Source organism: Bosea vaviloviae, from assembly GCF_001741865.1.
Taxonomy (GTDB): domain Bacteria; phylum Pseudomonadota; class Alphaproteobacteria; order Rhizobiales; family Beijerinckiaceae; genus Allobosea; species Allobosea vaviloviae.
This window is the reverse complement of sequence record NZ_CP017147.1, coordinates 5,217,688-5,272,969: the sequence shown is the minus strand read 5'-3', so window position 1 is coordinate 5,272,969 and position 55,282 is coordinate 5,217,688. Positions and strand designations below refer to the sequence as shown.

Genomic DNA, 55,282 nt, shown 5'->3' with positions numbered 1-55,282 from the left:
CCCAAGAAATCCTAGAATCGCCCAGAGCCGACGCCCGCCTCGCCGGAACGGCGAGGCGGGCGTCGGCACGATCAGCAGGCACGATCAACAGGATTGTCGGCACGCGGGCGCCTGACGCTCTGTCCCCGGTTGCCGGGCCGCGATGGCCGGTTCTAGCGTTGCTAGGCCCGATCGACTGAGTCGGGCGTTGGCCCGGCCCGGCGAGACCTTGACCAGAACCCTTGAGAGATCGCTGCGAGGCGGCCGCGCCCTATGGGGCGCATTCGCGCTCTTGCCGGTGCTGGCGGCTCCGGCCTGGGCGCAGACGCTTTCGCTCGACCTGGGGCAAGGCGGGGGCGTCGCCGAGCGCGCGCTCCAGCTCATCGCCGTCATCACGGTGCTGTCGCTCGCGCCGTCGATCCTGGTCATGGTGACGTCGTTCACGCGTATCGCAGTCGTGCTGTCGTTGCTGCGCTCGGCGCTCGGCACACAGACCGCTCCGCCGAATGCCGTGATCATCGGGCTGGCGCTGTTCCTGACCGGCTTCGTGATGACGCCAACGCTGCGCGAGGCCTATCGCACTGCGATCGAACCGCTCGTTGCCGGGCAGATCCAGCCGCAGGAGGCCTATAATCGAGGGGTCGTGCCGTTCAAGGCGTTCATGCTCAAGAATGTACGCGAGAAGGATCTGGCGTTGTTCATGGAGATGTCGCGCGAGCCGGCTCCCGCGCGGCCCGAGGACGTCCAGATCCAGGTGCTGGTGCCGGCCTTCATGATCTCGGAACTGCGCCGGGCCTTCGAGATCGGCTTCCTGCTGTTCGTACCCTTCCTGATCATCGACCTGGTGGTGGCTTCGATCCTGATGTCGGTCGGTATGATGATGCTGCCGCCGGTGACGGTGGCGCTGCCGTTCAAGCTGATCTTCTTCGTGCTGGTCGACGGCTGGGGGCTCGTCGCAAGCTCGCTGGTCAAGAGCTATGGCGGGTCGGGATAGGGCTCAGCCCCGCCTGGGCGGCGGGGCCACGCTTTCGGCCGCGCCGGTCTGGCCCTCGGCCGGCGGCAGCTCGGGTCTGGGGCGCTGCCGCACGACGGTGGAGTAGCCGGGGTAGCGGGCGCGATAGGCCGTCATGAAGTCGATCAAGGTGTCGGAGCCCGCTGCCGCGCGCGCCATCTCGCGGATGTCGGAGGCCTTGGCGCGGCTGGCTCCGGTGACGAAGGCGAAGGTGCGCGCATCCGTGCTCTGCGCCATCTTGGCGGCGAACTTGCCTCGCAGCCGATCCAGCGAGAGCGCCTCGTTCGACATGACATAGGAAATCGCGCTGCGCATCACGTCGGCACGCTCGCTTTCGCTGAGGGGGGCGGTGCCGCGCCAGCTTTCGCCGAGCATGCGTTCATGCGCCTCGCCGGCCTCCCGCCAGCGCTTGCCGGTCCAGAAGATGTCGGAGCGCAAACGGTCGACCTCGGGCCCGCGCTCCGCTTCCAGCAATTCGAGCGCCTGGTCGGTGCGCGACAAATCGGATAATGCCTTGGCCTCGAGCAGCAGGCGGGCGCGCTTGACGTCGCCGGGCAGTTCGATCAGCCGCGTCGTGTTGAGCGCGCGCAACGCCTCGACCGGCTTTCCGTTCATCAGGCTGATCATGGCGAGCTTGGTGGCGACGGTGGAGCGCGCCGCGCCGGTCAGGCGTTTCTCGATCTGGTAGCGCAGGATTTCGCCCGCCTGATCCAGCAGGTCGAGCTCGACCAGCCTGTCGGCCAAGAGCCGGGTGATCTCGTCGCCGCGCCGGCCGACCGGCAGGAACTCCTTGAAGTCGTAGAACAGGGCCAGCGCCTCGATGCGCGGCAACTGCTCGGCGCCGCGACCGCTGAACAGCTCGGCGAAGCGCTGGGCGGTTTCGTCATGCATGCGTCGCGTCAGCGGGTTGTCGGGGTAGTTCTCATTTGCCCGACGCGCGACCATGAAGGCGTCGCGCCAGCGCTGGTGGTCGGCATAGAGCCGACCGAGTTCGGCCAGCGCCTCCATCTCCAGATCGCCGCCGCGCCAGATGATCGATACCGTCTCCAGGCGGGCGATGGCTTCGTCGGACGATATGTCCGGCCGCTTTTCGACCTGTACCAGCTTGACCGCGCGCAATTGCGCCTCGGCGGCGACAGGCCGGCTGCGTGCCTCGAACAAGGGCTTGTAGCCGTTCAGCGCAGCTTCCGGCCGGCCGCCGACATCGTCGAGGATGGCGCGCAGGAGCGCGAGTTTCTCGGGCTCCACCAGGCCTTGCGGCAGGTTCGCGAGTTTTTCGATCTCGCGCTCGGCGACGGTGAGGTCCTGCATCGCCAGCGCCGCGCGAGCCTTCGCGAAGCGCAGTTCGGCCTGGATCTCCGGTGGATAGCGATCGAGGATCGCCTCCGCGCGGCGAAAACCGATGAGCGCCTGGGCGTTGCGCCCAAGTCTCTGCTCCGGCAAAGCGCGCCAGAGGCCGGCTTCGACATCCTCCTTGATCGGGCCTGCATCGAAGGCGGTGATCGCCTGCTGATTGCGATGCATGCGCACCGCGATCAGTCCCTTCAGGAAGAGCGGCTCGCGCTGATTCCGCGTGGCCGGGTCGTCTGCCATCATGACCGACAGGGGACCATTGGCTTCCGCCATCAAACCGTTGGCCGCGTAGAAGCGCGCCAAGGCGAGGCGCGCCTCGGATTTGCGGCCGCGCGAGGCGTCGGCGACGTCGCGCAGCAGGGCGCGTGCGCCGTCCCGCACGGTGTCGACGTGCAGCTTGCTCCATTGTTCGGGGTCGAGCAGGGGTGGCTGGGCGGCCGCAGTCTGGCTCGTGTCGCTCGGCGCCTCGGCGGCTACGTCGAGCGTCACGGTCAAGCCACCGGCGCGGCCGATCTGGGCCTGGTCGGCCGCGGCGCGCACCACGAGATCGTCGGCGCTGGGCGCGACGGCAAGTCCATGGGCGGTCTGGAGCAAGTTGAATTCGACGAACTGATAGGGCTTGGCCGTGACGCGCGTCGGGCCGAACACTGTCGCGACTGCCAGCGGCGTCCCGGACGGGCCCGGCTCGAGCCAATGCACTCCCGTCATGCCAGACAGCGGTACGGCGAGGATGGTTTGGCCGCGCTCGTCGATCGCGCGGCGCGGCGCAATCGGGGTCGCCGTCTTCTTCTGCGGCTCGCCAAGGCTCAGCGACCAAGTCGGGCCGTCATCGATCAGCCGTGTCAATTGCTGACTCGCCAGTCGCAGACGCACCAGCGTGACCTTGCCCTCGCGGGTTACGGTCGCGTCTTCGACGAGTTGCGGCAGGATGGTCTTGAAATCGGTCGGGTTGATCGTGTCGCGCGTGTCGAAGACGAGAGTGACGATCCCCGCGTCGATGAAGGCGGCCGCGCCGGTCATGCGCGGAAAGCGGAAATCGATATGCCCGCCTTGTGCAGTGCCGGCAGCCTCGATCTTCACCGCCTGGGGTGTCGGGTCGATGACCGGCGGGGCGACAGCCGCAGGAGTGGTCGCGGGCTGGCTGTCGGGAGCGACGGCGGAGGCTGCTGCCGCAGCCGGTAAGGAGGCGGGCGTCGGCGCGGCCTTCACCGCCGCATCCGTTCCTTCCGGCAGGCTCGCCAATGTCGGTCCGGTGGTCTTGGCGGGGCGCAGGAGATCGACCGTCAGCCCGTCCTCGTCCTGGAAGTTCCTGACCTGCCAGTCCTTCGGAATCGAGAGTTCAAGCCGTGTCGCGGTCTCGTCGGTCTCGTGGGAGAGCAGCGCGACGCCGTCCGGTAGGGCGCGTTTGAGGGCTATGGGCTCGACCGCCAGCGGCTGGTCGAGGGTCAGGTTCAGAGTGCCGTCCTCGAGCGCAGTCGTGAGAGCGGTCCCCGGAGGGGCCTCGAAGATCAGGCGCTCCAGCGTCGGCAGCTTGGCGCCGCGCATGATCAAGGGCTTGTTCTGGGGCCGTGGCTGGCGGGCAGCTTCCTTGACGCGGGCTTCGGCCTGCTTCAAGCGCTCCGCCATCTCGGCGATCACTTCGGGCGGTGGCCCGGGCAGCAATCCGGTCCAGCTCTCGGGCAAAAGGTCGATGAAGGCCTTGTCGCCGGCCTCGATCAGATTGGCGCGGAACCTCTTGGGAAGCGCGAAGCGCATGCCGCGCCCGTCGGGGTCGAGCCGCGCCAGGGTGATGTATTCCGGCAGCTCCTTGGCGATCTTGTTGATGTCGATCTTCACCGGGGAGGCGAAGGCGACCACGAGCACGCCATTGTTGAGGCGGATGCGGGTCGGCGTCGGTTCGTCGAAGGTCAGGGCGAGGCGGCCGAAGCCCGGCGGCATGTCCTGGCCGCGCAAGGTGGCGTTGGCGGCGAGCGTGGGCTCGCACAGGCCCGCGCCGATGGCGAGCGCAGCCAACCCGATACCGAAGGCAAGGGAACGCGGGACACGCAAAACCGGAGAACTCACGCAACGCGACACGAACGGGCCGGAGCGGCCCGACCAGGCCGTCCGCCTGCTTTGGACGCTAGCCTGTCAAGGATAATGCCGGGTTAACGTGGCTTCAGCATAATATTCTTGTGGAACAATCGTTTAGAGCAGGATACGAAAAAGTGGGAACCGGTTTTTCGCATCCTGCTCTCACTCTTAGATGAGGGACGGATTCAGATTTCAGCTGGGACCACTTGGTGATCCCAGCTGAAATCATCCGGCTCTCGTCGGTTCGTCGGGATTACGGGCTTGGGAAAACAGGGGAGCCGTCGTGGGCCGGCCATGGCACGCTGCCAGCCACGCGACAATTTCCAGGGCGCACAGGATTTACGTTTGCCCGCCGGCTGCGCAGGCTGGCTTCGCGCTCGTAAGGCCAGGAATATGCCGTGCCGGCTAAAAAGCTGGTGCAATTATCGAGAAATTAACCATACTTCCATACAGGTCAGTAGGGGGTCGCGTTCTATCCGAAACAAGAGCTGGGTTGGAGGACGCGATGCTGATTTATGTCGGGATTTTCTATTTGTCGTGCTTCGCGGTCTTCCTGGAGCTCGTCGATCGCGCTCCGGTCATGGATTGACGTTCAGCAGACGCCAGGCAATCCAACCCAGAAATCCAACCCATGAAACCGTCACGCTGATAAAAAGTAGCGCTGTCGTGACGATCGTCAGCCTTTGGGCGAGTGTCTTTGCCGAGGCCTGATCTGTTGGCGGCGTTCGGCTTCAAGCGCCGGCTCGTCGTCGCCGATGCCGGCGACCAGGTCATCGCTCGCTGCGGTCTGCGAATTCATGGAGGTGGCCCTCTTTTGCCTGACCGCTCATGAAGGAAATCCACAATCACCGGTTGCGTCAAGTCCAACTTTCTTTTTAAGGGAGGGCGCGCCGGGTTGCGCGCGAAACTCCCCGTGGTTTTCAAGCGCGCGCGGGATCGACCCTCTCATCAATGAGTGAGAGCAGGATCAATGCGAAAAACCGGTTTCCACTTTTCGTATCCTGCTCTAGCGGTTTGTGTGCCGCGACCCTTATGGGCGTCCTGGCGGAATGGGCGCTCGCCCCCGATCGATGCGCCTTGGCATTGCCCCCGGTTTTTATCCAGCGCTGAGTTCGTTTCCGGCGGGTTTTGACGTGCCCCCAGATTTTGGGCCAGCGCGAGCTGGAACCGGGGAACCAATAGGCCGCGGGGGCCGTTGGGGTTCCGCAGCTATCGACGCCCACTGATACCGGGGGACCCGAGGGCCTGGAAAGACTGATGGCGGCCCCCCAAACCTGTTTGCGAAAGGCCGATAAGAGGGTGTGGCGAATTCGGACCGGCCACGCTCTCTTTCATGCATTTGTGTGCCGTTACAGCTTTGGCCGGATGGCTGGCTGGCTTTTTGGCCCGATCGGCGCCTCGTCGCCGAGGTAGTGGAACACCTCTCCTCTGTCATTGGTTTCCTCGGCAAAAGAGGAGGAGACGATGGCAAAGCAACCCGAAGCCCTGGCGACTTTCGCGGCGAGTGCGCGCAACAACAGCAAGAAGCCTGACGATGTCGGGTTGAAGGCCACGCCGGCGACAGACGGCCTGAAAACCGATCCCGCACAGAAGGTAAAGGCGGCGACCAAGGTGCTGCGCGAGGGCGTGCTTCACCGTGACGAAGGTGCTGACGAAGCCGTAGATAAACTGCCAGATCGGACGCGCGACCTGTGAGCACCTGATAGCTCGGCATCGAGGCGCAATCGATTACCTCGTGATCTACAGCGGGGCGACCAAATTCGAGAACCGACGCCCGCGACGGGCTCGGTCATCTCAGGACGCTTTTGGCCATCTTAAAGCGATAGGCTTCTTCTTGGAGGCTGTTGCTCCATAAAGCAGGCGTCGTGGTCGATGGCGGTGTCGTCAAACTCAGCGGAAACGCTAGAGATTTTTTGAAACCGGCCCGTATGCGCCAATGGGACCGTGGGCCAAGGGTTCGCACTTTGGCCGGAGCCGTAGTAACGACTCGACTTGATATCTGCTTTTCAACATCCATATACCATCCCTATGGATGGTATATGGATGAGAAATGAAAGCGCCTGACAGCGAAAAGCTGACGCTGAATCTCGGTTTCGTTGACCTTGGTCGCATCGATCTTCTGGTCAGGGATGGGTTCTACTCGAACCGGTCCGACTTCATTCGCACGGCGATCCGCAACCAGCTTTCGACGCATGCTGACGTCGCGGCGAAGGCAACGACGCGGCTGGCTCTCGAACTTGGGCTGCGAACTTTCACGCGACAGGACCTGGAGGCGGTGGTTGCCGCCGGCGAACAACTCGAAATCCGAGTTCTAGGCCTGGCGATCATCGAAAACGACGTCTCACCGGAGCTTGCCAGGAACGCCATCGCTTCGTTGACGGTCCTCGGCGCGCTGCATGCTGCTCCCCAGATCAAGGCCGCTTTGGCCGATCGCCTGACATGACAAAAAGGATATTCTTGATGAACCCGCGCTTTCACGCCGCCATCGCGGAAGCTACGACCCGTCTCAAGACGGCCGATGTGGCGGGCGCGACGGCAGCCATCCAGCGCGCACTCGCTGGCCAGGCCCCTCAAATGCGACAACGCCCTGAGGACGGCGAGGCGAACACGGTCGGTTTCAAAGTTCCTCTCCGCCGCCGATTGGGCGATGTCCTGAGAACGCTTCGCGACGACCAGAAGCATTTTAAGCAACCCGCAAGGGATAACGATCGCAGCACCGACGTCCCAGGAGACGGCGAGCGCTTTCGCCAACGCAGATTTCAAGCTGCTGCCGGATCGGTGACCTACAAAGTTTACGTACCTGCGAACCATGCCGAGCGCGAACTGGCGCTGGTCATGATGCTGCATGGCTGCACGCAGGACCCCGACGATTTCGCGCGAGGTACACGGATGAATGCGCTGGCCGATGAATTCGGCCTGATCGTCGCCTACCCTCACCAACCGCGATCGACCAATGCACAGGGCTGTTGGCATTGGTTCGATGCACGTCATCAAAAGCGCGGTTCGGGCGAGCCTGCGGTGCTTGCAGGCCTGGCTCAAGCGCTGACCGCCGAATTCAAGATCGATGGGAAGCGGGTCTTCGTCGCGGGTCTGTCGGCAGGTGGCGCAATGGCTGATGTGCTGTCATCGACCTACCCCGAGGTCTTCGCTGCGGCCGGCATCCATTCTGGGCTCCCGCATGGAGCGGCCTCTGACGTCGTGTCAGCATTCGCTGCGATGAAGGGTAATGCAAAAGCGACCGCCCGGCCGGAGGAAGCGAACACCAGAAAGATCATCTTCCACGGCGCGGCCGATGCAACGGTTCACCCGTCAAATGGCGAGATGGTGTTCGATAGGACGCGGTCTCGCCACGGGAAGCTGCCGGAGGTCACGACCGATGGCGTCGTAAACAGCAAGCGCGTTACCCGGACGTTGCTCGGATCGGCAACCGGTCCTGCGATCGCCGAGTATTGGCTCGTTCACGGCAGTGGCCACGCCTGGTCAGGTGGTGACAACAAGGGAAGCTTCGCAGACGCAACAGGCCCCGACGCGTCGCGTGAGATGATCCGGTTTTTCCTCGAAAGTTGAGGAGAGACCGGAGGAATGCAAAGGGCAGGCGGTGCGCTTCTCGGAGCTAATCCGAACCGACGTCGCATATTGGACCTTCGCTCCGCGCGAGGAGTTCCTACCTTGGGAGCTCGTGACCGAGGGAGCCGAGGCGGTTTCTGAGAAGCGGCGAGCAGCCTGGTCAGACGCTCTCTCGCTCATTCGACCGTCCATTGGCAGATCCGAAAGTCGCGCGAGCGCTTCCGCATGTCGAGGTGGAGGTGATCTTTATGGGCGCTGTCAGATCCCGGCCCGAGCACGGTCGTAAATCTTGCGCATGCGCTCTTGCTGATCGCACTGCGCATCGACAGCGTCGCCTCGTCGCGGCCAGCTAGCGCGATGGTGCGTCCGTCTTGCATTTTTAACGCAGCGACATCTAGCGCGTTGCCACTGGCATGCTCGCTGATCGGAGCGCCAGCGACACCGTTGCGTGGCCGACAGGCATGTCCGCCGACACCGGCTAGAGTGGCGAGCTTGGCGTTCTCTCGCGCGGCTATCCCCGAAAGGTCGTCGCGAGTCCAGATCAGGACTTCGAGCGCGAACGAGCAACGGACCGTAATCGCGCTGTCCAGTTCGACCTTGGATCCGTCCGGCATATCGATACGCTCGAACGTGACGGGGTCGTCAATACCGCAGTCGCCGGTGCTGCTGGCAGATGCCAGGGGGAGTGCGACGCCACCGCGCTCCTTGAACGTCTCGACGCAGGCCGATGGGCCCGGTGGCTTCTCCGGTATCTGTGCCTGTGAAGGAGGGGAGGCGGCCTTCGCCGTCGCATCAGGCACGAACTCGGCCGGACGCCGCGGCGGCAGGGGCATTCTCACCAAGGTTTGCGTCGGGCGGGCTGATCGTTTCACCCCAACGGCACGATCCCGCGTGGCCGGTGCGGACAAGGCCGGTGCAAAGCTTATGAGCAACGCGATCGAGATTGCGACGGCTTGTCGATGGCCGCTGGGGACACGCACGCCCTCAGTCCACGAAACGCACCGGCACGCCCGGCTTCACCAGGTCGGCGAGTTCCTCCGCATCCCAGTTCGTGAGTCTCACACAGCCATGCGACGTCGTCTTACTGACCTGCGAGGGTTCGGGGGTGCCGTGGATTCCGAAAGTCGGCTTGGACAGCGCAATCCAGATCGTGCCGACCGGGCCATTGGGGCCGGGTGGGAGCACGAGGGTCTTGGTGTTCTTGCCTTGCTGGAAGTTCTTTTCGGGGTCGTAGGTGTAGTTCGGATTCCTTGCCACTCTCTCGACCGTGTATTCGCCCGTCGGAGACGGGGTGTTCTCGCTGCCGATGGTCGCTGGATAACTCGCCAGAACCTTGTCATCGGCGCCGAAGACCACAACCATTCCGGTGCTCTTGACCGCGTCGATCCGCCGGGCGCTGCCCTTCTCGAGCGAGCGTTCGGCGGAGACCACGAAGAGACTCGCACCTGCCTCTGAGAAAGCCGCGTCGGGATTGAGTGCCCTCAGAAGCTTCTCGCTCATGTGGAAGCGCTCTCCCAGCATCTCCTCAGGGCTGGTGTAGGACAGGCGCTTCATCTTGGCCTGCTTGGCATAGTCGCGCGGTATGGCGTCGGCGAAGTCGTACGCTGTGTCCTTTTCTGAGAGCTTGTATTCGGACACGACATCGTTGGCGCTGTCACCACCAAGGCCGAGCCAAGTGAGCTCATCCATCTCATCGCCGGCGCCAAGGTTCGCCTGACGTCGGAACTGCGCGACGGCTTTGCGAAAGTTCTCACCGTGGCCACCGTCGATGACACCGGGCGATATGCTGCGACGACTGAGAAGCACCTGGGCCTTGACGATAAACGGATCCGGTCCGGCGCCCCACGGGCGCTGCCGGTCGGAGAACGTCACCTGGTTAATCTGATCGGCGGTGAGTGCGAGAGCTGAGTTTGCTCCCAGACCCAGTACCACCGCCAGCATCGCCATGCGCAGATTGGCGGTTTTCATAATTGCCCCCATGAGCCAACTAGCTCTATCCACCTGCAACGCGCCTGGGCTGAGAAAGTGCCGAGAGAGGTTCGCGAAAGCCTCGCTCGGGAGGCGTCGTTCAATCGCGGCCCGAGCGTCGCTCGACGATCCGGTTGTACGAAGAGCTGCGCGGGCGCGGCTATGATGGCGCGCACGCGGAGTTGTGTTCGGCGTCAGCCAGGGCGGTGGTTGCCGACGGCATCTAGGCCAGCAAACGGCGCGGGGGCTGACTCGGCTTCATTGGGCGGCATCGAACCGGTAAAGCGCCGACAACCCGAGCATGAGCAAGTTCGAGCTCTTACTTCGAGGGGGCAGGTCACCGTCCCGCCACCGTTGGCGCCGTAGATTTGACCGGTCGTAAGCTGGCATCTTCCGCCGCTGGTTGGACAAATATTGATGCCAATTCTGCAGGCTGGCCGGGCCGGCCAAGCGCGGTCATCCCGCCAAATTTTTCTAGTTTCTCCTGAGTAGCGCCGCCGCTGACCTGCAGTGAAGTCCAGATCCGGTTGGATCGTTCAATTGCTCCAGGTTTTTGTTTTAACGCGTTTTCTCCGCGCAAACGCTTCGCGTTTGTCGCGGGGGAACCGGTATCCACTTCGCTCGAAAACGCTCTACCGGCGCGGAGCGGGCGCGATGGCCGGCAGTTCGTTACCCGGGAGCGGCATGAGTTCGGCCGTGCTGCGCTCGGGCGCGCGCGAGCTGGTGGCGAGGGCCACCGTCAGCTTCTCGGCCCGCTCGGGCGCCATGGCGGCGAGCACGTCGGACATCTTGCGCGGGTTCATCTGCTGAACAACCGGCAGCAGCACGTCGAGGCTGAGGCGGTCGAAGACGCGTGCGGCGTCCTTCGGCTTCATCGTCTCGTACATGATCACGAGATTCCTGATCGCCTTGAGTTCGTCCTCGGCGGGTTTGCGCTTGGGGCCGTCGACCTTGTCTTCGAGCTGCTTCAGGTCGCCGACGCGGCCGTCGAGCTTCTTCTCGGCGGTGTCGAGCAGGCGTTCGCGCATCTCCAGTTCGCGAATCCGGGCATCAATCTCTTCGCGCCGCTCGCCGAGGCGTTCGAGAATGGCCCGCTCAGCGGGAGAGGCGACCTTGGCCGTGCCGTTGACGACGCCCGCCTTGTTGTTGGGGTTGGCGGCGCGTGCCGCATCGGCCTTGGCTTCCGCCTCGGCCTTCTCCTGTTCTTTCTTCGGATCAGGCTTGTCGACCGAGCCGGTCGTCTCCGGGTCGCGCAGGGCGCGATCGGGTGCATGCGCCTGGGCGATCACCTTGGCGAGGGCCCAGACCTGGGGCTCCGGCTTTACTGGGCGCGTGCTGTCGGGGGAAAAGACGCTCGCGCTTGACGGCACTTTTCCCGGATAGGGCTCCGCCGTCCAGGCGAGCAATTTCAGCGCCAGGAGACCCATGGCGCCGAGAATCACTGCCGGAAAGAGGCGGGGCCTTTCGATCACGCGGCCTGGCCTTCCAGGCGCCGGGCGGCGCGGGCGCGGATGGCGGCCGCGGATTCGGCGGCGCTGGCCATGCGCGAAATCGGGGTGGGCTCGGGCGCAGGCGGTTCCGGGGCTTTCGGCGCGACCAGCGTGGCGGCGCTGACGATCTGCGAGATCCGCTCCATCACGGTCTGGCCGGCTTCGATCTGGGCGGCGAGGTCGGCGGCGTAGCGCTCGGCGGTGCGCAGGCGCTCGGCCAGGGTGCGGTCGCAGTCGCCCAGCGTCAGCTTCAACCCGGCGATGGCGCGCTCGGCGGTATCGGTCGCCGAGATCAGCGCGCCGACGGTCTGGCGCATGGCGCCTTCGTCGGCCTTGAGCCGCTCGATGCGCTTGGCCAGCACGTAGCAGGTGATGATGGTCGCGACGAGGAGGCTTGCGACGAGGGCATCGGCGATGAGGGTGATCGTCATGGCTTGCTATATCCGCGTCAGGAGGTGGAACCGAGATGGCTCGTGGCGCTGTCGAAGGCGGCGATCGTGGTCTTGGAGCGGCGCAGCGGGCTGACGACCTGAACGGCGATCTTGTCGTCGACGCGTCCGATCCGGCCCTCGCTGACGATGAAGTCGCCGCAGCGCAGTGCGACCGTCGAATCGGGCCTGGCGTCGAACATCAAGGTGTCGCCGATCTCGAGTTTCATCACCCGCTTCAGCGGCATCTGCGTCTCATGGAGCACGCAGGTCACGGCGACGTCGGTCTGCCAGACCTCGGTCGCCAGATGGTTTTCCCAGATCGCATCACGCCCGAGCTTCTCACCCATGAAGCTTTCGAGCAGCAATTCGCGGATCGGCTCGATCGTGGCGTAAGGCAGCAGCAGATGCAGGCAGCCGCCCCGGCCTTCCATGTCGAATTTGAGCTCGACGCGGATGGCGGCGTTGGCGGGGCGGGAGATCGAGACGAAGCGCGGATTGGACTCGATGCGATCGACCGTGAAGCGCACCGGCGAGAGCGGTTTGAAGGCGGCCTCGGCATCACTCAGGATCAGCGCGATGACGCGCTTGAGCATGTTGATCTCGATCGAGGTGAAAGGGCGGCCGTCGACGCGCGGCGCCGGCTGGCCGCGCTTGCCGCCGAACATCGTGTCGAGCACTGAATAGATCAGCGAGGACTCGATCGTGATCAGGCCGAAATTGTCCCACTCTTCGGCCTTGAACACCGAGAGCATGGCGGGCAGCGAGATCGAATTGATGTAGTCGCCGAAGCGCACCGAGCGGATGCTCTCCAGCGAGACCTCGACATTGTCGGTGAAGAAGTTGCGCAGGCTGGTCGAGAGCAGGCGCACGAGACGCTCGAAGATGATCTCGAGCATCGGCAGGCGTTCATAGGCAACCGATCCGGAATCGACGATGGCCTGGATGCCGTTGCGGGCGTCCCTGTCGTCGCCGCCGACGGAGAAACCGAGCATCGTGTCGATTTCGTCCTGCGACATCAGGCGGTCGGTGCCGCCATCCTGCTCGCCTTCCTCCACCAGCATGTCGGGCATGGTCGCCCATTCGGCCGCCATCCCTTCCGGGCTGAGGGGCTCGTTCTTGGGCTTGCCGGCTAGGTCGAGGTCGTCGTTGCTCATGTCTTCGTCGTCATCCCGGCTGGTGCGCGGAAGCCCGGAGGGCTCACTGCACCAGCAATTCCTTGAACAGCACCGCGTCGATCTTGGCCGGATAGACCGTGACGTTGACGCGGCGCAGCAATTCTTCCTTGAGGCGATACATGCCGGCCGAGCCTTCCAGATCGGCCGGACGCAATTCGCGCATGAACACCTGGAAGGCATCCTCTACACGCGGCAGCAGCGGCTTGATCTCCTCGGAGACCTTGGCGTCAGCGATCTCGAGCACGACCTTGACCTTGATGATCGGCTGGCGGTCCTGCTGGCCGCCCGGCGAGATGCCGATCATCATGTCCCGCATCTCGACGAAGCTCGCCGGCTTCTTGGCGGCCTTCGCATGCTCGGCCGCTGCGATCTGCTCCGGGGAGGGCTGCTTCAGGAAGAAGAACCAGCCGCCGCCGAGCCCGGCGAGCAGCAGCGCGCCGCCGATCATGATCAGCTTCTTCTTGCCGGGCTTGGACGCTTCGCCGCCCTCGGCATCCTCTCCGTCGGTCTTTCCGGTCTTCTTCGACATCGCAGCACCGCCTCGGGCTGGGCGCGCGCGGCATCGATGCCCTGCTCCCTGACATTACCCTGATCAATCACGGTTAACGCGTCGTTAAGGACGGCAAATCTTGCCGGGTCATTTCTGCCCGAAGTCCCGAATTTGCCGGGCTGCGTAGTCCCGTAGAGAGCAAAAATATATGTTATAAATCAATATGTTGATTGATTTTAACTATGTTGGCACAGCGCTTGCGGCTGTGGTGCTGCGATGGCTGCGCTGGGGAGCGTCGAAGCGATCGCGGGACAATTCGGGAGACCATGCCGTGGAGAACGCGCTTCTCGTCGGCCTATCGCGTCAAATGGCTTTGGCGCGCGAGCTGGATGTCATCGCCAACAACCTGGCGAATACCAGCACGAACGGCTTCAAGTCGCGCTCGGCGCGCTTCAATGAATTCATCATGCCTGTCGCCAGTGCCGAGACCTTTCCGAGCGGCGACCGGCGGCTCTCCTATGTCATCGACAAGGGCACGCCTATCGACCTGTCGCAGGGCGCGCTGGAGCGCACCGGCAACCCACTCGATGTCGCGTTGCGCGAGGATAACTACCTCGTGGTCCAGACGCCGAACGGCCAGCGCTACACCCGCGCAGGTTCGCTGAGCCTGAACCAGCAGGGCGAGCTCGTGACCAAAGGCGGGCAGCAGGTGCTGGGCGAGGGCGGGCCGATCCGCTTCAGCAACACCGAGACCAATTTCAGCATCGCCGTCGACGGTACCGTCTCCAGCGATCAAGGCGTCCGCGGCAAGCTCAGGCAGGTCCGCTTCAACAATCCCCGTGCGCTGAGCAGCGACGGCAACAACCTGTTCGCCTCGGCCACGCCGCCGCTGCCGGCCGGGCCGCAGGCCAGGCTCGAGCCCGGCGCGATCGAGGGCTCGAATGTGAAGGCCATCATCGAGATGACCCGCCTGATGGAGGTCCAGCGCTCCTATCAGGGCATCGCCAACATGATGACCAAAACCGACGAACTGCGCACCAAGGCGATTTCCCGCCTGGCCGATCAGCAAGCCTGACCCGGGGAAGGAGCAAAGCCATGCGCGCCCTGCAGACAGCCGCCACCGGCATGATGGCCCAGGAACTCAACGTCCAGGTCATCTCCAACAACATCGCCAACGTGCGCACCACCGGCTACAAGCGCCAGACCGTGCATTTCCAGGATCTTCTCTATGAGAACTTCCGGCGCGCGGGCTCGGCCACCTCCGACCAGAACACGATGGTCCCGGCCGGCACCTTCATCGGTTCCGGCGTGAAGACGACATCGACCGGGCGTATCATGAGCCAGGGCAACCTGTCCTCGACCGAGAAGCAGTACGACGTCGCCATCAGGGGCGAGGGCCTCTTCAAGATCCGCATGCCCGATGGCCGCACGACCTATTCGCGTGACGGCTCCTTCGATCTCGACGCCCAGGGCCAGCTCGTGACCCGGGACGGCTATACGGTCGAGCCCGGCATCACGGTTCCCAACAACGCGACCAGCGTCAGCATCAATGCGCAGGGCACGGTCGAGGTCCAGCTTCCCGGCCAGACTGCGCCGCAGACGCTGGGCCAGCTTCAGCTCACCCGCTTCGTCAACAAGGTCGGGCTCGAATCGATCGGCGACAACCTGTTCGTCGAGACGGCAGCCTCGGGCCCGGCGATCGATGGTGTCGGCGGCGGCGAGGGCTTTGGCTCGCTGCAGCAGAACTATCTCGAAGAAGGCAACGTCCAGGCCGTGACCGAGCTCACCACGCTGATCGCGGCTCAGCGCGCCTATGAGATGAACTCCAAGGTCATCACCGCCGCCGACCAGATGATGTCGGCGACGACGTCGATGTTCCGCGGTTAGGGCTGAGGATGCGCGCCATGATCCGCTTATCGACCCTCCTCGCTACCGTCGCGCTGGCTGGTACGGCGTTCGCCGCCCAGCCTCATCCAGCAACTCGCGCCGGGGCCGTGGCAGCTATCGTCACGCCGCCGCCACAGCAGCCGGCTCCGACGCCGGTGCGCAAGCCCTTCCTGCGTCCCGAGCTCACGCTCACGAGCGAGCTCGTCAGCTTCGGCGATCTGCTCTCGGGATTGCCGAGCGAGGCCGCCGCGACCCCGGGCTTCAGGGCGCCCGCGCTCGGCGAGACCGGTACGATCCAGGTCAGCCGCATCATGGAGGCCGCGCGCGCCGCCGGCATCATTCGGGATGCCGGCGACATCGAGAGCCATGGCTTCGCGCAGGTGATCGTGACCCGCGCTGCGCGCCGCCTGATGGCGTCCGATCTCGAGGCGGCGGTAAAGACCGGCCTCCAGGAGCGTTTCGGGGTCGATGCCCGGGCGCTGGCGCTTGCGATCGACGGTGGCGCGCCGGCGATCGCGATCGAGCCCGAATTGACCGGCGACGTGACGGTGCTCGATCTCGGCTATGACGTCCGCTCGCGCCGGGTGCAGGCCAGGCTGATCGTGCCGGGCAGCGCGGCGATGCGCCTGAAGCCCATCCGCATCACCGGTCAGATGGTCGATACCGTCGAGGTCGTGGTGCCTCGCCGCAGCATCGCCAGGGGAGAAACGCTGAGCGCGACTGACGTCGTGGTCGAGCGCCGTCCGCATGACGGGCAGGCGACCGAACTCATCGGCGACGTGAAGGCAGCCATCGACAAGGTGGCGCGGCGTGCGCTCAATGTCGGCATGCCGCTGCGCGTCGGCGACGTCCAGCGCGAGGAGATCGTCGGGAAGGGCGATCTCGTGACCATCGTCTATGCGGCGCCCGGCCTGCTCATCTCGATGCGCGGCAAGGCCGGCGAGGCCGGCGCGATGGGCGATGTCGTCACCGTTACCAATCCCCAATCCAAGCGCGTGCTGCAAGGCACGGTCAGCGGGCCCGGGCGGGTTTCCGTCCAGAGCTCCGCCGTCGGCCGCGTCGCCAGCGCCCCCTGATCCAGACAGTTGCGGACCCTGATCATGACCACACGCATTCTCGTCAGACTCTCCGGGCTCCTTGCCCTCAGTGTCGCTCTCAGCGCCTGCGGCGCGGCCGACCGGCTTGCCAATGTCGGCCAGGCGCCGGCCCTCTCCGCGATCGAGGATCCAACGGCGGTGAAGGGCTACAAGCCCGTGCAGATGCCGATGCCGGCGGTGGAGCACGCCTCCTTCGCGCCGAACTCGCTCTGGCGCACCGGCTCGCGCGCCTTCTTCAAGGATCAGCGCGCACGGATGGTCGGCGATCTCGTGACGGTCAAGGTCAAGGTCACCGACAAGGCCCAGCTCGACAACACAACCAAGCGCAGCCGCAAGAACGGTGAGGATGCGGGTGCGGACAACATCCTCGGCTATGAGAACAAGCTGCCCAACGGCGCCACCGCCGGCTCACTCCTGAAGCTCGACTCGACCGCTTCGAGCGAGGGCGTGGGCTCGGTGCGCCGCGCCGAGACCCTGGCGACGAATGTCGCCGCCGTGGTCACGCAGACCCTGCCCAATGGCAATCTGGTGATTGAGGGCAAGCAGGAGATCCGGGTCAATTTCGAGGTGCGGGAGCTGATCGTCGCCGGCGTGATCCGGCCCGAGGACATCGAATCGGACAACACCGTCGATTCGACCAAGATCGCCCAGGCCCGGATCGCCTATGGCGGGCGCGGTCAACTCACCGATGTCCAGCAGCCGCGCTATGGCCAGCAGGTCATGGATATCCTGCTGCCTTTCTAAAGGTACCGCGCAGACCTCACGAAGTTCCGGCCGGCGTGGAACGCTCCCCGCTTATTCCCGCGCTGGCCGGCCGGCGGTCTCTCCCGAGCCGCCGGCTCTATCGCCAAGTGAGAGCGGCAGACGAGAGACGGCTTCCCGCCTTTCGTCATCCCGCTCTGATCCCGACCGCCCGTCACGCTCCCCAAGCTCACAAGGCTGGCGGCCTAAAAAAAAGCCCCGCGCCTCTCGCGCGGGGCTTTTGCCTGCGAATCAAAAAAGGCCCTCCGCGCGTCGCGGAAGGCCTCCGGCATGGCTATGAAGCCGGCCTTGGCTCAATCGTCGCGGAACACACGCTCATTGCGCTCGTGACGTTCCTGCGCTTCCAGCGAGAGCGTTGCGATCGGCCGGGCCTCAAGGCGCTTCAGGGAGATCGGCTCGCCGGTGTCCTCGCAATAGCCATAGGAGCCCTCGTCGATGCGGGCGATGGCGGATTCGATCTTGGCGATCAGCTTGCGCTGGCGATCGCGGGCGCGCAGCTCGATGGCGCGGTCGGTTTCGGAGGAAGCGCGGTCGGCGATGTCGGGGTGGTTCTCGCTTTCGCTCTGCAGAGTGACGAGTGTTTCCTTTGCTTCCTTCAGAATCTCGTTCTTCCAGGACAAAAGCTTTCCGCGGAAATACTCGCGCTGCCGCTCGTTCATGAACGGCTCGCTGTCGGTGGGTTTGTAATCCGCTTCGAGAATGATTTGCTTCGACATAGGCGCACTCTCTGAGTTGGTCGTCTCGGCGCACCCACCGACTCTGCCGTGGGAGGCCCGCCGATTTCGCGCCCTTATAGCGAGGGACTTGGGCAGTAACAATCACCGCCGCGCGTCTTCAACCGCTTCCGTCAACACATTGCCTCGACTGGGCGATAGAGCGTCGAAACGGGCGTTTTTCGCCCCCGATTCTTGGCCTTTCTTCGAGATCACTGCGCCAGGGCAAGGGCCTCCGTCCGAATTGAGCCGGCTGCAGCGATGCGGATGGCCCAAGAATCAGCCGGACCGTGATTCTCTCGCCGGTCCAGCGCGGCGGGGACGGGGGCGATGGCATCAGAACTGGAAGTAGATGAACTCGTAATTGGCGTCGTCGCCGATCTTGAACAGGACGATGACGAAGAGGAGCGCCGCAATCACCGCGATCCGGCGCGCCGGGGGCAGCCGGTGCACGAGCGTCCAGGCCGTGGGGCCGAGAAAGGCGAAGGCGGCGGCCGGCAGCAGCGCGCGCCATTTGAAGCCCGTCCCCATCGGAGCCAGGCCGATCAGCCCCTTATAGATCGCCAATGCCGCCTCAAAACTCGTGGCGCGGAAGAGCACCCAGCACAGCATGACGAAGACGAAGGTCAGGAGCCAGCCGAGCGGCTTGGGCATCGGCAGTTCGGCGCGCCGCCAGAGCAGCGCCACGATCAGGGCCAATCCATGCGCGATGCCCCAGGCGACATAGGTGAGCCCGGCGCCGTGCCAGAGCCCGCCCAGCGCCATGGTCGCAAACAGCGCCCAGATCTGGGTCGGCAGGCCATGCCGCGAGCCGCCGAGCCAGATATAGAGATAATCGCGCAGGAAGCGCGACAGCGTCATATGCCAGCGCCGCCAGAAATCCTGGATGCTCGCCGAGCGATAGGGCGCCTCGAAATTCTGCGGCAGCACGATGCCAAAGAGCAGCGCCAGCCCGAGCGCCATGTCGGTGTAGCCGGAAAAGTCGAAATAGATCTGGAAGGTGAAGGCGAGCATGGCTTGCCAGGCCTCAGCCATGCTGACGACCTTGCCGAGGGCGGCGGCCGCGAAGACCGGGTTGGCGTATTCGGCCAGCGGGTCACCGAGCAGCACCTTCTTGGCGAGGCCGGCGCTCAGCAGCAGCAGGCCGCGCGCAATCCGCTCGGCCGCATCCGGCCGCTGATAGGGCCGCTCCTCGAACTGGTGCATGATCTCGCGCCAGCGCACCAACGGCCCCGCCAGCACCTGCGGGAAGAAGGCGATGTAGAGCGCGTAACGCACCAGATCGTAGCGCGGCGCCTCGCCGCGCCGGAGATCGGTCAGGTACATGACATGGTGGAAGGTGAAGAAGGAGATGCCGAGCGGCAGTGCGAGGTCGAGCCGCGGCGTCGCGAGCCCGGGGATCATTCCAGCGAGATCGGCGAAGAAGTTGACGTATTTGAACAGCGCAAGCGCGGCGAGGTTCAAGATGATCGCCAGCGTGATCAGCGCGCCCGCCTTGGTCTGCTGGAACGCCTCGGCGATGAGCCAGTTCAGCCCGATCGAGAGCGCCAGCAACGGCACGAAGCGCCAGTCCCAATAGCCGTAGAAGGCGAAGGACAGCGCCGCCAGCACGAGCAGCCGCCACTGCGGAGCAAAGCGCTCGGCGAGCCAATGCAGGCCGAGGGCGAGCGGCAGGAAGCCGAGCAGGAAGGCGAAGGAGTTGAAGAGCATCGAGGAAGGCGGATCCGGGGCCGGCTGCCGCCTTAGACCATTGTCCCGCGCGAGTCATGTCGAGCGTGGCCTTTGCCCAAGGCGGTACTCCGCAATCGCGGAGCTTGCATGCTTGTTTAATCAATCGATTGATTAAATCGAACTTCCGTGCTAGGCATGTCGGATGAAAGTAGCCTCCGGCAACGACCAGGGCGCCCGCGAAGCGTTGATGCGGGCCGGGCTCGACCTCTTCGGGCGGCACGGCTTTGATGCGAGCTCGATCCGCCAGATCGCGCAGGCGGCCGGAGTCAACAGCGCCGGCATCGCCTATCATTTCGGCGGCAAGGACGGGCTGCGCCAGGCCTGCGCCGCGGCCATCGTCGCGACGATGAAGGAGCAGGTCTTTGGGGCAGCCGCGACCGTGCCGCCGCTGGAAGGGCTCTCGCCGGAGGCGGCGGCGGAGCTTTTGGTCGCGGTCGTGAGCCGGGTTACGGCCTTCGCGGCACGCGCGCCGGAGAGCGAGACCATCGCCCGCTTCGTCGTGCGCGAGATGATGGAGCCGACCTCGGCGTTCGAGACGCTCTATGAGGGGCTGGTCGGCCCGGTCCATGGCCGTCTCTGCACGCTCTGGGCTGTTGCGACCGGCCTGGAGGCCGAGGCGCAGGCGACCAAGCTCGCCGTCTTCGCGATGGTCGGGCAGGTGCTCTATTTCCGGCTGGCCCGGCCGGCCGTGATGCGGCGCATGGGCTGGAGCGACATCGGCGAGGCCGAGAGCGAGGCGATCGCCAGCGTCATCCGCGCCAATGTCCGGGCCAGCATCGCCGCCATGTCGGAGGGACAGTCATGATCGCTGAATTCATCTGTGCTTTTGGCATCGCTGCCTCATTCGCCTTCTGCGGACCGCCGATGACGCGCATCGCCGGCTATGTCGAGGGCGAATATGTTCGCCTGGGCCCGATCGATACCGCCCGGATCGAGAGCGTCGCGGTCAGGCGCGGCGAGCGCGTCGCGCCCGGTGCCGTCGTCGCGGTGCTGCAGACCGATGATGCGCAAAATGCCGTCGCCGAGAGCGATGCCCGACTGGTGCAGGCCAAGGCCCAGCTTGCCAATCTGCTCAGCGGCCGGCGGCCGGAAGAGATCGCCGTGATCGAGGCGAGCGCGGCCTCCGCCAAGGCGCAGGAGCGCGAGGCCGACCGGGCGCTGGAGCGGCGGCAGGACCTTTTTCGCCGCGGCGTTTCGACCCAGGCCGATCTCGACCAGGCGCAGACGGCGCGCGACGTCGCGGCCGCAAATGTACGCCAGAGCGCTGCCAATCTTGCGGTTGCCCGATTGCCGGCGCGCGAGGAGGAGATCAAGGCGGCACAGAATCAGGTGATGCAGGCGCAGGCGGCTCTCGACCAGGCGAAATGGCGCCTGCTGCAGCGAAGGCTCGTCGCGCCGGCGGCCGGGATCGTCACCGATCTTGTGCGCTATCCCGGCGAACTCGCGGGGCCGGCGGCGCCGGTGCTGACCTTTCTGCCGGACGGGGCGATCAAGCTGATGGTCTACGTGCCGGAGGCGCTGCTGGCCGGCACCCGTGTCGGGACCCAGCTCGACATCCGGTGCAGCGGCTGTCCGTCCGGTCTGTCCGCCACCGTGTCCTATGTCGCGCAGGAGCCGGAATTCACGCCGCCGGTGATCTATTCGGCCGAGACCCGGCAGAAGCTGGTCTTTCTGGTCGAGGCCCGGCCGGAAGGCGCGCAGGCGGCGAAGCTTCAGCCGGGTCAGATCATCGATGTCGTGCTGCGGGGCCGCCGATGAACGTCATCGAGGTCAAGGGGCTGACCAAGCGCTTCGGTACCCGCACCGTCGTCGACAATGTCGATCTCACAGTCGCGACGGGCGAGATCGTCGGCTTCCTCGGCCCCAATGGCTCGGGCAAGACGACGACGATCCGGCTGATCTGCGGGCTGCTGACGCCCGATGCCGGCGAGGGCACGGTGCTTGGTCTCGATGTCAGGCGCGACAGCGCCGCGATCAAGCGCCAGGTCGGCTACATGACGCAGAAATTCTCCTTCTACGAGGATCTGACGATTGAGGAGAATCTGACCTTCGTCGCGCGGCTCTACGAGCTGAAGCCTGTGCAGGATGCGGTGGCGCGGACGCTCGATGGCCTTGGCCTGACCTCGCGCAAGGACCAGCTCGCCGGCACGCTGTCTGGCGGCTGGAAGCAGCGGCTGGCACTCGCCGCCTGCATCATGCACCAGCCGAAACTGCTCCTGCTCGACGAGCCGACGGCCGGCGTCGATCCCAAGGCGCGGCGCGAGTTCTGGGACGAGATCCACCGGCTCGCCGGCGACGGCCTGACGGTGCTCGTCTCGACCCATTACATGGATGAGGCCGAGCGCTGCCACCGCATCGGCTACATCGCTTATGGCAAGATGCTGGCCACCGGCACGGTCGAGGAGGTGGTGCAGGGCTCGGGCCTGGTCACCTTCGTCGTGCATGGCACATTGACTGCAGCCCAGATCCGCGAACTCTCAGTGGTCGATGGCGTCGAGCAGGTCGCGCCCTTCGGTACGACGCTGCATGTCGTCGGCAGCGACAGGGCCAAGCTCGAGGCAGCGCTGGCGCCGCTCAAGGCGCAGCAAGGGGTCAGGGTCGAGCCCGGCGAGACCAGCCTCGAGGACGTCTTCATCAAGTTCATGACCGGTGCCCAGGCGAGGGCGGCATGAGCGCGATGGCCATCAGCAACGTGCTCTCCGTGGGGCGGCTTGGTGCCATGCTCGCCAAGGAGTTCGTGCAGATGCGGCGCGACCGCATCACCTTCGCGATGATGCTCGCGGTGCCGATCGTACAGTTGCTGCTGTTCGGCTATGCCATCAACAACGATCCCAAGGGCCTACCGGCGGCAGTGCTGGCGCTCGGCCAGGACCGCTACACCCGCTCGGTCGTCGCCGCGCTGCAGGTCTCGGGCTATTACCGGTTCGGCCGGCAGCCGGAGAGCGCGGCCGAGGCCGAAAGCCTGATGGCGCGCGGCGCGATCTCTTTCCTCGTCACCATCCCCAGTGATTTCGGCGCCCGGGTCGAGCGTGGCGACGAGCCGCGTATCCTGGTCGAGGCCGACGCGACCGATCCGGCGGCGTCGAGCGGCGCAGTCTCAGCCCTGCAGACCATCGCCGGCCGGGCCCTGACCCGAGCCCTCGGCAATGAGGAGGCGGTGCGCGAGCAGAGCCAGAGCGCGCTCTCCTTCATCGTGCATCGGCGCTACAACCCCGAAGGCATCACCCAGTACAACATCGTCCCCGGCCTGCTCGGCGTCATCCTGCAGATGACGATGGTGATGATGACCTCGATGGCGCTCACCCGCGAGATCGAGCGCGGCACCATGGAGAACCTGCTGGCCATGCCGGCGACGCCGGCCGAGATCATGCTCGGCAAGGTTCTGCCCTATCTCGCCATCGGCAGCGTGCAGGTGGCGGTCGTGCTCAGCGCCGCGAAACTTCTGTTCGGCGTGCCGTTTCTGGGGAGCCTGCTGCTGCTGCTCACCTGTGTGCTGATTTTCGTGCTGGCGCTCGTCCTGCTCGGCTACACGATCTCGACCATGGCGCGGACGCAGTTGCAGGCGATGCAACTGACCTTCTTCTTCTTCCTGCCATCGCTGCTGCTCTCCGGCTTCATGTTTCCGTTCGCCGGCATGCCGGGCTGGGCTCAGGCGATCGGCGAGCTGTTCCCGCTGACGCATTTCCTGCGGGTCATCCGGGCGATCATGCTGAAGGGCGCGGGCCTCGACGATGTCGGCGTCGAGGTGTTCTGGCTCTTCGTCTTCGTGCCCGTCTATGCCGGGCTCGCGCTGAGGAGATTCAGGAGTACGCTGGATTGAGGCAAGCGCCGTAGGTCGGTGGAGTCCATCCGTCATTGCGAGCAAAGCGAAGCAATCCAGGGGGACGTAGAGCTCTGCCGTCCTGGATTGCTTCACTTTGCTCGCAATGACATCCGGTGTGTCGGCGGGCGATGCCGCTTCGGTTCGACATTGATCGTCCATGACTTGCAAAAAGATAGTAACTGCTTTAGCTCGGGCGCACCATGCAACCGAAGCTCGTCCCGCTTGCCGAATGCCCCTGCGCCCGCACGGTCGAGACCGTCGGCGAATGGTGGAGCATCCTGATCCTGCGCGATGCCTTGCAGGGTTTCACGCGCTTCGACGAATTCCAGCGCAGCCTCGGCATCGCGCCGAACATGCTGGCGCGGCGGCTCAAGCATCTGACCGAGAGCGGGCTGTTCGAGCGACGGCTCTACCAGCCGCGTCCGCAGCGCTACGAATACGTCTTGACCGGGAAGGGCAGGGACTTCTTCCCCGTGATCGCCGCGATGGTCGCGTTCGGCAACCGGCATCTGGCGCCCGAAGGCGCGGCGCTGGTGCTGGCCGAGCGCGAGACCGCGCGGCCGATCGAACCGGTCATGGTCGATGCCGCGAGCTTGCGCCCGATCACGCCTGAGACTGTCACGGTGGTTGCCGGCCCGCGCGCGAGCCCCGGCATGCGCCAGCGCCTGGCCACCATCGCGACGATGCGCCCGGTCGCGCTCTCCCATAGAGCAGGATGAAAAAAGTGGGAACCGGTTTTTCGCATTGATCCTGCTCTAACTTTTGATGAGAGCCGGATGCATCCGGCTCTAGCGAATAGGATATTCAAATGCCTGGTGTGCAAATGCGCCGTGTGGTCGTAACCGGTATGGGCGTGGTCTCGCCCCTTGGCTGCGGAGCAGATCTGGCCTGGCAGCGCTTGCTTGCCGGCCGCTCTGGCTTGCGTCGCCTGCCGGATTCGATCGTCGAGAGCTTGCCGGCCAAGATCGCCGGTGCGGTGCCGTCGAAGGAGGAGGATGGCGAGGGCGGTTTCGATCCTGACGTTGCGATCGCGCCAAAGGACCAGCGCAAGATGGACCGCTTCATTCAGTTCGCGCTGGTCGCGGCCAAGGAGGCGCTGATTCAGGCGAATTGGCGCCCAGCGAGCGAAGCCGAGCAGGAGCGCACCGCGACGGTGATCGCCTCCGGCATTGGCGGCTTCCCGGCGATCGCAGAGGCCGTGCGCATCACAGATGCGCGCGGTGTGCGTCGGCTCTCGCCCTTCACGATTCCGTCCTTCCTGGTCAATCTCGCCGCCGGCCATGTCTCGATCGACCATGGCTTCAAGGGGCCGATCGGCGCGCCCGTAACCGCTTGCGCGGCGGGCGTTCAGGCGATCGGCGATGCGGCGCGGCTGATCCGCTCCGGCGAGGCCGATGTCGCGCTCTGCGGCGGCAGCGAGGCTTGCATCGATCTTGTCGCGCTCGGCGGCTTTGCGGCGGCGCGGGCGCTCTCGACCGGCTTCAGCGAAGAGCCCGAAAAGGCCTCGCGCCCGTTCGACCGTGACCGCGACGGCTTCGTCATGGGCGAGGGCGCTGGCCTGCTGGTGATAGAGGCGCTGGAGCATGCGCAGGCGCGCGGCGCCACAATCCTGGCCGAGATCACCGGCTATGGCACCAGCGCCGACGCCTACCACATCACCTCCGGGCCCGAGGATGGCTCAGGTGCGCGCCGCGCCATGGAGATTGCGCTGAAACAGGCCGGGCTGGAGCCCGGCGATGTCCAGCACCTCAATGCCCATTCGACCTCGACGCAGGTCGGCGACCGCGGCGAACTGGCAGCCGTCAAGGCCGTCTTCGGCACAGAGAAAAGCATTGCGATCAGCGCGACGAAATCGGCGACGGGCCATCTGCTCGGCGCTGCCGGCGGGCTGGAGGCGATCTTCACGATCTTGGCTTTGCGCGACCAGATCGCGCCGCCGACACTCAATCTCGAGCACCCGGACGAGGATGCGGCCGGGCTTGACCTCGTCGCCAGGACAGCGCGGCCGCTTGCGATGGAGCACGCCATCTCGAACGGATTTGGATTCGGTGGCGTGAATGCCAGCCTGGTCTTCCGGCGCTGGGAATAGGACCGCTTATGCCTTGCTGACGCGGGATCTTGCTGACGCGGGATTCCGCCGGAAAATACGTCTCCCGCGTCAGATTCGCCTCCGGCCCGGACAGGCAGGTAAGCTGGGATAGCGGACCTGTTCTATCTCTCGGGTCTTTCGGTCAAGTTTGTAATTATTATAATCATAAGCTTATACCTTGATTATTCTAAGTAGATAATATTCGAAATTGAAGTTTATGTTGGATTTTTAGCCATATCGCCATTAGGGCTTCGCTCGCCGTCGCGGATGTCGCGCGCCGGGCAGGTCCCTTTGTTCAGATATGCCGGCTTTCAGCGGATTCCTTGTCTTTGGAGTTTTGGGGCTTGCCTGGTTCGTGACCAGTGCGACCGGCTTCGTATCGCCTTTTCTGCTGCCGGGCCCCTTCACGGTGGCACAGGCAGGCTGGCAGCTCATCCAGGATGGCTCGCTCGCCAAACACGCCGCGATCAGCCTCCAGCGCGTCGGCCTCGGCTACGGATTGTCGGTCATTCTCGCGCTGCCGCTGGCGCTGCTGTTTGGGCTGTTGCCGCGCCTGCGCTCCTTCTGCGAGCCTGCGCTCGAGTTCCTGCGCCAGATTCCGCCGTTGGCGCTGCTGCCGCTGTTGATTCTCTGGCTCGGCATCGGCGAGGTGCAGAAGGTTGGCGTCATCGTGCTGTCCTGCTTCTTTCCGATCTTTCTCGGAGCGCTCGGCGGCATCGCCCAGGCTGATCCGAAGCTGATCGAGGTCGGGCGCATCTGCGGCCTGAGCCGGCGGGAGATCCTGACGCGCATCGTTCTGCCGGCTTCCCTGCCGGCGCTGGTGGTCGGGCTGCGGATTGCGCTCGGCTATAGCTGGCGGGCGCTGGTCGGGGCCGAACTGATCGCTTCGAGTGCGGGGCTCGGCTATCTGATCATCGACGCCCAAAACATGGCGCGGACCGACATCGTGCTCGTCGGCGTTCTGGTCATCGGCGTGCTCGGGCTTGTCGCCGATGCGCTGGCGCGCGCCGCCTTGCGCCGATCGGCGCCGTGGCTGCGCTCGCAGCTGGAGCTCGGTCGTGTTTGAAGCGCGCAATCTCGGTCTGCGCTATACGGTCGGCGAGCGGGAGTTCGCGGCGTTGGAGGGCGTTGACCTCAGTCTGCCTCGCGGCGGCTTCACCACCATCGTCGGGCGCAGCGGCTGCGGCAAGACCACGCTGCTGCGGCTGCTGGCCGGGCTGGCGGAACCGAGCGATGGCGAACTGCGCTTCGAGGGCGGTGGTCGCCCCCGCATCGGCTACGTCTTCCAGGAGCCGCGGCTGATGCCTTGGCTCAGCGTCGCCCGCAATGTCGGCCTGGGCCTCGTGGGTCGCCTCGACAAGGGGCTGCTGGTGCGCCGCGTCACGGAGGCGCTGCAACTCGTCGGCCTGTCCGGCTTCGCCGAGGCGATGCCGGACCAGTTGTCCGGCGGCATGGCCCAGCGCGTCGCGCTTGCGCGCGCCCTCGTGCTCGAACCCGACCTGTTGCTGCTCGACGAGCCTTTTGGCGCGCTCGATGCCTTCACCCGCCGCAGCTTGCAGATGGAGCTGGTCGAGATCTGGCGGGCGCGGGGCACGACGATCGTCTTCGTCACGCATGATGTCGAGGAAGCCGTGCTGCTGGGGCAGGCGGTTGCCGAACTCTCCGAAGGTCGGCTCGTCGGCCTGCATAGGGTCGATCTGCCCTATCCGCGCGACGCCACCGATCCCGCTCTGCTCGCCCATCGTCGCACCGTGCTGGAGCGGCTGCTCGAAACAGGGCCGAATTCTCACCTCAAGGAAACAGTGCCATGAGACTTCTGAAGCTCTTCGTCGCCGTGGCAATGCTCGCGACGTCGCCGATGATCGCCGCCCATGCCGCCGACAAGCCGGCGAAGGTCAGCGTCACCTATGTCTCCTCGCCCTTCAACGTGCCCTCGATCATCATGCGCAAGAAGGGCTTCCTCGACGAGGCCTTCGGCGCGCTCGGCGTCAAGACGGAGAATCCGGAAATCACCTCGGGCGGTGCGCAGATTCAGGCGCTCGCGGCCGGCGCCATCGATATCGCCAGCGTGCTCGGCGGCACCTCGGCGATCCTGGGACGCGCCAACGGCATCGACCTCAAGGTCATCGCCGCCTATTCGCGCTCGCCCAAGGCCTTCTTCGTGATGACCGGTGCGAATGGCCCCGGCAGCATCGAGGCGCTCAAGGGCAAGAGCGTCGCCGGGCCGAAGGGCACGACGCTCAACCAGCTCCTTGCGGCAGCGCTCGCTTCCAAGGGCATGAAGCTGACCGATGTCGAGTATCTCAACATGGACCTGCCGGCTGCGCGCGCCGCGCTGCTCGCCGGCAAGGTCGATGCTGCGACGCTGGCCGGCGCCAATGCGCTGCAGGTGGAGGCAGCCGGCGGGCGCATCCTCGCGAGCGGAGAGGGGCTGATCGCGCCGATCTCGGTGATTGCCGTTCGCGGCGCCTTCCTGCGAGAGCAGCCCGCTCTGGTTGCGGCCTATCTCGCCGCCCATCGCAAAGCGCTCGACTTCATGCGCGACAATCCCGAGGAGGCTTTGAAGATCGCGGCCGAGGACCAGAAGATCTCGACCGATGACGCGCGCAAGCAGTTGCCCTGGTACGATTTCACCCTGGCGATGACCGATCGCGACATCGAGAACCTCGCCGGCGACCAGCGCTTCATGGTCGAGGCCGGAATGCTGCAGAAGACGATCGACATCCGCGCCGATTTGATCGATCCGCTGGCGTTCAAGCCGTGAATGACGTCGCCCTGCTCGATAGCGAACAGGCCGAGGGCGGCGTCCAGGATCTCATCCGCGACCTCGTCCTGGGGCCGCGCATTGCTTTGCTGCCGCTCTACGATCTGGAGCGGACCGATCTCGCCGCCTTTCGCGGCTTGCTGGTCGGCCTCCATGCCGACCAGCGCTATCTGTCCTCGCGCCGAGCCCAGCTCGAAGGCTTCCTGGCGCAGGGCGGGACGATCGTGGTCTGCGGCCATGTCGGCCATTCTTTCCTGGCCGAACTCAACCCTTTCGCGCCGATCCCGAACTATCGCGTCGAGGATCTCGAAGTGAACCGCGAAGCAGCGCATCCGGTCTGGGAAGGCGTCGAGATGGAGCATCTGTCGCGTCGCCGGGGCGTAGCGGGCTTCTACGGTCGCGGCTCCAACCTGCCGCCGCCGGGCGCGCGCGCGATCAACAGTCTGGGGCCCGGCCGCCATCCGGTCGATTTCGAGTGCCGGCCGGCGGTTGGCGGGCGGCTATTGGTCCATGCGGGAGCGGATCTCTGGGGCTATCACGGCTCCGGATCGACCGCGGACCGGATCATGCCGCAACTGCTCGACTGGATCACAGCCCCAATGGAGGCCTGGTGATGCTGGCGCTGCTTGAGGGCGGAACCTATTTCCACAAAGAGGCGATCGAAGGCGAACGCCTGACAGGACGCTTCGACCGCACGATATACGCACCGGAACTCGATGCCGCCGCTCTTGCGGGCTGCGACGCGCTGATTGTCGCTGATCGCATCCATCCGGCGGTGCTGCGGCGCAAGCGGCCGCTCCTGCTGAGCTATCTCGCGGCGGGCGGCACGCTGATCGTGCTAGGCGAAAACCGGGCGCAGGACTGGGCGCCGGGCGTCGCCTGGGAGTTCAGGCCGACGAATTTCTGGTGGTGGCTGGAGAAAGGAGCCGATCCGGGCCACCGCATCGTCGCGCCCGGTCACGACATCTTCCACCATGTCGGCATGGGCGAACTGGTCTGGCACTATCACGGCTTGCTGACGCCGCCGCCGGGCGCGACCTCATTGGTCGAGATCACGCCGGAGGGCGATCCACACGGCAGAGGCGGCTCGATCCTCTACGACCACCGCAATGTCGGCGGTGGGCCGGGCCGCATGATCGTGACCACGCTCGACCCGTTCTACCACCATGGCAGCTTCTTCATGCCTGCCGCGTCACGCTTCCTCGGCAAGCTGCTCGACTGGACGGACGAGGCGTTTCGGGCGTCGCGCTGAGCACGCGATGCCTCTTACAGCGGAATATTGTCGTGCTTGCGCCAGGGCCGCTCGACGCTCTTGGTGCGCAGCATGGCGAGCGCGCGGGCGATGCGGCGGCGGGTCGAGTGTGGCAGGATGACCTCGTCGACATAGCCACGCTCGGCCGCCACGAAGGGCGACATGAAGCGGTCTTCATATTCTTTTGTTTTGGCGGCGATGCCATCCGCGTCCATGCCGCGGAAGATGATCTCGACCGCACCCTTGGCGCCCATCACCGCGATCTGCGCGGTCGGCCAGGCATAGTTCACATCGGCGCCGATATGCTTTGACGCCATCACGTCATAGGCGCCGCCAAAGGCCTTGCGGGTGATCACGGTGACCAGCGGCACGGTGCATTCGCTATAGGCGTAGAGCAGCTTTGCGCCATGCTTGATCAGCCCGCCATACTCCTGCGCCGTGCCCGGCAGGAAGCCCGGCACGTCGACCAGCGTCACGATCGGGATCTCGAAGGCGTCGCAATAGCGTACGAAGCGCGCGGCCTTCCTCGAGGCGTCGGAATCGAGCACGCCGGCCAGCACCATGGGCTGGTTGGCGACGACGCCGACGGTGCGGCCTTCGATGCGGCCGAAGCCGGTGACGATGTTGCCGGCATAAGCCGCCTGGATCTCGAAGAAATCGCCCTCGTCGAGCGTCTTCAGGATCAGTTCCTTGATGTCATAGGGCTTGTTCGGGTTGTCCGGGACCAGCGTGTCCAAGCTCATATCGACACGGTCCGGCACGTCGAAGGAGGGCCATTCCGGCACGCCGACGGTGTTGTTGGCGGGCAGGAAGTCGATCAGCCGGCGCACCTGCAGCAGTGCCTCGACATCGTTCTCGAAGGAGCCGTCGGCGACCGAGGATTTCGTGGTGTGGACTTTCGCGCCGCCGAGCTCCTCGGAGGTCACGGTCTCGTTGGTGACGGTCTTCACCACCTCGGGGCCGGTGACGAACATGTAGCTGGTATCGCGGACCATGAAGATGAAGTCGGTCATCGCCGGCGAATAGACGTCGCCGCCGGCGCAGGGGCCCATGATCACCGAGATCTGCGGGATCACGCCCGAGGCTGCGACATTGCGCTTGAAGACCTCGCCGTAGCCGCCGAGCGCCGCGACACCCTCCTGGATGCGGGCGCCGCCCGCGTCGAACAGGCCGACGATCGGCGCGCGCATCTTCAGCGCCATGTCCTGGATTTTTGTGATCTTCTGGGCGTGGGTCTCGGAGAGCGAGCCGCCGAAGACGGTGAAATCCTTGGAGAAGACGAAGACGGTGCGGCCATTGACCGTGCCCCAGCCGGTGATGACGCCGTCGCCGGGGATCTTCTCGCCCTTCTCCATGCCGAAATCGACGCAGCGATGCTGCACGAACATGTCGAACTCCTCGAAGGAGTCGCGGTCGAGCAGGAGTTCGATGCGCTCGCGGGCGGTCAGCTTGCCGCGCTTGTGCTGCGCGTCGATCCGGCGCTCGCCGCCGCCCTTGCGCGCGCCGTCGCGACGGTCTTCGAGCTGTTCGAGAATGTCTTTCATGGAGCCCCCGCGAGCCGAGCCAAGTTCCTGTCCGGCTTAAGGGCGGAAGGCCGGGCTGTCCATCCGGCGCTCCTGCCGCTTTGGTGCAAGGCCGGGTGCGACCGGGAGATCGGGTCTTCGGGAAGAGCGATGGACAGGCACTCATTCACGCTTGTGTATTAGATAAGTGCGTGCTTATGTATTGGCATGATGGAGCAAGACATCTTCAGGGCCCTGGCCGATCCGACCCGCCGCGCGATCTTCGAGAAGCTGGCGACAGGCGGCATGAATGCCAGCTCCTTGCGCATAGGCATGGCAATCAGCCAGCCGGCGATGTCCCAGCACCTCTCGGTGCTGCGCAATGCAAAGCTGGTGCGGGAGGAGCGGCAGGGGCGATTCGTGAACTACGAGGTCGATCCCGAAGGTTTGAGCCTCATCGCTCAGTGGCTGGCGAAGTATCGCGCCTACTGGCCGGCGCGCGTCGAGGCTCTCAAGGTTCTGCTGCGGGATATGGACCAATGAACGACATGAAAGCCGCTGGGCAGATGAAGCAGCTGGTTCTCACCTTTCAATTGGACGCTCCACCCGAGAAGGTGTGGCGGGCGCTCAGCATTCCGGCGTTTCGGGAAAAATGGCTGCCGGCGGAGACGCTGGTCGAGGCAGAGCCGATCTCCTCTGCGCCGGGGGAGGAGGTGCGCTACCGGCTTAGGGAGGACGCGCCGCCCTTTCTCGAAAGCGTGGTGACCTTTCAGGTCAGGCCGTTCGAGGGCGGCACGGAACTGCGGATCATTCACCGACTGGCCGACGCAGGTTCGAGCGCGCAGCCGGCATCTGCGGCGAACAGCAACCGGCCCGCCCTGATGCGCGCCGCCTGAGCCTCGGACCGAACCCAGACATCGTCCGAAAATAGGAGATCGCCCATGCGCGAAGCGATGCAGCTCGTCCCTATGGTTGTGGAACAATCGAGCCGGGGGGAACGGTCCTTCGACATCTATTCGCGCTTGCTGCGTGAGCGGATCGTTTTCCTGAACGGCGAGGTCAATGATGCGGTGGCTTCGCTGGTCTGCGCCCAGCTGCTTTTCCTGGAGGCCGAGAATCCGAGGAAGCCGATCCATCTCTATATCAACTCGCCGGGGGGCGTGATCACGAGCGGCCTCGCGATGTACGATACGATGCGATACATCAGCTCGCCGGTGCATACACTCTGCATGGGAACGGCCCGGTCCATGGGCTCCTTCCTGCTGATGGCGGGAGAGCCGGGCGAGCGCGCTGCGCTGCCCAATGCAAGCCTGCATGTTCATCAACCGCTGGGCGGCTTCCAGGGACAGGCCTCGGACATCCTCATCCATGCCGAGGAGATCCAGCAGACGAAGCGCCGCATGATCAGGCTTTACGCGGAGCATTGCGGACGCAGCTATGACGAGGTCGAACGCACGCTCGACCGCGACCGCTTCATGACGGCGGAGGAGGCCTTGGAGTGGGGGCTGATCGACCGCATCCTGACGGGACAGCGATCGACGCATGAGGGGGCGGCAACGGGCTAGGCCGCACCGATGCAATCAGGCGCTGGAGCCGTTTCCGATCCAATTGGATCGATCAACAGCTCCTGCTCTTTGTTTCAACGCGTTTTCTCCGCGCAAACGCTTCGCGTTTGTCGCGGGGGAACCGGTAGCCACCTCGTTCGAAAACGCTCTCAGCCTTGCAGCAGCAACAGCGCCGCCGCATCGAACTCCTGGCGGCGGATAACGCGGCGTTCGGCTGCGTCCTCGTCCTGGCCCCAGATCGCGATCTGGTAGTCCTCGTCGAGATGGGCGGCGCTCCAGACCGCATCGGGATCGAGCTGTCCGTCGGCGAGCGCCAGCATCAGGATGGTCGAGCCGGTCAGTGTCATGACGTTGTGTGCGCCGGCGAGCGCGAGCGGCGCCGGGATCGCGGCGATGCGGGCGGCGACGGCCTCCAGCGTGCCGGCGGGCTGGGCGGCGAACATCACGCCTTCGGCCAGCACGAAGCAGGCCTCGATCGCGGCTTCGACCCCGGCGATGATCGGATTCCAGATCGCGCCCTGGCGCTCGGCCAGCGTGTCGGGCTCGGCCGCGCGGTAGCAGAGCGCGTCGCTGCCGGCATAGCGCACGATCTCGGCGCGCACGGCCTTCTGCTGATCGGCGACGCCGTCGAGCGCTGAATTGACCAATCGCGTCAGCGGCATGCGAGCGGGGTCGATCTTCTCCAGCTGCGCCTGCCATTCGGCGGCCAGCGCCTCGGCGGCGGGGCGCGAGGTTACCGCCAGTGGGTTGCGCGCCGGGGTGCGCGCTGTCTTGCCGTCGAGCGCGACATGGAACAGCCCGTCGCGCTCCAGCACGGCGGCTTCCTCGTAGAAGCGGCGAGGCAGGGCGTTGCGCATCGCGGTCTGCGCGGCGGCGACGGGATCGGGCTGGCTTGCGCCGGGCGCGCCGAAACGTGCAAGGAAGGCATCTGTCGACATGACAGCCCCATAGAGCAGGATGCGAAAAAGTGGAAACCGGTTTTTCGCATTGATCCTGCTCTCACTCTTAGATGAGAGACGGATTCAGATTTCATCTGGGACCACTGGGTGATCCCAGCTGAAATCATCCGGCTCTCGCATTTCCTGGCTGCGAAAATCGCTCCTCGCGCGTTTCTCAGGCCTCGCGGATGCGATTCAGGAACTGCGCGACCTCGAGGTCGAGATCGGCCGATTGCCGGTCCAGCCTGTCGGCCGACTTGGCGACGAAGGCGGCGGCGTCGCCGGTCTCGGTCGCAATGCGGCTGACGATCTCGATATTGCCAGAGGCCGATACGGTTTCCTTGGCGGCGACCAGGATGTTGCTGGCGATCCCGGCGGTCGCGGCGCTCTGCTGTTCCACCACGGTCGCGACGGCGGTCGAGACCTCGTTCAGCGAGCCGATCGTCGCGTTCATGGCGTCGATGGCGCGGACGGCGTCCTCGCTCGAGCTGCGGATCGCTTCGATCTGACCCTGGATCTCTTCCGTTGCCCGTGAAGTCTGGTTCGCGAGCGTCTTGATCTCCTGTGCGACGATCGTGAAACCACCGCCGGACCGGCCGAAGCGCGCGGCCTCGATCGCGGCGTTGAGCGCGAGCAGATTGGTATGCTCCGCGATCGTCGAGATCATTCCGACGATGTTGCCGACGTCCTCCGCCTTGGTCGAGAGATGGTTGACCGTGGCGAGCACGGTCTTGGCCGTGGAGGTTGTCGCACCGACGATCCGGGTGGTCTCGCCGACCTGCTTGTCGATTTCGCCGAAGGAAGTCGCGAGCTCGGCAGTGGCGTTGGTGATGGCGACGACTTTGGACGAGGTGTGACGCGAAGACAGGAAGGCGGCGCCCGCCCGCTCCGCCACCTCGGAGGCGCCGGCCTGCATCTGCTGCGAAGCTGTGCGCAAGGTCCTGACAGAGGCGACCACATCCTTGGCGATGCCGGCGATCTTGTGTTCGAAATCCTCGGCGACCGCATAGAGCATCGCCTTGCGCTCCCGGGCTGCCTTCTGGGTCGTGGCGGCGGCGTCATGGCGGGCATCCTCGGCGGAGCGCCTGGCTGTGGTCGCCTCCTGCTTTTCCGTCTCCGAGGTCACCAGGGCGGCCTTGAGCGAGGAAACGGTCCAGCTCAGCGCCAGCGCCTGCACCACGACGATGACTGCGTGCAGCAGGACGCGGTCGAAGCTGTTGCCGTTGGGAAAGACGCCGAGCGGATAGACGACGCTCAGCACAGCATGATGCGCCGCGACCGCAAGCGAGGCGGGGACGAAAATCCGCCAGTCGAGCCAGCCCGCGAGCACCGCCAATATGGCGAAGAAATACATGTGCATGTCGGACTGATAGGGATGCCCCGAGAAGGTGTAGACCAGCAGCATGACCTGGCCGAGCGACGTGATCGAGCTGACCTGCCGGGTTATCCAGCTGGTGCCGCAGGCCCACCAGACCAGGGTCGTGAACGCCGCGAGTGCGATGCCGGCAACCACGATCTGATCGGGGTAGTTGGCTCGTCCCAACCGGCTCGCAAGCGCCAGCAGCACCGCGTTGCTCCAGAGCACGGCGATGATCACATAGGCGAAGCGCGCCCTGAACCGCTCGACATCCGTCATGTCCGGGCCTGCCAGGACCCGCCCGCGCACAGGCGCGCCAGTTCGCCGTCGATCACCAGCCAGGCGCCGGATTGGTAGAGCTGGGCAGCGTAGTCGGGCTGGTCGCCGAGGCTGATGACGAGGGCAGGGGTGGCGCCGAACTGCAGCAGGTTGCCGCCGGCCTGGGCGACGGCGCCCGCGACCTGCGCGGCCGATGTGCCCGACCGGAAATAGGCCGCCACCGGGCGGCCCGGCACGGGCCAGGCGGCGATGAGAAAGGCTCCGATCGCGATGAGGAGGCTGAAAACGGCACCAAAGGCGATCTCACGCATGCTACAGCCTTTCTCGACAATCGCATGCCGCTGGCGTGAGGCGATCAACCAAAACAGCCGAATATGCAACCATTGATTGAATTCTGCTGTTGTCTGGCTTTCTAAGACGTAAACTCGTCGCATGCATGTGGAAATAAATGCGGCCTTTTGGATACGCGCGAGGCTGATCGCGCCGCACTGCTGGTCAGGCGCGCTGGAAAAGCTCGATCACGTTACCGGACGGGTCCTCGCACAGAATCTGGCGGCCGCCTGGACCTTCGACGATGGCGTTGCGGAACGGCACGCCTTGGGCGCGCAGCCCTTCGACCAGGGCTGGCAGATCGGTAACGTCCAGGACGAAGCGGTTCCAGCCGCCGGGCTCGGGCTTGCGGCCATCCGGCATGGGTCTGGAGGCGGATGCGAGCGGGCCGGCCAGCCATAAGGTCAGCCCCTCGCTCTCCAGGATCGCCATGGCCGGGCCGAACTGCTGCTTCAGCACGAAAGACAGCTTGTCCCTGTAGAACGCGACAGCTTCATCCACGTCGTTCACAAAGTATCTGATGCTGGCCATCGGTATCTCCTCGAGGCTGCAGGCGTGCTGTTTGGGCTATCGGCTCCCGAACAGGTCGCTCCAGGCCGGTTTCGCGCCGGGAAAGGGCAGGGCGGTCGCGGCATGGACGCCGCGCGCGATGGCGCGCGCCAATACGTCGGCGGCTGTTGCGCAAAGCTCGGTCAGCGCAAAGGCGTCGGACGGAGCGCCGGCATAGCCGGTGGCCGCCGCGAAGACGATGTCGCCGTCGAGCGCGCCATGGGCTGGCCTCAGGGCGCGGGCAAGGCCGTCATGGGCTGCGAGCGCCAGCCGCTTGGCCTGGGCCTTGGTCAAGGTGGCGTCGGTCGCGACCAGCGCGATCGTGGTGTTCTGGCCGGGGCCACCCTTGAACCGGATCGTGCTGTCGGCGGGCGTGTTCGCGGCGGGCCAGCCGAGCCCGCCGAATTCATCACCTTGTTCATAGGGCGCGGCCCAGAAATGCGGGCCCTTGCCGATTGTCGCCGTGCCGACCGCATTGACCGCGACCAGCGCCCCGACGATCTGCCCCGTCGCTGCCCGCGCGCTGGCGGAGCCGAGGCCGCCCTTGAGATTGACGGTGCTTGCGCCATAGCCCGCGCCGGCAGTGCCGAGCGCGAAATCGCCTGCCGCCGCATCGAGCGCGCTGCGTCCGAGCGCGCGGTAGGGCGGCTCGCTTGCGCCGTCCCCGGCCCAGGGCTTCTCGCCGCCATTGAGCAAATCGAACAGGATCGCTTGCGGCACGAGCGGCACGCGCAGGCTGCCGATTTGAAAGCCGCGCTGCCTTGCGGCAAGCCCCGCCATCACGCCATCGGCTGCGGCCAACCCCCAAGCCGAGCCGCCCGAGAGCACGATCGCGTCGATATGCTCGACCGTCATCTCCGGTTCCAGCAGCGCGGTGTCGCGCGTGCCGGGTGCACCGCCGAGCACGGCAATCGAAGCTATGCTGGGGCGCTCGAACAGGGCGACCGTGACGCCGGTCGCAGCGAGAGGGTCCTGCGCATTGCCGACGAGGACGCCGCGAACATCGGTGATGAGATTGCGCATCAAGGTCAGATTTCAGGCTAGAGTCATTGTTTTAACGCGTTTTCTTGACGCGACCCGGTATCCACTTCGCTTGAAAACGCTCTCGTTGGCGAACGGGACTTCCGTGCCGAGCCTGCCCACATTACGATCTTTTCATGCTTGCGCCATCGCGGGGTCACGCCCGCGGCCTCACCTTGCGACCATCGTGAACCGGCTTCGAGACCCGCTCAGCGACCCGATACTCGTTTCGTGCCGATATTCGTTTCGTGCCATGGGAGATCAAGATGAAACGCATTGCCCTGATCGCAGCTTCGGCCGCTGCCGCCATCACGGCCTCGCTTGCGCTGGCCCAGCCGCTGCCGCCGGCCGGCGGTTCCGACCGCGATCGTCCGCAGCAGGAGCGCAGCGATTCGCGTGACGACCGGCGCGGCGAATCCCGCGAGCAGCGGGCCGAGCGCATGCAGGCTCGCCTGACCGAGCGCCTGACCAAGCTGCGCACCGACATGAAGCTCAAGCCCGAGCAGGTGCCGTTGTTCGACACTGTCGAGAACGTCATCAAGAAGGGCGCCGAGAAGCGCCGCGAAGGCTGGGCGGCGATGCGCGAGCAGCGCGAGACCTTCCGTCACGCCGATATCATGGAGCGGCTCGACATGACGTCCGGCCGCCAGGCCGAGCGCGCCGCGCGGACCAAGGAGCTCGCCGACGCCGTCCGCCCGCTCTGGACGACGCTCAGCGACGAGCAGAAGACGGTCGCCCGCCGCGCCGTGCGTGAAGCGATGGCCGAGGGGCGCGGCATGATGCAGCGCATGCGCGAGCGCTTCGAGGAGCGCCGCGGTGGTGGCCGTGACCGCGATGACGGCGACCGTGGTCCGCGTCGCTGGCACGAGGATGGCCGCGACCGCCGCGGCTGAGGCGACACATCGCATCGGCACTCTTCGGTGGCCTGCCTTACCATGCAGCCCACGGCCAGCCCTTGCCGGCCGTGGGCTGCAATGCGATTGAACACGCGAACCTGTGCGGGAGGCACCAGGCTTGCGTTTCATCCAGACCTTCGAGCTGCTGCCGTTCCTCGATACGGTCGTCAGCCTCACCGCGGCCTTCATTCTCGGCGTCCTGATCGGTGCCGAGCGCCAGTACCGCCAGCGCACCGCGGGTCTGCGAACGACGGCGCTCGTTGCGCTGGGGGCGGCGGCCTTCGTCGATCTCGCCATGCGTCTCGAAGGTGCGTCGGGGGCGATCCGGGTCATCGCCTATGTCGTCTCCGGCATTGGTTTCCTCGGCGCCGGCGTGATCATGAAGGAAGGCATGAATGTGCGCGGCCTCAACACGGCCGCCACGCTCTGGTGTTCGGCAGCGGTCGGCGCCTGCGCCGGAGCCGACATGGTCGCTGAGGCGGCCCTGATCACGGTCTTCGTCATCGCGGGAAATACGCTGCTGCGGCCGCTGGTCAACGCCATCAACCGGATTCCGCTGAACGAGCAGAGCTCGGAGGCGACCTATGAAGTCGTCGTAACCACCGATCCGCTCTCCTTGGCCGTGGTCCGCGAAGCGCTGGTCGAACACCTCGAGGCGGCGCAATATCCGGTCAGCGACATCACGACGACCGAGCGCGGCGACGATGCGGTCGAGGTGATCGCCAAGTTGATCAGCACGGCGGTCGACCGCAAGGAACTCGACAATGTGGTCGAGCGCCTCGAGCTGCTGCCCGCCGTCAAGCACGCCACCTGGGAGAGCAGCACGGCGGACTGACGCGCCCCCGGCTCTAGCGCCGGTGCGGAAGATCTCAGGTGCCGGCGGCGTCCGAGACGCATTTCTTGGTGAAGCTGGCCTTGGCCGCGCCGGCGAGCTTCTTGTCTGCCGCCTGCTTGTCGCAAGCCGCGCCGGCATCCTTTTCGCATTTCGTCAGGAAGCTGGTCTTGGCGGCGCCATTGAGCTTCTTGTCGCCGGCCTGGACCGCGCAGCTTTGTGCCTGGGCGAGGCTGGAGAGACAGGTCAAGGCGAGGGCGGCGAGCAGCGTCTTCATCATGGTCATCCTTTCCCGAATCAGGGCCGGCAAGGCCTGGTAAAATTATGCGGCACTGTCAGCCGAGGGGAAGGCGAACATCGCTGACAACAGGTAAAATCGACGGGCCTGCGATTCACCATACTTGTTTAAGTTGAATTCATCGCTTCGCATTTACGTTTCAGCAGTAAATCCACTGCGAGGAGGTGACCATGACGGCGACATGGTTGACATGGGGGATGCGGGGCTTCATCGGCTCGGTCTTCGTTCTATGCCTCTTGGGGCCCTATGCGATCTCGATCCTGATCGGCTGCCTCAGCCTCGGCTGTTACTGCTTTCGCGACGAGGCCGGCTCGCATCTGTGAGCCCGCCTGAGCGCCATCTGCCTTGAAGTGGGCCGGCGCGTGGTGTTGCCGCTTTTGCGAAGGTGGTGCGACGCGCGCTCTGCTTCGTTCGAAGTGTTGATGCTTGCGATCCCGCTCTGGCCTGCGGCAGTGCGGGCGGGTGGGGCGCAGCCGGTCTTCGCAACGCCCTGTACGCTCCCGACCCGCAGCGGCAAGAGGCCCTTCAGGACCCCGGCAGGGTACGTGATGGCGACCTACAGGAAACGCGAGGGGCCGAGGGGGGATTGGGGAGGCCGGGCGGTAAGAGTAGGGCGCTCAGATTTTGGCGGCTGATTGTCCGGAGGTCGCTTCCCAACCCATTGCTGACTCTCATCGATCATACCCTACCCCCACCACTAGGCTAAGTTCGGGGATTACATAGATCCCCCTGCCGCCCTGCTGTTTATAGAAGCTCCCAGGTTTGCGGAGTGCGTCGATAATCCCTTTGGGCCAAAGCCAAGAATGAGCTTGCCCACAGTGAATGAAAGCCCCAGGTCCATCGGCAAAAAACGATGGCTGCACAGGCGGCGTCTCTTTCCACTCTCCATGAAAGTATGTTGGCGTTATCATCTTGGCAGGATCATCATCGCCGTGAAAAAACGCTAATCCTTCGTTTTTCAAGGCATCGACTGTTTTGTCGGACAAGCTGAAAGCGAACGCGCCAACATAGCCCAGAAAGCTGTTGCAGCTCCCTTCGGCGTAAAACCAGCCAGTTTGCAGCTTCTCGGGCAGCAAATTGCGCTGATATGAGCGGCTGGCGAGCGAGCAGCCAGCCCATGGAAGAACCAGAATAGCGCTGCTGATCAACGCGACCCGAGCTAGCCTGCCTGCCATCCCGATCTCCTATGGAGCCCCCAACCGAAGTCCGATAACGACCGATTGTGTTGAAGAAGTCGGTGTTGCTGGGAGCTTGAGGTTCTGATTCAGTCGTCGCTGCGGAGGGCGGCGCGATGATGGGCGAGCGGACGGTTGCGCAGGAGGCACTGTTCTACGAGTTCAGCCTGGAACGGCACGTCCCTGCGCATCACCTGCTGCGCGCCATCGATCTCTTTGTCGATCTGTCCGGCATTCGGGCGCATTTGCGCCCGTTCTACAGCGACACCGGCCGGCCCTCGATCGATCCCGAGTTGATGATCCGAATGCTGATCGTCGGCTACTGCTTCGGCATCCGCTCCGAGCGCAGACTCTGCGACGAGGTCCATCTGAACCTGGCCTATCGCTGGTTCTGCCGGCTCGGTCTGGAGGGGGATGTGCCCGACCATTCCACCTTCTCAAAGAACCGGCACGGTCGCTTCCGCGACAGCGATCTGTTGCGCGAGGTGTTCGAGACGACGGTCAGGCGCTGCATGGCGGAGGGGCTGGTTGGTGGCGAGGGGTTTGCCGTCGATGCCAGCCTGATCAAGGCCGACGCCAATCGCCAGAACGGCGTGCCCGGCAAGGACGGGTTGGCGCCCGAGACCGCCAACCATGCGGTGCGCGAGTATCTGACCGTGCTTGACGATGCCGCCTTCGGCGCGGCGACGCCGGTCGTGCCCAAGTTCATCTCGCCGGCTGATCCTGCCGCGCGCTGGACGGCCGCCCATGGCGGGCAGGCCTTCTTTGCCTATGCAACGAACTACCTGATCGATCTGAAGCATGCCGTCATCATGGATGTCGAGGCGACCACGGCAGTGCGGCAGGCCGAGGTCGGCGCCGCGCGAACCATGATCGGTCGCACGCAGGACAGGTTCGGCACATGGCCTGAGAAGCTGGTCGCAGACGCCGCTTATGGCTCGGCCGAGAACCTGGCCTGGCTGGTGCACGAGCGCGGTATCGAGCCGCATATCCCGGTGTTCGACAAATCCACGCGCCGGGACGGCACATTCAGCCGCTCCGACTTCGCCTATGATCACGATCGCGATCTCTACATCTGCCCGGACGGCAAGGAGTTGCGGCAGTTCCGACGGCCCTTCGCGGTGCCGCGCGACGGTATCGATCCTGAAGGCCTCATGCGCTACCGGGCGATCAAGAGCGACTGCGACGCCTGTTCCCTGAAGCCAAAGTGCTGTCCGAAAGATCCTGCTCGCAAGATCCTCCGCTCCATCCACGAAGGCGCCCGCGACATGGCGCGCGACATCGCCGCCACCGATGCATACGTAACCTCGCGACGAGAGCGGAAGAAGGTCGAGATGCTGTTCGCGCACCTGAAGCGCATCCTCAAACTCGATCGCCTGCGCTTGCGAGGACCATGCGGCGCCCGCGACGAGTTCCTCCTCGCAGCCACCGCCCAGAACCTCAGGAAAATGGCGAAGCTGATGCCGGCCGGAGCACCGCCCCTGGCGGCATGAGGGCGAACGCCCTCTCAGCGACCCGTTCAGCATCAATCGGCAGCCGACCCCAGCGCCGACTTCTTCAACACAATCGGCCCAATTGCGACATTCGCCCTCAATGCCGCGCCGCCTCCGCGCCCTTCATCTCCACCTCAAACGCCACCAACTGCCCAAATAGCGCCCCCTTCCGGAAATCCTCATCGACCCCCCTCCCGGAATGCCGCTTCTGTTTCCGGCTCTCGAAAACCCCCAACCATGTGAGGGGGCGCAAGACACGGGACACCATGGCGAACTCCGGGAGGTCGGGCCTCGGCACCTTGTCGAGCGTGTCCATGATCGTACAGGACTCCATCAAGCTCGCCGCGCTTGACCAGCCATGCGCCGTCACCGACAGGCTCCACAGGACCACACCCATATGGTGCTGCGGCCAGAAGTCGATCGGGTTGTTGTCGAAGTCCTGAAGGTTCACCTTCCAGAACAACGCTTCAAACAGTTCAGCCAGCAGGGCGGGGGCCGCTTCAGGAGCAAGCAGGGCGTTTCCCACCTTGGTTGCCTTGAGGACTCCCAGGCGCTTCCTCAAGAGCCCGGCAGCCTGCAGCACGATCCTCGTGAAAAGGACCCCGTAGGCGTCATCTTCGTTGATGACCTTGTTCATCGCGAGCGTGGTGGTCTTGTCGTATCCCGGCCATTCCGTCCCGTCGAAGACATGCCGGACATCGACACGCTTGAGGGCTCCAGCAGGCGTGAGCACGAGCCCGCCTTTCTCCACGGCAAGCGCCAGCAGGAGCCGCGCGGCGATGACCATGGGGACCTGTAGGGCGGCCTCAACAGGGACGTTGTAGGGCGTGAGGCGGATAGCCTGCGGGACCCTGCCGGGCGGCTCCAGGAGCGCCTTGAGCGAGTCGGGCTGGAGGTGCGTCCAAGCGGGAGGAATAGAGGTCACGTCGGGGAGCGTAGGCGGGCCGGAGCGAAGGCTCAACAGCCGGACCGAAGAAGCGCCCGCAAAAACCGTGAGGGGGACAAAATACGGAAAGGGCGGCTCTTGCGAGCCGCCCTTTCGTGAATCCCGCCAGGCGCTTGCGGCCCGGCTCTGCGAAACTGAATCAGCGCGAGTAGAACTCGATGACAAGGTTCGGTTCCATCTGCACCGCATAGGGCACGTCCGTCAGGGTCGGCGTGCGGGTGTAGGTGGCGGTCGACTTGTTGTGGTCGGCATCGATGTAGTCAGGCACGTCGCGCTCGGCCAGTGCAGCGGCTTCGATCACGATGGCGAGCTGGCGGGAGCTCTCCTTGACCGCGATCACGTCGCCCGGCTTGACCTGGTAGGACGCGATGTTGACGCGCTTGCCGTTGACCGTGACATGGCCGTGGTTGACGAACTGGCGGGCGGCGAAGACCGTCGCCACGAACTTGGCGCGGTAGATCACGGCGTCCAGGCGGCGCTCGAGCAGGCCGATCAGGTTCTCGCCCGAATCGCCCTTAAGGCGGATCGCCTCGGCGTAATAGCGGCGGAACTGCTTCTCGGAGATCGAGCCGTAATAACCCTTGAGCTTCTGCTTGGCGCGCAGCTGCGTGCCGAAATCGGAAGGCTTGCCCTTGCGGCGCTGGCCGTGCTGGCCGGGGCCGTATTCGCGGCGGTTGACCGGGGATTTCGGGCGGCCCCAGATGTTCTGACCGAGACGGCGGTCAATCTTGTACTTCGCCTCGTGGCGCTTGGTCATGTTTCGCGTGTCCTCTAGGTTCGCGAGTGAGGACCGCGCCCTCCTGCTCCCCATCTCCGGGGCGACAGATCCGGCTCCTGAGAGCGGATCACGGGTGCGGAAAAAGCCACGCGGGCCCTGATGGACCCGCGCGACGGGAGCCCTATAGGCTCAAGGCCGGTGCGAAGTCAAATCCGTCCGGTCGCCGGCGCCCCGACATCTCACCAGTAATAGCCGCGCCAATGGCCGTAGCGGTGGTGGCGATGGTGCTTGTACCAGCCGTAATGATGGCCGCGATGCCAGCCATAATGCCGGCGGGGGCCATGACGGTGCCCGTAATGGTGGCCATGGCTCTTATGCCAGCCATGCGGCTTGGCCTGAGCCTCGGAACTCGCGCTGACTCCGATGAGGGCGAAGCCAAACGCCAGCGCGATGATCAGAAGAAGCTTTTTCATGTCCTTTCCTCCTTCGCGGCGCTGCGGGAGCGGCGTCAGGAAAACGCGACGACGTCAGGAAAACGCTTGGCGCTTCAACCGGTTCCGCCGCGACGTTGGAGCGCTCTCAGTTCGCGAGCGGGATCGCCTCGATGGTGATCTGGGTCAGCCCGTAGCCGGCCAAGGCGATGCGCAGCGGGCCGCTGATGCCGGCGCCGCTGGTAAAGATCGCCGGCGCTTCACCGGCAGCCTCTGCGAGCCGGGGCATGGCCGGCCCGAGGAGCTGGGTGACGCGCCGGGCGACGGCCGGGGCCGGGTCGATCCAGCTCACCGGCCAGGGCGCGAGCCGCCGCATCCGCTCGATCAGCAAGGGGTAATGGGTGCAGGACAGCGTGACCACATCCGTGCGGGCGCCGTCTTTGGCGACGAAGCAGGGCGCGATCTCGGCCAGGACCGCTGCGTCGTCGATGGCCTCGCCCTTGAGCGCCGCTTCGGCGAGGCCGGCAAGCCGCGTCGAGCCGACCAGCGTGACGTGGCAGGCCCCGGCATAGGTTGCGATCAGGTCACGGGTGTAGTCGCGGGCGACGGTGCCTGGCGTCGCCAGCACCGAGATCAGGCGGCTCCGCGTCAGCTCGGCGGCCGGCTTGATCGCCGGAACCGTGCCGACGAAGGGAATGCTGAAACGCGCCCGCAAGGCGGGCAGCACCAAGGTCGAGGCGGTGTTGCAGGCGATGACGACGAGATCGGGATGGCAGCGCTCGACCAGCCGCTCCATCACGCTCAGCACGCGCCCGACCAGGGTTGCCTCGTCGAGTCGGCCATAGGGAAAGCCGGCATCGTCCGCGGCATAGACGATGCGGGCATCGGGACGCGCGCGCGTCATCTCGGCCAGGACGGTGAGCCCGCCCAGACCGGAATCGAAAACCAGGATGGTGGGTTGGCGCAGCGGCATCGCTGCCGTGCCATAGGCCGTTCCGGCCAAAAGATCGACCTGCATGACGCGACGCTTGTCGTTAAGAGAGCTGGTTTGCCGAGAGAGAACTGGGCCACGATTGCGCCAGAGGCGGGTTGCGAAAGGGTTAAGGGGCGCTTTCGAAGCTGTCTCGGATTTGGTCGTTTTCGGGCTGGAGATCTTGTTCGCGGGCGTCCCGGCCGAGCTTTGCCCGGCTTGCGAAGCAGCACGCGGACGCCATATCCATGCGCGCTCATCACGGGCGATGGGCTCGTTTGCCCTGGGAGTGCGATGAGCATGCGCGGTTTTGGTTTCGTGATCGGCGCTGCGCTGCTGCTCGCCTCGCCGACTGTCAAAGCCGCCGAGCTGAAGGCCGGCCCGCTTTTCGTCATCTGCTCGGCGACCAATGAGCGGGTCGTCTCGAACTGCCAGGCCTTCACCGAGGGCTTCGTCCTCGGCCTTGCCGGTGCGGGCGCGATCTGCCCGCCACCAGACGCCTACAAAGACGTCATCAAGGATCTGATCAGGCTGCCGCGTGCGGAGATTGGAGACAAGACCGTGGCCGAGTTGCTGGTACCGCGATTGAGGCTTCGCTACCCCTGTTCCGGTGTGTGACGCCGGCTTCTGAAAATGAGCTGCATCGGCCCGTGCTGTGGGGAGATCGCACGAGCCCGCTTCAGGCCTTCAGCCGCGCGACCGCCGCGGCTGCCACCCGCCCGGCCAGCGTCGCGCCGCCGACCGTCATCGCGCCGCCGCCGGCCGTTGCCTCGCCTGCGATGAAGATGCGCCCGCCGATCGGCTGGGCCAGCGCGTCGCGCGCCGTCTCCCGGCCGGGCAGGCAAACCGAATAGGAGCCGAGCGAGAACGGGTCGGTCCACCAGGCCGGGAAGGAGCAGGCCTTGACCGCCTTGCGGACATCGCCGCCGAGCATCTGCGAGAGCAGATCGGTGACATGGGCCTGTGCCTCGGCCGTGCCGGCCTTCGCGAGGTCGCGGGCATGGTCGCCGCCGAAATAGCCGATGACGATGTCCTGATCATCTGGGAACAGGTCGAAATTCATCAGCGTCTTCGGCGAGCCGGCCTCAAGGAAGCTCATGCCCGCAGTCACGCCGAAGCGCTCGCCTTCGACCTTGAGCGCGATCTTGGTCAATGCGCCCATGCCGATGCCGGAGAGCGCGTCGCGTGTGGTCGCCGGCAATTCGGGCGTGAAGCGGATCGTGCTCGCCTTCAGCACGCCGACCGGCACCGTGACGATGCAGGCACTCGCCCGCAAGCTGCCGGAGGGGCTGGTGACGACGACGCCCGGTCCATCCCAGGCGATCGTGCTGACCGGCTCGTTCAAGCGGATGTCGAGACCCGCGCCATGGCGCGTGACGAGGTTGCCATAGCCGGAGGGCACGACGAGGTCGTCGCCCGCCCAGAGCCGTTGGTAATCGCGCGCCGAGATGCGCTCCGATTCCTCGCCGATCGAGAGCAGCAGGCCCGAGGAGGCGACCGGGGCCATGTCGGGGCCGAGATCGCCGAGCAGTTCGGCGATCGAAAGGTCGCGCTTGGTCAGATCGACAGTCTCCAGCCTGCGGTCGATCTGCCCGAAGGCGCTGCGGCGCTTCAGCCGGTCGGTCTCCGGCATGGGCTTGCCGTCGGCGAAGACCCGGAAGCCGCTGCCCCAGGGTTCGTTCGGCGTCTCGACGCCGAGTTCGCGGGCGATCTGGACCCAGGGGTTGCGCTCGGCCCAGTGGATGAACATCGCACCGGCGTCATAGGCGGGGCCGAGTGAGGTATCGGTGAAGGCACGGCCGCCGATGCGGTTGCGGGCTTCGAGCAGGATCACCGTGCGGCCCGCCACCTTCAGGCCATGGGCGGCGGCGATGCCGGCCGCACCCGCGCCGATGATGACGACGTCGACATCGGCGGCCGAGGCATTGCGCCCCGTTCCGGCAAGCGTGGCCGCCATGGCGCTGGCTCCGGTCAAGAGGCTCCGGCGATCGAGCATGCGTGGGTTCCCTGATGGCGCCTGCCATGATGCTCCGGCGCTTGTGCGTTGCAATAGGGAGCTGCCTTGCGGCGGCGCTGTGACGATCACGAGATCGGGAGGAGAGGACTGTGGCGAAACATGTCCCGGCGGCGGGGGATTGCCACATTCGAGGCAGTCGAACCGGCCTCTCAGTTGTTCGTTAGAATAAATCTATAGTTTAGTTGCGATGCCGCAAAAGATTGACAGCTACAAATACGGCAAATATCTGATCGTTGTCTTGTACTGCTGTATAAGGCCTTGTTTATATTCATTTTAATCTCCGATGGCGCGGCGATGTCGCTGAGCTGCGGTGACAAGGACTGGACTTGGGCGATGGGCGATTATTCCGGTAGACTGCGCGGGGGCGTGGCGCTTGGAAGCTTGATGTTGGCTTTGATGGCTGGGCCGGCTTACGCGCAGCAACAAAGCCGCTCGCAACCGGCGGCCAGCGCGGCCAATCCGGACAGTCCGGTGGTTCTCGACCAGATCAATGTGCAGGGCGAGGGCGTGCCCGGTGGAACGCTGCTCAACGGGCCGACCACGACGCGCACGACACGCCAGGAGCTCGACCGCGAGCAAGTTCAGAACCTCTCCGATCTCGCCAATCGCGTCGAAGCCGGCATCAGTTTCAACCGCCAGAACAACTCGCTCAACATCCGCGGCCTCGACGGCGCCCGTGTGCTGACGACGATCGACGGTATCCGCCAACCCTTCCTGATCGACACGCGCATCAGTCGCGGCGCCCAGAACGCTTTCGATTTCGATTCGCTCTCGACGCTCGACCTGCTTCGCGGCGGCAGCGGCGCCAGCACGCTGGGCGGCGGGGCGCTCGGCGGCGCGCTTGCCGTGCGCACGCTCGACCCGGAGGACCTGCTCCGCAACGGCCGTTCCTATGGCACGCTCGCCAAGACCGGCTATGACAGCACGGACCGGGCCTGGTTCGGCAGCGGTGCTGTCGCCGCCCGCATGGGCAACACCTCCGTCCTGCTGCAGGGCGGCTTCCGCGACGGCCACGAGATCGACAGCAAGGGCTCGAACAAGAGCATCGGCGCAACGCGCACGGCGCCGAACCCGAGCGACTTCAACCAGTACAATTTCCTCGGCAAGATCTATCAGGAGGTCGGCGACCATCGCTTCGGCCTCACCGCCGAGTTCTTCAAGCGCGCGGATCGCACCCAGGTCCGGAACAACACGGTCTCGCTGACCGGCAATTTCCGTCCGGGCGCCTATCAGAGCGGCGAGGACGTCGAGCGCAACCGGGTCTCGCTGACCTATGACTACAAGCGGCCCGGCGGCTTCATCGACGAGGCGCATGCGACGCTCTACTGGCAGCGGCTGAAGCGTGACGACCTCACCAACGCCTGGCGCTTCACGAGCATCGTCGGACCCTATGCCCGCGACAATTCCAACGAAGAGAACGCCTACGGCTTCAATGGCCATGTGCTGAAGAACTTCCAGACCGGCGTGCTGTCGCACCGCGTCACGCTCGGCACCGAGCTGCGCACCACTTCGCTGGAGCAGTACTCGGCCGGCGTCGACAACTGCCCGGCGCGTCCGGCGTCGGGTGCGTTCGCGGGGGCGCTCGCCACCTGCAACAACCTCTTCACCAACCAGGCCGACCAGCCGAAGATCGACGGAAAGCTCGTCGGCCTTTACGCGCATGACGAGATCGGGCTCATCGACAATCGCCTGCGCATCACGCCCGGCGTGCGTTTCGACTGGTACGAGGAAAAGCCGCAGGATACGCCGGCCTACACGAATGGCGGCTCGCGTCCGGTCGGTTTGCCGCCGTCATCGAGCGACACGGGCTGGTCGCCGCGCATCCGGCTCGAATACGACATCCTGAAGAATGCGCCCCTGGTGAAGGACGTTACCGTCTTCGCGCAATGGGCCAAGACCTTCCGCGCGCCGACGGCGGACGAACTCTATGGCCGCTTCGGCGGGCCCTCCACCTATCTGCGCACCGGCAATCCGAATCTGCGTCCTGAAGTCGGCAACGGCATCGATGTCGGCTTGCGCTTCGGTAACAAGCAGCTCGGCGGCTCGATCACCTATTTCCACACCAACTACCGCAATTTCATCGAGACCTATCAAGTTCAGGCTCCGGGCGTCGGTGGGCTGTATCCGCAAGGCGGCATCACCGGCTATCAGAATATCAACCGCGCGGAGATCCAAGGTTTCGAAGCGAACGGCCAATACGGCTTTGCGCCGAATTGGCTGGTGCGCGGCTCCTTCGCCTATACCCGCGGCAAGAACAAGGACAACGACACCTTCCTGAACTCGATCCCGCCGGTGCAGGGCATCGTCGCGATCGCTTATGGCACCGATGTCTGGGGGGCCGAGGTTTCGACCAAGCTGGCGGCGGCGCGTGACGACGTCTCGACTGTGTCAGGGGGCACCGGCTTCAACGCGCCGGGCTATGCGATCTTCAATGCTTCGGCGTGGTGGCGGCCGCTGCCGCAGGTCGCGGATCTCGAATTGCAGGTCGGCGTCTACAACATCTTCGACCGCAAGTATTTCGATGCCGTCAATGTCCCGCTCGCACGTCCCCAGGCGCGCGACTACTACAGCGAGCCCGGCCGGACCGTGAAGGCGACGATGAAGTACCAGTTCTGAGCCGAGAAGCACCCGAACGGGAAAGGGCCGGCATACGCGTCGGCCCTTTTTGCATTCTGAAGTGCGAAGCCCTTTGCGTCATTGCGAGCGAAGCGAAGCAATCCAAGAAGACGTAGCGCTCTGCCGCTCCTGGATTGCTTCGCTTCGCTCGCAATGACGGCCAGACATTGTCGGGCAGCGAACGGTTGGTGGCTTACTCGCCGTTTTCGCTCTTCGGCACGCGCAGCCGCCGCGGCCCCTCGGCGAGCGACTTGAACAGGCCGCGCAAGGTGCGCGCCTCCTGCTCGGTCAGGCTCAGCCGATGCAGGATGTCGCGCAGATTGGCGGTCATCACCGGCTTCTTGCCCGGTGGAAAGAAGCCGCAGATGTCGAGCTCGCCCTCGACATAATCGAACATCGACAGGATCGTCTCGCGCGTCGCCGGCGGCGAGGTGTTGCTCTCGCGGAAGGGCGGTTCGCCGCTGGTCGCCTTGAACCATTCATAGCTGGCGAGCAGCACGGCCTGCGCCAGGTTGAGCGAGGCGAAGGCCGGATTGACCGGGAAGGTGAGGATCGCGTCGGCGAAGCTGATCTCCTCATTGGTCAGGCCGATGCGCTCGCGCCCGAATAGGATGCCGACGCGTTCGCCCGCGCTGACACGCTCCGTGAGCGGCGGCATCGCCTCGGCCGGCGTGACCACGCGCTTCATCTGGCCGCGCTCGCGGGCGGTGGTGGCGAGCACATGGTTGAGATCGGCGATGGCCGAGGCGGTGTCTGGAAAGAGCCTGGCGTTCTCCAGGATATGGGTCGCGCCAGAGGCTGCGGAAGTCGCGCCCTTCTTCAGGCCGCCGCCCGTCGGCCAGCCGTCGCGCGGTGCGACGAGGCGCATCTCCGACAGGCCGAAATTTGCCATGGCGCGGGCGCACATGCCGATGTTCTCGGCCATCTGCGGTTCGACCAGGATGATGACCGGGGCCGGTGCCGTGGTCGGCGGGCGTGTGCGGTCTGTGCCGGATCCAGTCATGAAATGGGCTCGCTTTCGGATAGAGAGCGAGCCCTTAACGGATGGAGCAGCTTCGGCAAGCAATCTCTGAGAAGCGGTCGGAGAAGCAATCTCTTGCCGGGAGGCCTGCAGGCTTGAGATCAGGCGGCGTAGCGGCGCTGCGGCTGCACCGCAGGGGCTTGCTGGCCGGCTGAGCTGCTATCGGTCCGGAAGGTCGCGACCAGGCCGTTGAGGCGCTGGATCTGGCTCAGCAGCGATGTCGCCGAGGCCGCGCTTTCCTCGGCGAGCGCCGCGTTCTGCTGGGTCATCTCATCCATATGCGCCACGGTCTGGCTCATCTCGTCGATGCCGTTGGCCTGCTCGGCCGAAGCGGCCGAGATGTCGGTCACGGTCGCGGAGACCTTGCGCGAGGCTTCGACGATCTGGTTGAGCGCCTCGCCGGCGGAGCGCACCAGCGCCACGCCCTGCTCGACCTCGCGGCCGGATTCGCCGATCAGCGCCGTGATGTCCTTGGCGGCGTCGCCAGAGCGCTGCGCCAGCGTGCGGACCTCGGAGGCGACGACGGCAAAGCCCTTGCCGGCGTCGCCGGCGCGGGCGGCCTCGACTGCGGCGTTAAGTGCCAGCAGATTGGTCTGGAAGGCGATCTCGTCGATCACCGAGGTGATGTCCGAAATCTTCTTCGAGGCGAGTTCGATCCGCGCCATCGCATCGACCGCATTGGTGACGATGGCGCCGCCCTTCTCCGCGACCGACATGGCCTGTTCGGCCAGCGCGACCGCCTGCCTGGAGGCTGCCGCCGAGGCCTTCACCGAGGCTGCGAGTTCCTCTGTGGTGGCTGCGGTCTCTTCGAGCGAGGAGGCCTGCTCCTCGGTGCGCTTCGACAGGTCGTCGGCGCCCATATTGATCTCGCGGGCGGAGTTTCCGACATCGGTCGAGGTGGCCTGGATCGTCGAGACCGTCTCGCTGAGGCGGGCGACGGCCGTGTTGAAGTCGTCGCGGAGCTTCTCATAGGCGGCTGCGACATCGCTATCGATCCGGCAGGTCAGGTCGCCCTTGGACAGCATGTCGAGGCCCCCGGCGAGCAGATCCATAACCTCGCGCTGTTCCGTGGCGAGGCGCTCCTGGTCGCGGGCATTGGCGGCGCGGTCGCGCTCGGTCTGCTGGCGCTGCGTCTCGGAGGCGGTGCGGGATTGCGCGGTCTCCTCTTCCAGCCGCCGCATTTCGAGGCCGTTCTGCTTGAAGACGAGCACGGTCTTGGCCATGGCGCCGACTTCGTCCTTGCGGGCGGCGCCCTCGACGGCCGTGTCGAAATTGCCGGCGGCGAGCTCGCTCATCGCAAGCTTCAAGCGATCCAACGGGCGCGTGATGGTGCGCGAGGACATCAGGGTGGCGCCGGCGAGCCCGAGCAGAAGCCCTGCGACGCTGGCGGCCAGGGTGACGGTAGCGGTGTGCTCGGTCGTCGCGGTCAAAGCATTGGATCTGGCGTCGAGATCCTTGATCATCGCCGCATTGGAGGCGACGATCTCTCCGACGAGCCCGCGAAGCTTGCCGTCCAGCGTGCTCATCACCGCCAGCGCCTTGGTGTTCTCATCCTGCTCTCCAAGCTGGATGGCCTGGTCGACGGAGGCCTTCAAGCCGCGCGCCTGCGTGGCGAAGCCCTCGAAACGCTCCTTCATCTCCGGCAGGATCGTGGCTGCCTCGCTGAGGTAAGCGAGGGTGTCCTTGTAGGAGGCCTCGCCTTGCGCCTTGGCCTCGACGCTCCCGGGCGCACCGGCGGGGTAGGCGATGATCTTGTAGGTTTGCGCGATCAGGTCGTTCGCCGTCCGTGCGGCGCGCGCGCTGGCCAGAATAGCCTTGGGGCGGGTGTCCAGCATGACGGAGTAGTCGGTGTCGACCTGCTTCATCTGCTGGCCGGCATAGAGGCAGGCACCCAGCCCGATCAGACCCATCAGGATGATGGCGCTGACGAATTTCGTACCGATCTTGATATTGTTCAGGTTGATCATGGCCATCTCGAGCTGCTGCTGGTCGGGATGGTTAGCGAACGCGGTTAAGGATCAATGAAATCAACGGCTTCTAGCCGATAAATCATCCTTTTTCACACGTATTGGGCGTGCCTATGCGGGCATGCAATCCAGGGGAGCTGAAATCCGGCGATGGCTTACAGAGCAATTCCCGATCCAATTGGGTCGGAAATTGCTCTGGCTCTTTGTTTTAACGCGTTTTCTCCGCGCAAACGCTTCGCGTTTGTCGCTGGGGAACCGGTATCCACTTCGCTCGAAAACGCGCCAGTGCCGCCTTTACGAATCAGGCGGCAGCCTTCTCCACCGCCCGCATGACCCGCAGCGTGTTGCCGCCGGCAAGCTTTTCGAGGTTGTCTTCCGACCAGCCGCGCCGGATCAGTTCCGCGATCAGCGAGGGGAAGACCGAGGTGTCCTCGAGTCCATCGGGATTGACCCAGCCGAAAAAGTCCGAGCCGACGCCGATATGGTCGTGGCCGATGCGCTTGGCGAGGTAGTCGAGATGGTCGCAATATTGCGGCAGCGTCGCCTTCGGGCGCGGCCCGGCCTTGCGCTCGATCTCCTGCTCCGCCTTGGCGTAATCGAGCCCTTCGGGCGTCTTGCCGTACTGGTCCTTGACCGGGCGGTGCCAGTCGCGCGCGGCCTGGTTGATGAAATCGGGCACGAAGGTCGCCATCACAACGCCGCCATTGCCGGCGACGCGGTCGAGCACGTCATCGGGGACGTTGCGCGGGTGGTCGCAGAGCGAAAACGCGTTGGAATGCGACCAGACGACCGGTGCGCTTGTGACGTCGAGCGTGTCGTGCATCACCTTGGGCGAGACATGGGCGAGGTCGACGACCATGCCGAGCTTGTTCATGCGCGCGATGACCTCCTTGCCGAAGGCGCTGAGGCCGTTGTGCTTGGGGGCGTCAGTCGCGGAATCGCACCAATCATGCGTGCCGTTGTGGCAAAGCGTCATCAGCCGGACGCCGAGATCGTAATAGGCGTCGAGCGCATCGAGCTCGTTGTCGAGCGCCGAGCCGTTCTCGATCGTCATGAACAGCGCGATCCTGCCCTCGGCTTTGGCTGCAGCGACATCGGCGGCCGAGAGGCCGGGGCGGAAGGCGTCCGAATGACGCTTCAGGATGTCGCGCATCAGCGCGATCTGGGCGAGCGCGAAGCCGGCGGGCTTGGGGTGGTTCGGTGGCACATAGGCCGCGAAGAACTGCCCGGCGAGCTTGCCGGCCCGCATGCGCGGAATGTCGGTGTCGACCTCGGGATGCACCTTGGCGAGATCATAGGCCGCGACATCGCCCTTGGCGTTGCGATCGAGCCTGATGACATAGGGCAGGTCGTTATGGCCGTCGATCATCGGCGCGCGGTCGAGCAGTGCGAGCGCGGCGACGTAGGCATTGTCCTGAACGGGGGCTTCGGCGAGGGCCATGGCGCAACCTTGAGCTGGAATCGAGAGCAGCCGGGATCGTGGCAGGGCAGGGCGTGAGAAGCGAGAGGGGAAAGCGCAGGGGTGTCATCCCGTGCGCGCCGCAGCGTGAAACGCTACTGCGCAGATACGGGACCGCGTGACGAGACGGCGCCTCTTTTAACCTAAGAGCTGTCCCGCATCTGCGTAGCAGCACTGTGTGCTGCGGCGCGCACGGGATGACACCGCCTCAGCCGAACCGCGCGGCCGAGAACGGCGTCGGATCGACGAAGACCTTCTGGCCCGTCACCATCTCGGCGATCATCCGGCCCGTGACGGCCGCCAGCGTCAGCCCGTGATGGGCGTGGCCGATCGAGAACCACAGGTTCTTGTGCTTCGGCGCGGGGCCGATGATCGGCATCATGTCGGGTGTGCAAGGCCTGCGGCCGAGCCAGGGCTCGGCATCGACCCGCTCGCCAAGCGGGAACAGCGTCCTGGCGATCGGTTCGGCGCGGGCGAGCTGGACCGGCGTCTTGGGCGCATCGCGGTCGGCGAATTCAGCGCCCGTCGTCAAGCGGATGCCTTGCAGCATCGGCGCGAGGAAATAGCCGCGCTCGGTGTCGAGCACCGGGTGGTTGAGCACGGCGTTGCCTTGCGCCTTGTAATGCATGTGGTAGCCGCGCTTGACCGCGAGCGGCAGATGATAGCCGAGCTTGGTGGTGACCACATCGGCCCAGGGGCCGAGCGCGACGACAGCGTCCTTAGCCTGGGCCTTGGTGCCATCAGTGAGCGTCACGCTCCAGCCGGCGGCGTCCTGCACCAGCGTGCCGGCATCGCCCAAAGCGAGCTTGCCGCCGAGCTCTTCGAACCGCGCGACATAGGCTTTGGACAGGCCCAGCGGATCGACCACCGTGACCGGATCGGTCCAGTGCAGGCCGCCGATCAGGCTCTGGTCGAGATGCGGCTCCTCGCTGCGCAAGGTGGCGACGTCGAGCGCACGGTAGTTCAGGCCGAAATCGCGGTTCCAGCGTGCGGCCTCGGCCAAGCGCTGGTCCTGCTGGGCTGCGGTGCGGAACACCTTCATCCAGCCCTTGCGGCGCAGCAGATTGGTCGCGCCGGCCTCCTGCGCAAGCGTGTCATGCTCGCTGACGCAATGCTCGATCAGCGTCGCATATTTATGGGCGATGGCCTCATGCTGCGAGGCACGCGAATGCATCCAGTACGTCCACAGGAAGGGTGCGAGCTTGGGGATCGCGTTCCAATGGTAATGGGCGTCGATGGTGTTGTTC

General features: G+C 65.2%; 56 protein-coding genes and 1 pseudogene (2 of these 57 running past the window's edge). 29 read left to right on the top strand and 28 right to left on the bottom strand.

Annotation, left to right across the window (positions count from 1 at the left end; all coding sequences use genetic code 11):
- Positions 1–15 carry the 3' portion of a hypothetical protein gene (locus BHK69_RS24310; RefSeq protein WP_148663571.1) on the top strand. It extends 1,326 nt beyond the left edge of the window, so 15 of the gene's 1,341 nt are visible here — the last part of the coding sequence; the start codon falls outside the window, past its left edge; the stop codon is at positions 13–15.
- Between the two features lie 193 nt (positions 16–208).
- Positions 209–973 carry a flagellar type III secretion system pore protein FliP gene (fliP, locus tag BHK69_RS24305; protein ID WP_244548307.1) on the top strand — a complete coding sequence of 255 codons (765 nt, stop codon included), beginning with the start codon at positions 209–211 and terminating at the stop codon, positions 971–973.
- Between the two features lie 3 nt (positions 974–976).
- Here fliP and BHK69_RS24300 read toward each other — a convergent pair whose 3' ends face one another.
- Both BHK69_RS24300 and BHK69_RS33445 read right to left on the bottom strand, forming a co-directional pair.
- On the bottom strand, positions 977–4,357 hold the full coding sequence (locus BHK69_RS24300) for a tetratricopeptide repeat protein (RefSeq protein WP_083269650.1): 3,381 nt from the start codon (positions 4,355–4,357) through the stop codon (positions 977–979).
- 736 nt (positions 4,358–5,093) lie between these two features.
- Positions 5,094–5,216 (bottom strand): hypothetical protein, encoded by a 123-nt coding sequence (locus tag BHK69_RS33445; protein ID WP_280142019.1) that lies wholly within the window; start codon positions 5,214–5,216, stop codon positions 5,094–5,096.
- Positions 5,217–5,881: 665 nt separating this feature from the next.
- On the opposite strand from BHK69_RS33445, the gene BHK69_RS24295 reads away from it, so the two are divergent.
- The 3 genes from BHK69_RS24295 (at position 5,882) to BHK69_RS24285 (ending at position 7,984) form a co-directional block, all read left to right on the top strand.
- A complete protein-coding gene (locus BHK69_RS24295; protein WP_069692348.1) occupies positions 5,882–6,112 on the top strand; it encodes a hypothetical protein in 231 nt (76 codons plus the stop codon).
- Positions 6,113–6,467: 355 nt separating this feature from the next.
- On the top strand, positions 6,468–6,860 hold the full coding sequence (locus tag BHK69_RS24290) for a ribbon-helix-helix domain-containing protein (protein WP_069692347.1): 393 nt from the start codon (positions 6,468–6,470) through the stop codon (positions 6,858–6,860).
- A gap of 17 nt (positions 6,861–6,877) precedes the next feature.
- Complete coding sequence (locus BHK69_RS24285) at positions 6,878–7,984, top strand: extracellular catalytic domain type 1 short-chain-length polyhydroxyalkanoate depolymerase (RefSeq protein ID WP_069692346.1); 1,107 nt, start codon at positions 6,878–6,880, stop codon at positions 7,982–7,984.
- Between the two features lie 176 nt (positions 7,985–8,160).
- On the opposite strand, the gene BHK69_RS24280 is transcribed toward BHK69_RS24285, so the two are convergent.
- From BHK69_RS24280 to fliL, 7 genes and pseudogenes are all read right to left on the bottom strand, one after another.
- Positions 8,161–8,964 (bottom strand): extensin-like domain-containing protein, encoded by an 804-nt coding sequence (locus BHK69_RS24280; protein WP_148663569.1) that lies wholly within the window; start codon positions 8,962–8,964, stop codon positions 8,161–8,163.
- A gap of 4 nt (positions 8,965–8,968) precedes the next feature.
- Positions 8,969–9,952 (bottom strand): L,D-transpeptidase family protein, encoded by a 984-nt coding sequence (locus tag BHK69_RS24275; protein ID WP_069693927.1) that lies wholly within the window; start codon positions 9,950–9,952, stop codon positions 8,969–8,971.
- A 347-nt stretch (positions 9,953–10,299) separates the two neighbouring features.
- Positions 10,300–10,475 (bottom strand): annotated as a pseudogene (locus tag BHK69_RS33255) (SDR family oxidoreductase); the annotation flags it as partial.
- Positions 10,476–10,584: 109 nt separating this feature from the next.
- Complete coding sequence (locus BHK69_RS24270) at positions 10,585–11,424, bottom strand: MotE family protein (RefSeq protein WP_148663568.1); 840 nt, start codon at positions 11,422–11,424, stop codon at positions 10,585–10,587.
- The gene (locus BHK69_RS24265; protein WP_069692343.1) at positions 11,421–11,873 is read right to left on the bottom strand and encodes a DUF6468 domain-containing protein; all 453 of its coding nucleotides are present in this window, start codon (positions 11,871–11,873) and stop codon (positions 11,421–11,423) included. The genes BHK69_RS24270 and BHK69_RS24265 overlap by 4 nt, the downstream gene beginning before the upstream one ends.
- A 17-nt stretch (positions 11,874–11,890) precedes the next feature.
- Entirely contained in the window at positions 11,891–13,027 is a 1,137-nt protein-coding gene (gene fliM / locus BHK69_RS24260; RefSeq protein ID WP_069692342.1) for a flagellar motor switch protein FliM, read from the bottom strand.
- Positions 13,028–13,070: 43 nt separating this feature from the next.
- Positions 13,071–13,577: a flagellar basal body-associated protein FliL gene (gene fliL, locus BHK69_RS24255; protein WP_069692341.1), complete on the bottom strand. Its 507-nt coding sequence runs from the start codon at positions 13,575–13,577 to the stop codon at positions 13,071–13,073.
- Between the two features lie 292 nt (positions 13,578–13,869).
- On the opposite strand from fliL, the gene flgF reads away from it, so the two are divergent.
- From flgF to flgH, 4 genes are read left to right on the top strand one after another with little or no spacing between them, the layout of a single operon-like run.
- Positions 13,870–14,613, top strand: coding sequence for a flagellar basal-body rod protein FlgF (gene flgF, locus BHK69_RS24250; RefSeq protein ID WP_069692340.1), 744 nt, complete (start codon positions 13,870–13,872; stop codon positions 14,611–14,613).
- 20 nt (positions 14,614–14,633) lie between these two features.
- Positions 14,634–15,425: a flagellar basal-body rod protein FlgG gene (flgG, locus tag BHK69_RS24245; RefSeq protein WP_069692339.1), complete on the top strand. Its 792-nt coding sequence runs from the start codon at positions 14,634–14,636 to the stop codon at positions 15,423–15,425.
- A 17-nt stretch (positions 15,426–15,442) separates the two neighbouring features.
- Entirely contained in the window at positions 15,443–16,501 is a 1,059-nt protein-coding gene (gene flgA, locus BHK69_RS24240; RefSeq protein WP_158516265.1) for a flagellar basal body P-ring formation chaperone FlgA, read from the top strand.
- 24 nt (positions 16,502–16,525) lie between these two features.
- Positions 16,526–17,266, top strand: a complete 741-nt coding sequence (flgH, locus tag BHK69_RS24235) for a flagellar basal body L-ring protein FlgH (protein ID WP_069693926.1) — start codon at positions 16,526–16,528, stop codon at positions 17,264–17,266.
- A gap of 311 nt (positions 17,267–17,577) precedes the next feature.
- Here the strand turns inward: flgH and dksA are convergent, their stop codons facing one another.
- Both dksA and BHK69_RS24225 read right to left on the bottom strand, forming a co-directional pair.
- On the bottom strand, positions 17,578–18,000 hold the full coding sequence (gene dksA / locus BHK69_RS24230) for an RNA polymerase-binding protein DksA (protein ID WP_069692337.1): 423 nt from the start codon (positions 17,998–18,000) through the stop codon (positions 17,578–17,580).
- 333 nt (positions 18,001–18,333) lie between these two features.
- Complete coding sequence (locus BHK69_RS24225) at positions 18,334–19,707, bottom strand: MBOAT family O-acyltransferase (RefSeq protein ID WP_069692336.1); 1,374 nt, start codon at positions 19,705–19,707, stop codon at positions 18,334–18,336.
- 163 nt (positions 19,708–19,870) lie between these two features.
- On the opposite strand from BHK69_RS24225, the gene BHK69_RS24220 reads away from it, so the two are divergent.
- The 11 genes from BHK69_RS24220 to BHK69_RS24170 all read left to right on the top strand — a co-directional run bounded on the left by BHK69_RS24220 (position 19,871) and on the right by BHK69_RS24170 (position 29,656).
- Positions 19,871–20,533 carry a CerR family C-terminal domain-containing protein gene (locus tag BHK69_RS24220; RefSeq protein WP_069692335.1) on the top strand — a complete coding sequence of 221 codons (663 nt, stop codon included), beginning with the start codon at positions 19,871–19,873 and terminating at the stop codon, positions 20,531–20,533.
- Positions 20,530–21,486, top strand: coding sequence for an HlyD family secretion protein (locus BHK69_RS24215; RefSeq protein WP_069692334.1), 957 nt, complete (start codon positions 20,530–20,532; stop codon positions 21,484–21,486). Before BHK69_RS24220 ends, BHK69_RS24215 begins: the two co-directional genes overlap by 4 nt.
- On the top strand, positions 21,483–22,400 hold the full coding sequence (locus tag BHK69_RS24210) for an ABC transporter ATP-binding protein (protein ID WP_069692333.1): 918 nt from the start codon (positions 21,483–21,485) through the stop codon (positions 22,398–22,400). The genes BHK69_RS24215 and BHK69_RS24210 overlap by 4 nt, the downstream gene beginning before the upstream one ends.
- 5 nt (positions 22,401–22,405) lie before the next feature.
- Positions 22,406–23,548, top strand: coding sequence for an ABC transporter permease (locus tag BHK69_RS24205; RefSeq protein WP_342029756.1), 1,143 nt, complete (start codon positions 22,406–22,408; stop codon positions 23,546–23,548).
- Positions 23,549–23,751: 203 nt separating this feature from the next.
- Positions 23,752–24,270, top strand: a complete 519-nt coding sequence (locus BHK69_RS24200) for a winged helix-turn-helix transcriptional regulator (protein WP_069692332.1) — start codon at positions 23,752–23,754, stop codon at positions 24,268–24,270.
- Between the two features lie 104 nt (positions 24,271–24,374).
- Entirely contained in the window at positions 24,375–25,640 is a 1,266-nt protein-coding gene (fabF, locus tag BHK69_RS24195) for a beta-ketoacyl-ACP synthase II (RefSeq protein ID WP_069692331.1), read from the top strand.
- Positions 25,641–25,995: 355 nt separating this feature from the next.
- Entirely contained in the window at positions 25,996–26,706 is a 711-nt protein-coding gene (locus BHK69_RS24190) for an ABC transporter permease (RefSeq protein ID WP_244548305.1), read from the top strand.
- Entirely contained in the window at positions 26,699–27,451 is a 753-nt protein-coding gene (locus BHK69_RS24185; protein WP_069692329.1) for an ABC transporter ATP-binding protein, read from the top strand. Before BHK69_RS24190 ends, BHK69_RS24185 begins: the two co-directional genes overlap by 8 nt.
- Positions 27,448–28,404 (top strand): ABC transporter substrate-binding protein, encoded by a 957-nt coding sequence (locus BHK69_RS24180; protein WP_069692328.1) that lies wholly within the window; start codon positions 27,448–27,450, stop codon positions 28,402–28,404. Before BHK69_RS24185 ends, BHK69_RS24180 begins: the two co-directional genes overlap by 4 nt.
- Positions 28,401–29,018: a hypothetical protein gene (locus BHK69_RS24175; RefSeq protein ID WP_069692327.1), complete on the top strand. Its 618-nt coding sequence runs from the start codon at positions 28,401–28,403 to the stop codon at positions 29,016–29,018. Before BHK69_RS24180 ends, BHK69_RS24175 begins: the two co-directional genes overlap by 4 nt.
- Positions 29,018–29,656, top strand: a complete 639-nt coding sequence (locus tag BHK69_RS24170) for a hypothetical protein (protein ID WP_244548304.1) — start codon at positions 29,018–29,020, stop codon at positions 29,654–29,656. The genes BHK69_RS24175 and BHK69_RS24170 overlap by 1 nt, the downstream gene beginning before the upstream one ends.
- A 14-nt stretch (positions 29,657–29,670) precedes the next feature.
- Here BHK69_RS24170 and BHK69_RS24165 read toward each other — a convergent pair whose 3' ends face one another.
- On the bottom strand, positions 29,671–31,200 hold the full coding sequence (locus tag BHK69_RS24165; protein ID WP_069692325.1) for an acyl-CoA carboxylase subunit beta: 1,530 nt from the start codon (positions 31,198–31,200) through the stop codon (positions 29,671–29,673).
- A gap of 186 nt (positions 31,201–31,386) precedes the next feature.
- On the opposite strand from BHK69_RS24165, the gene BHK69_RS24160 reads away from it, so the two are divergent.
- From BHK69_RS24160 to BHK69_RS24150, 3 genes are read left to right on the top strand one after another with little or no spacing between them, the layout of a single operon-like run.
- Complete coding sequence (locus tag BHK69_RS24160) at positions 31,387–31,701, top strand: ArsR/SmtB family transcription factor (RefSeq protein ID WP_069692324.1); 315 nt, start codon at positions 31,387–31,389, stop codon at positions 31,699–31,701.
- The gene (locus tag BHK69_RS24155; protein WP_069692323.1) at positions 31,698–32,054 is read left to right on the top strand and encodes an SRPBCC family protein; all 357 of its coding nucleotides are present in this window, start codon (positions 31,698–31,700) and stop codon (positions 32,052–32,054) included. The genes BHK69_RS24160 and BHK69_RS24155 overlap by 4 nt, the downstream gene beginning before the upstream one ends.
- 45 nt (positions 32,055–32,099) lie before the next feature.
- Positions 32,100–32,723 (top strand): ATP-dependent Clp protease proteolytic subunit, encoded by a 624-nt coding sequence (locus tag BHK69_RS24150; protein WP_069692322.1) that lies wholly within the window; start codon positions 32,100–32,102, stop codon positions 32,721–32,723.
- Positions 32,724–32,872: 149 nt separating this feature from the next.
- Here the strand turns inward: BHK69_RS24150 and BHK69_RS24145 are convergent, their stop codons facing one another.
- From BHK69_RS24145 to BHK69_RS24125, 5 genes are all read right to left on the bottom strand, one after another.
- On the bottom strand, positions 32,873–33,661 hold the full coding sequence (locus BHK69_RS24145) for an ATP12 family chaperone protein (RefSeq protein WP_069692321.1): 789 nt from the start codon (positions 33,659–33,661) through the stop codon (positions 32,873–32,875).
- Positions 33,662–33,836: 175 nt separating this feature from the next.
- Positions 33,837–35,297 (bottom strand): methyl-accepting chemotaxis protein, encoded by a 1,461-nt coding sequence (locus BHK69_RS24140; protein ID WP_069692320.1) that lies wholly within the window; start codon positions 35,295–35,297, stop codon positions 33,837–33,839.
- Positions 35,294–35,608 carry a hypothetical protein gene (locus BHK69_RS24135; RefSeq protein ID WP_069692319.1) on the bottom strand — a complete coding sequence of 105 codons (315 nt, stop codon included), beginning with the start codon at positions 35,606–35,608 and terminating at the stop codon, positions 35,294–35,296. The genes BHK69_RS24140 and BHK69_RS24135 overlap by 4 nt, the downstream gene beginning before the upstream one ends.
- 184 nt (positions 35,609–35,792) lie before the next feature.
- A complete protein-coding gene (locus BHK69_RS24130; protein ID WP_069692318.1) occupies positions 35,793–36,158 on the bottom strand; it encodes a VOC family protein in 366 nt (121 codons plus the stop codon).
- Positions 36,159–36,194: 36 nt separating this feature from the next.
- Complete coding sequence (locus BHK69_RS24125) at positions 36,195–37,199, bottom strand: P1 family peptidase (RefSeq protein WP_069692317.1); 1,005 nt, start codon at positions 37,197–37,199, stop codon at positions 36,195–36,197.
- A gap of 263 nt (positions 37,200–37,462) precedes the next feature.
- Between BHK69_RS24125 and BHK69_RS24120 the strand changes: the two genes are divergently transcribed.
- Together BHK69_RS24120 and BHK69_RS24115 are read left to right on the top strand one after the other, a co-directional pair.
- Positions 37,463–38,089 (top strand): Spy/CpxP family protein refolding chaperone, encoded by a 627-nt coding sequence (locus BHK69_RS24120; protein ID WP_069692316.1) that lies wholly within the window; start codon positions 37,463–37,465, stop codon positions 38,087–38,089.
- 121 nt (positions 38,090–38,210) lie between these two features.
- Entirely contained in the window at positions 38,211–38,927 is a 717-nt protein-coding gene (locus BHK69_RS24115; protein WP_069692315.1) for an MgtC/SapB family protein, read from the top strand.
- Positions 38,928–38,961: 34 nt separating this feature from the next.
- On the opposite strand, the gene BHK69_RS24110 is transcribed toward BHK69_RS24115, so the two are convergent.
- Positions 38,962–39,201, bottom strand: coding sequence for a hypothetical protein (locus BHK69_RS24110; RefSeq protein WP_244546510.1), 240 nt, complete (start codon positions 39,199–39,201; stop codon positions 38,962–38,964).
- A gap of 191 nt (positions 39,202–39,392) precedes the next feature.
- On the opposite strand from BHK69_RS24110, the gene BHK69_RS32735 reads away from it, so the two are divergent.
- A complete protein-coding gene (locus tag BHK69_RS32735; RefSeq protein WP_158516264.1) occupies positions 39,393–39,545 on the top strand; it encodes a hypothetical protein in 153 nt (50 codons plus the stop codon).
- A gap of 348 nt (positions 39,546–39,893) precedes the next feature.
- Here the strand turns inward: BHK69_RS32735 and BHK69_RS24105 are convergent, their stop codons facing one another.
- Positions 39,894–40,397, bottom strand: a complete 504-nt coding sequence (locus BHK69_RS24105) for a hypothetical protein (protein WP_069692314.1) — start codon at positions 40,395–40,397, stop codon at positions 39,894–39,896.
- 116 nt (positions 40,398–40,513) lie between these two features.
- On the opposite strand from BHK69_RS24105, the gene BHK69_RS24100 reads away from it, so the two are divergent.
- Positions 40,514–41,890: an IS5/IS1182 family transposase gene (locus BHK69_RS24100; protein WP_069690852.1), complete on the top strand. Its 1,377-nt coding sequence runs from the start codon at positions 40,514–40,516 to the stop codon at positions 41,888–41,890.
- Positions 41,891–41,987: 97 nt separating this feature from the next.
- On the opposite strand, the gene BHK69_RS24095 is transcribed toward BHK69_RS24100, so the two are convergent.
- The 4 genes from BHK69_RS24095 to murI form a co-directional block, all read right to left on the bottom strand.
- On the bottom strand, positions 41,988–42,677 hold the full coding sequence (locus tag BHK69_RS24095) for a hypothetical protein (protein ID WP_148663566.1): 690 nt from the start codon (positions 42,675–42,677) through the stop codon (positions 41,988–41,990).
- 298 nt (positions 42,678–42,975) lie between these two features.
- Positions 42,976–43,593 (bottom strand): 30S ribosomal protein S4, encoded by a 618-nt coding sequence (rpsD, locus tag BHK69_RS24090; protein WP_069692312.1) that lies wholly within the window; start codon positions 43,591–43,593, stop codon positions 42,976–42,978.
- 200 nt (positions 43,594–43,793) lie between these two features.
- Complete coding sequence (locus BHK69_RS24085; protein WP_069692311.1) at positions 43,794–44,027, bottom strand: hypothetical protein; 234 nt, start codon at positions 44,025–44,027, stop codon at positions 43,794–43,796.
- Between the two features lie 106 nt (positions 44,028–44,133).
- Positions 44,134–45,003 carry a glutamate racemase gene (murI, locus tag BHK69_RS24080; RefSeq protein ID WP_069692310.1) on the bottom strand — a complete coding sequence of 290 codons (870 nt, stop codon included), beginning with the start codon at positions 45,001–45,003 and terminating at the stop codon, positions 44,134–44,136.
- A gap of 252 nt (positions 45,004–45,255) precedes the next feature.
- Here murI and BHK69_RS24075 point away from each other — a divergent pair, with 252 nt between their 5' ends.
- Complete coding sequence (locus BHK69_RS24075; RefSeq protein ID WP_148663565.1) at positions 45,256–45,573, top strand: hypothetical protein; 318 nt, start codon at positions 45,256–45,258, stop codon at positions 45,571–45,573.
- Between the two features lie 61 nt (positions 45,574–45,634).
- Here BHK69_RS24075 and BHK69_RS24070 read toward each other — a convergent pair whose 3' ends face one another.
- Positions 45,635–46,951: a flavin monoamine oxidase family protein gene (locus BHK69_RS24070; protein ID WP_069692308.1), complete on the bottom strand. Its 1,317-nt coding sequence runs from the start codon at positions 46,949–46,951 to the stop codon at positions 45,635–45,637.
- Positions 46,952–47,266: 315 nt separating this feature from the next.
- Here BHK69_RS24070 and BHK69_RS24065 point away from each other — a divergent pair, with 315 nt between their 5' ends.
- A complete protein-coding gene (locus tag BHK69_RS24065) occupies positions 47,267–49,588 on the top strand; it encodes a TonB-dependent hemoglobin/transferrin/lactoferrin family receptor (protein ID WP_083269647.1) in 2,322 nt (773 codons plus the stop codon).
- 193 nt (positions 49,589–49,781) lie between these two features.
- Here the strand turns inward: BHK69_RS24065 and BHK69_RS24060 are convergent, their stop codons facing one another.
- The 4 genes from BHK69_RS24060 to BHK69_RS24045 all read right to left on the bottom strand — a co-directional run.
- Positions 49,782–50,591: an RNA methyltransferase gene (locus tag BHK69_RS24060; RefSeq protein WP_069692306.1), complete on the bottom strand. Its 810-nt coding sequence runs from the start codon at positions 50,589–50,591 to the stop codon at positions 49,782–49,784.
- 119 nt (positions 50,592–50,710) lie between these two features.
- Positions 50,711–52,582: a methyl-accepting chemotaxis protein gene (locus BHK69_RS24055; RefSeq protein WP_083269646.1), complete on the bottom strand. Its 1,872-nt coding sequence runs from the start codon at positions 52,580–52,582 to the stop codon at positions 50,711–50,713.
- A 295-nt stretch (positions 52,583–52,877) separates the two neighbouring features.
- Positions 52,878–54,017, bottom strand: a complete 1,140-nt coding sequence (locus BHK69_RS24050) for a dipeptidase (protein WP_069692304.1) — start codon at positions 54,015–54,017, stop codon at positions 52,878–52,880.
- Positions 54,018–54,243: 226 nt separating this feature from the next.
- On the bottom strand, positions 54,244–55,282 hold the 3' portion of the coding sequence (locus BHK69_RS24045; protein WP_069693923.1) for an NAD(P)/FAD-dependent oxidoreductase. It continues 209 nt past the right edge of the window; the window shows 1,039 of its 1,248 coding nt (coding positions 210–1,248); the start codon falls outside the window, past its right edge; its stop codon occupies positions 54,244–54,246.

Coding starts and splice junctions, on each gene's coding strand:
- BHK69_RS33445 (WP_280142019.1), bottom strand. CDS start 5,216: ATGAATTCGCAGACCGCAGCGAGCGATGACCTGGTCGCCGGCATCGGC.
- BHK69_RS24295 (WP_069692348.1), top strand. CDS start 5,882: ATGGCAAAGCAACCCGAAGCCCTGGCGACTTTCGCGGCGAGTGCGCGC.
- BHK69_RS24290 (WP_069692347.1), top strand. CDS start 6,468: ATGAAAGCGCCTGACAGCGAAAAGCTGACGCTGAATCTCGGTTTCGTT.
- BHK69_RS24285 (WP_069692346.1), top strand. CDS start 6,878: ATGAACCCGCGCTTTCACGCCGCCATCGCGGAAGCTACGACCCGTCTC.
- BHK69_RS24275 (WP_069693927.1), bottom strand. CDS start 9,952: ATGAAAACCGCCAATCTGCGCATGGCGATGCTGGCGGTGGTACTGGGT.
- BHK69_RS24265 (WP_069692343.1), bottom strand. CDS start 11,873: ATGACGATCACCCTCATCGCCGATGCCCTCGTCGCAAGCCTCCTCGTC.
- fliM (WP_069692342.1), bottom strand. CDS start 13,027: ATGAGCAACGACGACCTCGACCTAGCCGGCAAGCCCAAGAACGAGCCC.
- fliL (WP_069692341.1), bottom strand. CDS start 13,577: ATGTCGAAGAAGACCGGAAAGACCGACGGAGAGGATGCCGAGGGCGGC.
- flgG (WP_069692339.1), top strand. CDS start 14,634: ATGCGCGCCCTGCAGACAGCCGCCACCGGCATGATGGCCCAGGAACTC.
- flgA (WP_158516265.1), top strand. CDS start 15,443: ATGATCCGCTTATCGACCCTCCTCGCTACCGTCGCGCTGGCTGGTACG.
- flgH (WP_069693926.1), top strand. CDS start 16,526: ATGACCACACGCATTCTCGTCAGACTCTCCGGGCTCCTTGCCCTCAGT.
- dksA (WP_069692337.1), bottom strand. CDS start 18,000: ATGTCGAAGCAAATCATTCTCGAAGCGGATTACAAACCCACCGACAGC.
- BHK69_RS24225 (WP_069692336.1), bottom strand. CDS start 19,707: ATGCTCTTCAACTCCTTCGCCTTCCTGCTCGGCTTCCTGCCGCTCGCC.
- BHK69_RS24220 (WP_069692335.1), top strand. CDS start 19,871: ATGAAAGTAGCCTCCGGCAACGACCAGGGCGCCCGCGAAGCGTTGATG.
- BHK69_RS24215 (WP_069692334.1), top strand. CDS start 20,530: ATGATCGCTGAATTCATCTGTGCTTTTGGCATCGCTGCCTCATTCGCC.
- BHK69_RS24210 (WP_069692333.1), top strand. CDS start 21,483: ATGAACGTCATCGAGGTCAAGGGGCTGACCAAGCGCTTCGGTACCCGC.
- BHK69_RS24205 (WP_342029756.1), top strand. CDS start 22,406: ATGGCCATCAGCAACGTGCTCTCCGTGGGGCGGCTTGGTGCCATGCTC.
- BHK69_RS24200 (WP_069692332.1), top strand. CDS start 23,752: ATGCAACCGAAGCTCGTCCCGCTTGCCGAATGCCCCTGCGCCCGCACG.
- fabF (WP_069692331.1), top strand. CDS start 24,375: ATGCGCCGTGTGGTCGTAACCGGTATGGGCGTGGTCTCGCCCCTTGGC.
- BHK69_RS24180 (WP_069692328.1), top strand. CDS start 27,448: ATGAGACTTCTGAAGCTCTTCGTCGCCGTGGCAATGCTCGCGACGTCG.
- BHK69_RS24170 (WP_244548304.1), top strand. CDS start 29,018: ATGCTGGCGCTGCTTGAGGGCGGAACCTATTTCCACAAAGAGGCGATC.
- BHK69_RS24165 (WP_069692325.1), bottom strand. CDS start 31,200: ATGAAAGACATTCTCGAACAGCTCGAAGACCGTCGCGACGGCGCGCGC.
- BHK69_RS24160 (WP_069692324.1), top strand. CDS start 31,387: ATGATGGAGCAAGACATCTTCAGGGCCCTGGCCGATCCGACCCGCCGC.
- BHK69_RS24155 (WP_069692323.1), top strand. CDS start 31,698: ATGAACGACATGAAAGCCGCTGGGCAGATGAAGCAGCTGGTTCTCACC.
- BHK69_RS24150 (WP_069692322.1), top strand. CDS start 32,100: ATGCGCGAAGCGATGCAGCTCGTCCCTATGGTTGTGGAACAATCGAGC.
- BHK69_RS24145 (WP_069692321.1), bottom strand. CDS start 33,661: ATGTCGACAGATGCCTTCCTTGCACGTTTCGGCGCGCCCGGCGCAAGC.
- BHK69_RS24140 (WP_069692320.1), bottom strand. CDS start 35,297: ATGACGGATGTCGAGCGGTTCAGGGCGCGCTTCGCCTATGTGATCATC.
- BHK69_RS24135 (WP_069692319.1), bottom strand. CDS start 35,608: ATGCGTGAGATCGCCTTTGGTGCCGTTTTCAGCCTCCTCATCGCGATC.
- BHK69_RS24130 (WP_069692318.1), bottom strand. CDS start 36,158: ATGGCCAGCATCAGATACTTTGTGAACGACGTGGATGAAGCTGTCGCG.
- BHK69_RS24125 (WP_069692317.1), bottom strand. CDS start 37,199: ATGCGCAATCTCATCACCGATGTTCGCGGCGTCCTCGTCGGCAATGCG.
- BHK69_RS24120 (WP_069692316.1), top strand. CDS start 37,463: ATGAAACGCATTGCCCTGATCGCAGCTTCGGCCGCTGCCGCCATCACG.
- BHK69_RS24110 (WP_244546510.1), bottom strand. CDS start 39,201: ATGAAGACGCTGCTCGCCGCCCTCGCCTTGACCTGTCTCTCCAGCCTC.
- BHK69_RS32735 (WP_158516264.1), top strand. CDS start 39,393: ATGACGGCGACATGGTTGACATGGGGGATGCGGGGCTTCATCGGCTCG.
- BHK69_RS24105 (WP_069692314.1), bottom strand. CDS start 40,397: ATGGCAGGCAGGCTAGCTCGGGTCGCGTTGATCAGCAGCGCTATTCTG.
- BHK69_RS24100 (WP_069690852.1), top strand. CDS start 40,514: ATGATGGGCGAGCGGACGGTTGCGCAGGAGGCACTGTTCTACGAGTTC.
- BHK69_RS24095 (WP_148663566.1), bottom strand. CDS start 42,677: ATGGTCATCGCCGCGCGGCTCCTGCTGGCGCTTGCCGTGGAGAAAGGC.
- rpsD (WP_069692312.1), bottom strand. CDS start 43,593: ATGACCAAGCGCCACGAGGCGAAGTACAAGATTGACCGCCGTCTCGGT.
- BHK69_RS24085 (WP_069692311.1), bottom strand. CDS start 44,027: ATGAAAAAGCTTCTTCTGATCATCGCGCTGGCGTTTGGCTTCGCCCTC.
- murI (WP_069692310.1), bottom strand. CDS start 45,003: ATGCAGGTCGATCTTTTGGCCGGAACGGCCTATGGCACGGCAGCGATG.
- BHK69_RS24075 (WP_148663565.1), top strand. CDS start 45,256: ATGCGCGGTTTTGGTTTCGTGATCGGCGCTGCGCTGCTGCTCGCCTCG.
- BHK69_RS24070 (WP_069692308.1), bottom strand. CDS start 46,951: ATGCTCGATCGCCGGAGCCTCTTGACCGGAGCCAGCGCCATGGCGGCC.
- BHK69_RS24065 (WP_083269647.1), top strand. CDS start 47,267: ATGTCGCTGAGCTGCGGTGACAAGGACTGGACTTGGGCGATGGGCGAT.
- BHK69_RS24060 (WP_069692306.1), bottom strand. CDS start 50,591: ATGACTGGATCCGGCACAGACCGCACACGCCCGCCGACCACGGCACCG.
- BHK69_RS24055 (WP_083269646.1), bottom strand. CDS start 52,582: ATGGCCATGATCAACCTGAACAATATCAAGATCGGTACGAAATTCGTC.
- BHK69_RS24050 (WP_069692304.1), bottom strand. CDS start 54,017: ATGGCCCTCGCCGAAGCCCCCGTTCAGGACAATGCCTACGTCGCCGCG.